The sequence below is a fragment of the Paraburkholderia aromaticivorans genome, from assembly GCF_012689525.1.
Classification (GTDB): Bacteria; Pseudomonadota; Gammaproteobacteria; order Burkholderiales; family Burkholderiaceae; genus Paraburkholderia; species Paraburkholderia aromaticivorans_A.
Genome location: NZ_CP051516.1, coordinates 4,466,233 through 4,523,188, shown reverse-complemented (window position 1 = coordinate 4,523,188; position 56,956 = coordinate 4,466,233). Strand labels below are relative to the sequence as shown.

General features: G+C 61.5%; 52 protein-coding genes (2 of these 52 running past the window's edge). 36 read left to right on the top strand and 16 right to left on the bottom strand.

Features of this window, described 5'->3' with window-relative positions:
- The 4 genes from HF916_RS48755 to gspG all read right to left on the bottom strand — a co-directional run.
- Positions 1–509: the 5' portion of a PulJ/GspJ family protein gene (locus HF916_RS48755; protein ID WP_168795640.1), read on the bottom strand. It extends 169 nt beyond the left edge of the window; only the first 509 of its 678 coding nucleotides appear in the window; its start codon is at positions 507–509; its stop codon lies beyond the left edge, outside the window.
- Complete coding sequence (gspI, locus tag HF916_RS48750) at positions 487–903, bottom strand: type II secretion system minor pseudopilin GspI (protein ID WP_168795639.1); 417 nt, start codon at positions 901–903, stop codon at positions 487–489. Before gspI ends, HF916_RS48755 begins: the two co-directional genes overlap by 23 nt.
- Before the next feature lies 1 nt (position 904).
- Positions 905–1,486 carry a GspH/FimT family pseudopilin gene (locus tag HF916_RS48745; protein ID WP_168795638.1) on the bottom strand — a complete coding sequence of 194 codons (582 nt, stop codon included), beginning with the start codon at positions 1,484–1,486 and terminating at the stop codon, positions 905–907.
- Positions 1,487–1,593: 107 nt separating this feature from the next.
- Complete coding sequence (gene gspG / locus HF916_RS48740) at positions 1,594–2,058, bottom strand: type II secretion system major pseudopilin GspG (protein ID WP_168795637.1); 465 nt, start codon at positions 2,056–2,058, stop codon at positions 1,594–1,596.
- Between the two features lie 173 nt (positions 2,059–2,231).
- On the opposite strand from gspG, the gene HF916_RS48735 reads away from it, so the two are divergent.
- The gene (locus HF916_RS48735; RefSeq protein WP_168795636.1) at positions 2,232–2,645 is read left to right on the top strand and encodes a general secretion pathway protein GspC; all 414 of its coding nucleotides are present in this window, start codon (positions 2,232–2,234) and stop codon (positions 2,643–2,645) included.
- A gap of 89 nt (positions 2,646–2,734) precedes the next feature.
- Here the strand turns inward: HF916_RS48735 and gspF are convergent, their stop codons facing one another.
- The 3 genes from gspF to gspD form a co-directional block, all read right to left on the bottom strand.
- Entirely contained in the window at positions 2,735–3,952 is a 1,218-nt protein-coding gene (gene gspF / locus HF916_RS48730; protein ID WP_168795635.1) for a type II secretion system inner membrane protein GspF, read from the bottom strand.
- A 4-nt stretch (positions 3,953–3,956) separates the two neighbouring features.
- Positions 3,957–5,444, bottom strand: coding sequence for a type II secretion system ATPase GspE (gene gspE / locus HF916_RS48725; RefSeq protein WP_240975875.1), 1,488 nt, complete (start codon positions 5,442–5,444; stop codon positions 3,957–3,959).
- An 86-nt stretch (positions 5,445–5,530) separates the two neighbouring features.
- Positions 5,531–7,894 (bottom strand): type II secretion system secretin GspD, encoded by a 2,364-nt coding sequence (gspD, locus tag HF916_RS48720; RefSeq protein WP_168795633.1) that lies wholly within the window; start codon positions 7,892–7,894, stop codon positions 5,531–5,533.
- Between the two features lie 515 nt (positions 7,895–8,409).
- On the opposite strand from gspD, the gene HF916_RS48715 reads away from it, so the two are divergent.
- Together HF916_RS48715 and HF916_RS48710 are read left to right on the top strand one after the other, a co-directional pair.
- Positions 8,410–8,856, top strand: coding sequence for a lytic transglycosylase domain-containing protein (locus HF916_RS48715; protein ID WP_168795632.1), 447 nt, complete (start codon positions 8,410–8,412; stop codon positions 8,854–8,856).
- 142 nt (positions 8,857–8,998) lie between these two features.
- Positions 8,999–10,303 (top strand): GTP-binding protein, encoded by a 1,305-nt coding sequence (locus HF916_RS48710; protein WP_168795631.1) that lies wholly within the window; start codon positions 8,999–9,001, stop codon positions 10,301–10,303.
- Between the two features lie 124 nt (positions 10,304–10,427).
- Here the strand turns inward: HF916_RS48710 and HF916_RS48705 are convergent, their stop codons facing one another.
- The gene (locus HF916_RS48705) at positions 10,428–10,706 is read right to left on the bottom strand and encodes an HU family DNA-binding protein (RefSeq protein ID WP_006050811.1); all 279 of its coding nucleotides are present in this window, start codon (positions 10,704–10,706) and stop codon (positions 10,428–10,430) included.
- Positions 10,707–11,199: 493 nt separating this feature from the next.
- Between HF916_RS48705 and mnmC the strand changes: the two genes are divergently transcribed.
- From mnmC to HF916_RS48670, 7 genes are all read left to right on the top strand, one after another.
- The gene (gene mnmC, locus HF916_RS48700; protein WP_168795630.1) at positions 11,200–13,170 is read left to right on the top strand and encodes a bifunctional tRNA (5-methylaminomethyl-2-thiouridine)(34)-methyltransferase MnmD/FAD-dependent 5-carboxymethylaminomethyl-2-thiouridine(34) oxidoreductase MnmC; all 1,971 of its coding nucleotides are present in this window, start codon (positions 11,200–11,202) and stop codon (positions 13,168–13,170) included.
- An 842-nt stretch (positions 13,171–14,012) separates the two neighbouring features.
- Positions 14,013–15,218 carry a cation:proton antiporter gene (locus tag HF916_RS48695; protein WP_168795629.1) on the top strand — a complete coding sequence of 402 codons (1,206 nt, stop codon included), beginning with the start codon at positions 14,013–14,015 and terminating at the stop codon, positions 15,216–15,218.
- Positions 15,219–15,344: 126 nt separating this feature from the next.
- Complete coding sequence (locus HF916_RS48690) at positions 15,345–16,460, top strand: YbdK family carboxylate-amine ligase (RefSeq protein ID WP_168795628.1); 1,116 nt, start codon at positions 15,345–15,347, stop codon at positions 16,458–16,460.
- Between the two features lie 538 nt (positions 16,461–16,998).
- Positions 16,999–17,637, top strand: coding sequence for a MarR family winged helix-turn-helix transcriptional regulator (locus tag HF916_RS48685; protein ID WP_168795627.1), 639 nt, complete (start codon positions 16,999–17,001; stop codon positions 17,635–17,637).
- Between the two features lie 126 nt (positions 17,638–17,763).
- A complete protein-coding gene (locus HF916_RS48680; RefSeq protein WP_168795626.1) occupies positions 17,764–18,477 on the top strand; it encodes a glutamine amidotransferase in 714 nt (237 codons plus the stop codon).
- 74 nt (positions 18,478–18,551) lie between these two features.
- Positions 18,552–19,664 (top strand): NADH:flavin oxidoreductase/NADH oxidase, encoded by a 1,113-nt coding sequence (locus HF916_RS48675; RefSeq protein WP_168795625.1) that lies wholly within the window; start codon positions 18,552–18,554, stop codon positions 19,662–19,664.
- Positions 19,665–19,882: 218 nt separating this feature from the next.
- Complete coding sequence (locus HF916_RS48670) at positions 19,883–20,407, top strand: SET domain-containing protein (RefSeq protein WP_168795624.1); 525 nt, start codon at positions 19,883–19,885, stop codon at positions 20,405–20,407.
- Positions 20,408–20,475: 68 nt separating this feature from the next.
- Here the strand turns inward: HF916_RS48670 and HF916_RS48665 are convergent, their stop codons facing one another.
- Positions 20,476–21,981, bottom strand: coding sequence for a sensor histidine kinase (locus tag HF916_RS48665; protein ID WP_168795623.1), 1,506 nt, complete (start codon positions 21,979–21,981; stop codon positions 20,476–20,478).
- A 134-nt stretch (positions 21,982–22,115) separates the two neighbouring features.
- Positions 22,116–22,802: a response regulator gene (locus tag HF916_RS48660; protein ID WP_007180058.1), complete on the bottom strand. Its 687-nt coding sequence runs from the start codon at positions 22,800–22,802 to the stop codon at positions 22,116–22,118.
- 228 nt (positions 22,803–23,030) lie between these two features.
- Here HF916_RS48660 and HF916_RS48655 point away from each other — a divergent pair, with 228 nt between their 5' ends.
- Positions 23,031–23,255 carry a DUF3717 domain-containing protein gene (locus HF916_RS48655; RefSeq protein ID WP_012434827.1) on the top strand — a complete coding sequence of 75 codons (225 nt, stop codon included), beginning with the start codon at positions 23,031–23,033 and terminating at the stop codon, positions 23,253–23,255.
- Positions 23,256–23,360: 105 nt separating this feature from the next.
- Here HF916_RS48655 and HF916_RS48650 read toward each other — a convergent pair whose 3' ends face one another.
- Both HF916_RS48650 and phhA read right to left on the bottom strand, forming a co-directional pair.
- Complete coding sequence (locus HF916_RS48650) at positions 23,361–23,651, bottom strand: 4a-hydroxytetrahydrobiopterin dehydratase (protein ID WP_168795622.1); 291 nt, start codon at positions 23,649–23,651, stop codon at positions 23,361–23,363.
- 104 nt (positions 23,652–23,755) lie between these two features.
- Positions 23,756–24,646, bottom strand: coding sequence for a phenylalanine 4-monooxygenase (gene phhA / locus HF916_RS48645; protein WP_240975742.1), 891 nt, complete (start codon positions 24,644–24,646; stop codon positions 23,756–23,758).
- A 147-nt stretch (positions 24,647–24,793) separates the two neighbouring features.
- Between phhA and HF916_RS48640 the strand changes: the two genes are divergently transcribed.
- The gene (locus tag HF916_RS48640; RefSeq protein ID WP_115781433.1) at positions 24,794–25,285 is read left to right on the top strand and encodes an Lrp/AsnC family transcriptional regulator; all 492 of its coding nucleotides are present in this window, start codon (positions 24,794–24,796) and stop codon (positions 25,283–25,285) included.
- A 67-nt stretch (positions 25,286–25,352) separates the two neighbouring features.
- On the opposite strand, the gene HF916_RS48635 is transcribed toward HF916_RS48640, so the two are convergent.
- Both HF916_RS48635 and HF916_RS48630 read right to left on the bottom strand, forming a co-directional pair.
- The gene (locus HF916_RS48635) at positions 25,353–25,889 is read right to left on the bottom strand and encodes a class IV adenylate cyclase (RefSeq protein WP_168795620.1); all 537 of its coding nucleotides are present in this window, start codon (positions 25,887–25,889) and stop codon (positions 25,353–25,355) included.
- A gap of 345 nt (positions 25,890–26,234) precedes the next feature.
- A complete protein-coding gene (locus HF916_RS48630) occupies positions 26,235–27,134 on the bottom strand; it encodes a LysR family transcriptional regulator (protein ID WP_168795619.1) in 900 nt (299 codons plus the stop codon).
- A gap of 143 nt (positions 27,135–27,277) precedes the next feature.
- On the opposite strand from HF916_RS48630, the gene HF916_RS48625 reads away from it, so the two are divergent.
- From HF916_RS48625 to HF916_RS48590, 8 genes are all read left to right on the top strand, one after another.
- A complete protein-coding gene (locus tag HF916_RS48625; protein ID WP_168795618.1) occupies positions 27,278–28,816 on the top strand; it encodes a CoA-acylating methylmalonate-semialdehyde dehydrogenase in 1,539 nt (512 codons plus the stop codon).
- A gap of 160 nt (positions 28,817–28,976) precedes the next feature.
- Positions 28,977–30,689: a GMC family oxidoreductase gene (locus tag HF916_RS48620; RefSeq protein ID WP_168795617.1), complete on the top strand. Its 1,713-nt coding sequence runs from the start codon at positions 28,977–28,979 to the stop codon at positions 30,687–30,689.
- A gap of 293 nt (positions 30,690–30,982) precedes the next feature.
- Positions 30,983–31,762, top strand: coding sequence for an ABC transporter ATP-binding protein (locus HF916_RS48615; RefSeq protein WP_168795616.1), 780 nt, complete (start codon positions 30,983–30,985; stop codon positions 31,760–31,762).
- An 85-nt stretch (positions 31,763–31,847) separates the two neighbouring features.
- Positions 31,848–32,606 carry an ABC transporter ATP-binding protein gene (locus tag HF916_RS48610; RefSeq protein ID WP_168795615.1) on the top strand — a complete coding sequence of 253 codons (759 nt, stop codon included), beginning with the start codon at positions 31,848–31,850 and terminating at the stop codon, positions 32,604–32,606.
- Positions 32,607–32,658: 52 nt separating this feature from the next.
- Complete coding sequence (locus HF916_RS48605) at positions 32,659–33,873, top strand: ABC transporter substrate-binding protein (RefSeq protein WP_168795614.1); 1,215 nt, start codon at positions 32,659–32,661, stop codon at positions 33,871–33,873.
- A 186-nt stretch (positions 33,874–34,059) separates the two neighbouring features.
- Positions 34,060–34,944: a branched-chain amino acid ABC transporter permease gene (locus tag HF916_RS48600; protein WP_168795613.1), complete on the top strand. Its 885-nt coding sequence runs from the start codon at positions 34,060–34,062 to the stop codon at positions 34,942–34,944.
- A complete protein-coding gene (locus tag HF916_RS48595; RefSeq protein WP_168795612.1) occupies positions 34,944–35,915 on the top strand; it encodes a branched-chain amino acid ABC transporter permease in 972 nt (323 codons plus the stop codon). Before HF916_RS48600 ends, HF916_RS48595 begins: the two co-directional genes overlap by 1 nt.
- Positions 35,916–36,433: 518 nt before the next feature.
- Positions 36,434–37,600: an ABC transporter substrate-binding protein gene (locus HF916_RS48590; protein ID WP_168795611.1), complete on the top strand. Its 1,167-nt coding sequence runs from the start codon at positions 36,434–36,436 to the stop codon at positions 37,598–37,600.
- An 83-nt stretch (positions 37,601–37,683) separates the two neighbouring features.
- Here the strand turns inward: HF916_RS48590 and HF916_RS48585 are convergent.
- Positions 37,684–39,047 (bottom strand): IS3 family transposase gene (locus HF916_RS48585; protein WP_168789116.1). Its coding sequence is split into 2 segments (ribosomal slippage): positions 37,684–38,585 and positions 38,585–39,047, totalling 1,365 coding nucleotides; the frame shifts between segments, so codons are not numbered across the junction.
- A 375-nt stretch (positions 39,048–39,422) separates the two neighbouring features.
- Between HF916_RS48585 and HF916_RS48580 the strand changes: the two genes are divergently transcribed.
- From HF916_RS48580 to HF916_RS48545, 8 genes are all read left to right on the top strand, one after another.
- Positions 39,423–40,583 carry an ABC transporter substrate-binding protein gene (locus HF916_RS48580; RefSeq protein ID WP_168795610.1) on the top strand — a complete coding sequence of 387 codons (1,161 nt, stop codon included), beginning with the start codon at positions 39,423–39,425 and terminating at the stop codon, positions 40,581–40,583.
- Positions 40,584–40,788: 205 nt separating this feature from the next.
- A complete protein-coding gene (locus HF916_RS48575) occupies positions 40,789–41,844 on the top strand; it encodes a branched-chain amino acid ABC transporter permease (RefSeq protein ID WP_168795609.1) in 1,056 nt (351 codons plus the stop codon).
- 4 nt (positions 41,845–41,848) lie between these two features.
- Entirely contained in the window at positions 41,849–43,633 is a 1,785-nt protein-coding gene (locus tag HF916_RS48570; RefSeq protein ID WP_168795608.1) for a branched-chain amino acid ABC transporter ATP-binding protein/permease, read from the top strand.
- Between the two features lie 11 nt (positions 43,634–43,644).
- Entirely contained in the window at positions 43,645–44,397 is a 753-nt protein-coding gene (locus HF916_RS48565; protein ID WP_206001998.1) for an ABC transporter ATP-binding protein, read from the top strand.
- A gap of 175 nt (positions 44,398–44,572) precedes the next feature.
- The gene (gene mnmG / locus HF916_RS48560) at positions 44,573–46,531 is read left to right on the top strand and encodes a tRNA uridine-5-carboxymethylaminomethyl(34) synthesis enzyme MnmG (protein ID WP_168795607.1); all 1,959 of its coding nucleotides are present in this window, start codon (positions 44,573–44,575) and stop codon (positions 46,529–46,531) included.
- A complete protein-coding gene (gene rsmG / locus HF916_RS48555; RefSeq protein ID WP_168795606.1) occupies positions 46,528–47,211 on the top strand; it encodes a 16S rRNA (guanine(527)-N(7))-methyltransferase RsmG in 684 nt (227 codons plus the stop codon). The genes mnmG and rsmG overlap by 4 nt, the downstream gene beginning before the upstream one ends.
- A 92-nt stretch (positions 47,212–47,303) precedes the next feature.
- Positions 47,304–48,095 (top strand): ParA family protein, encoded by a 792-nt coding sequence (locus HF916_RS48550; RefSeq protein WP_168795605.1) that lies wholly within the window; start codon positions 47,304–47,306, stop codon positions 48,093–48,095.
- Between the two features lie 18 nt (positions 48,096–48,113).
- Positions 48,114–49,001, top strand: coding sequence for a ParB/RepB/Spo0J family partition protein (locus tag HF916_RS48545; RefSeq protein ID WP_168795604.1), 888 nt, complete (start codon positions 48,114–48,116; stop codon positions 48,999–49,001).
- Positions 49,002–49,435: 434 nt separating this feature from the next.
- Here the strand turns inward: HF916_RS48545 and HF916_RS48540 are convergent, their stop codons facing one another.
- A complete protein-coding gene (locus HF916_RS48540; protein WP_168788681.1) occupies positions 49,436–50,527 on the bottom strand; it encodes an IS630 family transposase in 1,092 nt (363 codons plus the stop codon).
- Between the two features lie 496 nt (positions 50,528–51,023).
- On the opposite strand from HF916_RS48540, the gene HF916_RS48535 reads away from it, so the two are divergent.
- The 8 genes from HF916_RS48535 to atpD all read left to right on the top strand — a co-directional run.
- On the top strand, positions 51,024–51,569 hold the full coding sequence (locus HF916_RS48535; RefSeq protein WP_168795603.1) for an ATP synthase subunit I: 546 nt from the start codon (positions 51,024–51,026) through the stop codon (positions 51,567–51,569).
- A gap of 163 nt (positions 51,570–51,732) precedes the next feature.
- Positions 51,733–52,584 carry a F0F1 ATP synthase subunit A gene (gene atpB, locus HF916_RS48530; RefSeq protein ID WP_168795602.1) on the top strand — a complete coding sequence of 284 codons (852 nt, stop codon included), beginning with the start codon at positions 51,733–51,735 and terminating at the stop codon, positions 52,582–52,584.
- An 88-nt stretch (positions 52,585–52,672) separates the two neighbouring features.
- Positions 52,673–52,942 carry a F0F1 ATP synthase subunit C gene (gene atpE / locus HF916_RS48525; protein ID WP_007180033.1) on the top strand — a complete coding sequence of 90 codons (270 nt, stop codon included), beginning with the start codon at positions 52,673–52,675 and terminating at the stop codon, positions 52,940–52,942.
- Between the two features lie 139 nt (positions 52,943–53,081).
- Complete coding sequence (locus tag HF916_RS48520) at positions 53,082–53,552, top strand: F0F1 ATP synthase subunit B (RefSeq protein WP_074281809.1); 471 nt, start codon at positions 53,082–53,084, stop codon at positions 53,550–53,552.
- Positions 53,553–53,554: 2 nt separating this feature from the next.
- Entirely contained in the window at positions 53,555–54,094 is a 540-nt protein-coding gene (locus HF916_RS48515) for a F0F1 ATP synthase subunit delta (RefSeq protein WP_073427840.1), read from the top strand.
- A 58-nt stretch (positions 54,095–54,152) separates the two neighbouring features.
- Positions 54,153–55,694: a F0F1 ATP synthase subunit alpha gene (gene atpA / locus HF916_RS48510; protein WP_168795601.1), complete on the top strand. Its 1,542-nt coding sequence runs from the start codon at positions 54,153–54,155 to the stop codon at positions 55,692–55,694.
- Positions 55,695–55,833: 139 nt separating this feature from the next.
- Positions 55,834–56,718: a F0F1 ATP synthase subunit gamma gene (atpG, locus tag HF916_RS48505; RefSeq protein WP_168795600.1), complete on the top strand. Its 885-nt coding sequence runs from the start codon at positions 55,834–55,836 to the stop codon at positions 56,716–56,718.
- 101 nt (positions 56,719–56,819) lie between these two features.
- Positions 56,820–56,956: the 5' portion of a F0F1 ATP synthase subunit beta gene (atpD, locus tag HF916_RS48500; protein WP_168795599.1), read on the top strand. Its footprint extends 1,258 nt past the window's final position; 137 of the gene's 1,395 nt are visible here — the first part of the coding sequence; the start codon lies at positions 56,820–56,822; its stop codon lies off the right edge, out of view.

The window sequence follows — 56,956 nt, the reverse complement described above, 5'->3', positions numbered from 1 at the left end:
GTCCAGCCCACCTTGGGCACATAAACCTGAGCAGAAATAGAACCAACACCGGCCATCAGCGGCACACCACTCCATCCTTCACCTTCGCTGCCGCGCAAAGCCCGCCGCAACTCGCCCATATTCCCCAACGGCGGCGACGCATACCGAATCACACGTCCATCGGACACGCGATACCTCACCACCTGCAACCTCGGCGCCGCACCCGGCAAATTCATCTGCCGCACGATCTGCAACACGCTGCCGGACACCGATACAGCCGCCTGCCCAGCCTCATCATCCGACGCGGCCTGCCGCGCATCAATCCGCATCTGGTCGAACAACTGCGCAAAAACGCGCTCTTCTTCCATCGCGCTCGTGATGGTCTGCCGGCCGCGAATGATCTGGTCGAGCCCGCGCCACGACAACACGGCAATCACCGCCAGAATCGCAATCGCCACCAGCAATTCGATCAGCGTGAAACCACGCGCGCCCGATCGGCGGCGGCGCTCAGAGCGAACGGTTGTTTTCATTCGCGACCACCGTCACCATCTGAGCCAGATTGCCGGACCCGCCCGGCATCGTCACCATCACTTCCACTCGACGAAACACCGGATTCGGCGTGGCCGTCACTTGCTCCGTACAGATCAACTGCAAGTTGCCCTGCGAACAGTCGAAACTCGTCGAGCCGACGTTCGGCCAGGCATGCGCCAGATGCAATTGCGCCAACGTATTGTCCGCGCTCCAGCCCGCCAGCAAGCGGCGGTGCAGATCGGCCTCGCCGCTCGCGAGACTGCCCACCGCCCGCAACGAGGCGGCCAACGCCACCGCAATGATCGCCAGCGCCACCAGCACTTCGATCATCGTAAAACCGCGCTGCGCGCCGTGGACCCTCTCGCGAGCCGTCATGCTCCTGCAACGACGCATCTCAGTGCACCTCGTAGCGGCCATTGCCGGTGCCGACGATCGTCGCGCTCCCGGCTGCCGAAAACAGCGTGATCTGCACGGGCACGTCGATCGCCTCGGTGCCGAATACGATACGGCTGGGCTGCGAATCCGAACCCGGATAGCTGATGCTCACGCCGGTCACGCCACCTTCCCAGCGACGCGGCCCAAGCAGATCGTCACGCAGCGGACGCCAGCCGTCTTCGGTGCGCAGGTCGAAACGAAAGCCGCCATCGAGCGGTTGCCAGGCGATCGGCCGCGCGCGCACCTGCGCTTCGTCGCCGGCCGATTCGAACAGCAGCGCGAGACGCTGCGCTTCCTCGTTCAGATCGGTGCGCGGATTGCGTGTCATCGTCAACGCGGTCAAGGACACCAGCAGGCCCGCGATCACCAGCACCACCAGCATTTCCAGCAGCGTGAAACCCGCCGCGCGTTTGCCGCCGCCGCGCCTGCCCGCGTCACCCGGGCGGCGCACGCCATGCGGGCGCGCGCCGGTACACACCGCGCGCGGCAACGAAGCCGTACAGGGCGTGTCCACACGGGACTTGCAAGGGGACAATCGCATAGTGCCGGCCACGAACGATCAACTCAAAATCAAACGACGATGCATCGAGAGGAACGCGCGAGGTTCAATCCCGCCGCGCGCATGAAAACCACCGACTCCTTAAACGCCTACTGCCACGAGCCGACGTCGGCGTCATTGCCTTCGCCGCCCGCCTTGCCGTCCGCGCCATAGCTGAACACGTCGATCTCGCCGTGCACGCCCGGATTCAGAAACTGGTAGGCGTTACCCCACGGATCGTTCGGCAGACGCTCGAGGTAGCCGCCGTCTTTCCAGTTGTTCGGCACGGGGTCCGTGCCCGGCTTTTCGATCAGCGCGCGCAAACCTTGCTCCTGCGTCGGATAACGGCCGTTGTCCAGACGGTAGAGTTTCAGCGCCTGCATCATCGTGCCGATGTCCTGCTTGGCGGCGACACGGCGCGCTTCGTCGGGACGGCTCATGATCTTCGGCACGATCAACGCGGCCAGAATGCCCAGAATCGCGATCACGACCATGATTTCGATCAGCGTGAAACCGCGTTGACGACGGCTGCGCGGACCCGCGATGTCATGACGGCGAGTGGTCGACAGTTGCATAGCTTGCTACCTCTTTTCAGGTGAAATTTCTGACTGGGCGGGATTCGCGTTTTGGCAATCAGGCTGCCATTGAACACGCCCGGCCGGTCATTTTAATGTCATGCAGTTGAAGGGTCGTGAGAAGGCGCTTTCAGCCCAACGCAATTTTCACAATAGTCCGTACAATGATGCGCATGAACGCCATCCAAATTCGCTTTCTGTCGCTCGCGCTGTTCGCCGTGTTCTGCGCGACGCTGACCTACTGGGTCATCACGCTCAGCACGTTGTCCGGTGCGCCGTTGCCCGCCGCCGCCGCGCATGCGCAGATCTCGACCGAGCAGGCTGCCACGCTGTTCGGCGGCCAACTCACGCGCAACGCCAACCAGGACGTGCGGCTGTTCGGCATCCTCGCTTTGCGGGAAGGCGCCGCGGCCATCGTCAGCGTGGGCGGCGAACCGCCGCGTGCCGTGTCGCTCGGCAGCGCGCTGATGCAAGGCAGCAAACTTTCCGAAGTCCGCGCCCGCTCGATCATCATCGACCGCAATGGCGCGCATTCCGAAGTGTTCCTGCCGGCCAACCCCGCAGGTCCGACGATCTACGTGCGCTGAAGCAAAAGCGCAAAGCAGCAGCTTCGCTTTAACTGATGTTTGCGCGGTGACCACACCGGTCATCGCGCGATTCAGTCTCTCTTCCGGCCTTACTGCACCAGGTTGTTCAACTCGATGATCGGCAGCATCACCGCCAGCACGATCACCAGCACCACGCCCCCCATCGCCAGAATCAGCAACGGCTCCAGCAGACTCGTCAGGAACATCGTGCGGCGTTCCAGTTCGCGCGCTTCGCCGTCTGCCGCGCGGTCGAGCATCGTGGTCACGTCGCCGGTCGCTTCGCCCGAACGAATCAGGTGAACCAGCACAGGCGGAAACGTCTTCGTGTTGCCGAGCGCGCGTGACAGCGACGTGCCTTCGCGCACACGCACAATGGCGTCGTCGATGTTCTCGCGCATCGCGTTATTGCTAAGCGTTTCGGCGGCGGCTTGCAGCGCGCGCAGAATCGGCACGCCCGCCGCGGTGAGAATGCCGAGCGTGCTGGCAAAGCGCACGGTGTTGTAGCCGCGTACGAGTTTGCCGAGCAACGGCGCGGTCAGTAGCCAACGGTCGAACGCGAGGCGCGGGCCGGGCTGCTTCAGAATCGAGCGCACCAGATACATCAGCACGACCACGCCGATCAGCATCGCCCACCACCAGTTCCGCACGAACCCGGAAAGCGCCATCATCATGATGGTGAGGAAGGGCAGTTGCTGCTTGGTGCTGGCGAACACGTTCACCACCTGCGGCACCACGTAGCTCAACAGAAACGTGACGATACCGAAAGCGATAATCGTGACGATGGTCGGGTATGTGAACGCGAGCACGATCTTCTGCTTCAGCGCGTTGCGTTGCTCGATGTAGTCGGCGAGCCGCGACAGCACCAGGCCGAGCTTGCCGGTATGTTCACCAGCCGCGACCAGCGCGCGATAAATCTCGGGGAAGTCTTTCGGATGCTGCGTCAGCGCATTGGCCAGCGAATGGCCGCCGAGTACTTCCGCGCGGATCGACGCCATCAGTTCGCGAATGTAGTCGCGCTCCGATTGCTCGGTGAGCACCGCGAGCGCTTCGTCGAGCGGCAAGCCGGCAATCAGCAGGCTGGCGAGCTGGCGCGTCAGGATCGCCTGCTCGCGTTGCGACAGACGCCGCCCCAGCGACAGCCGTTGATTACGCTCGCCGCGCGTGCGCGTGGCGGCCGGTTCGACGACGAGCGGCGTCAATCCTTGCGAACGCAGATTGGTCCGCGCGCCGCGCGCGCTGTCCGCGTCGAGCACGCCTTTTTGCGCCTTGCCCGCCGCGTCGATCGCTTCGAAACGAAATGCCGGCATGCGCTTATGCTCCGCCCGTGACGCGGATCACTTCTTCGAGCGACGTCAGCCCGGAGGCGAGCCAGCGGTCCGCATCCTCACGCAGCGTGCGCATGCCTTGCGCACGGCCGGCCGCGAGAATTTCCGCATCGGCTGCGTTGCGGTGAACGAGCGTGCGGATGTTATCGTCGATCAGCAGCAGTTCGTAGACGCCGCGGCGTCCCGCATAACCGGAATGGCCGCACCGGTCGCAACCGACCGGATGGTAGCGCACGCTGCCGTCTTCTTCGACACGCTCTTCGCGGCATATCGGGCACAGGCGCCGCACCAGCCGCTGCGCCAGCACGCCGAGCAGCGATGACGCCAGCAGATACGGCTCGACGCCCATGTCGGTCAGACGAGTCACGGCGGATGCCGCGTCGTTGGTGTGCAGCGTGGCCAGCACGAGGTGGCCGGTCAGCGACGCCTGCACCGCGATCTGCGCAGTCTCCAGGTCGCGGATTTCACCGATCATGATGACGTCCGGATCCTGCCGCAGAATCGAGCGCAGCGCCCGCGCGAAGGTCATGCCGATCCGTTCGTTGACCTGCGTCTGGCCGATGCCCGACAGGTCGTATTCGATCGGATCCTCGACCGTCATGATGTTCGTGGTCGCGGTTTCGAGCCGCGACATGGCCGCATACAGCGTGGTCGTTTTACCGGAGCCGGTCGGCCCGGTCACCAGCACGATGCCGTGCGGCCTGCCGATCAGTTTGTCGAACCTGCCGAGCGTATCCGACGCCATGCCGAGCGCTTCGAGGTTCAGGCGTGACGCGTCTTTTTCCAGCAGACGCAGCACCGCGCGTTCGCCGTGGCCGGTCGGCAGCGTCGAGACGCGCACGTCGACCGGGCGGCCGCCCACGCGCAGCGTGATACGGCCGTCCTGCGGCAAACGCTTTTCGGCGATATCGAGCTGCGCCATGATCTTGATCCGCGAGATCAGCGCACCGTGCAGCGCTTTCTTCGGCCGCACGACGTCGCGCAACGTACCGTCGACGCGAAAGCGCACCACAGAAGAGGTTTCGAACGGCTCGATGTGAATATCCGACGCCTGCTCGCGCGCCGCTTGCGTGAGCAGCGCGTTGATCATGCGGATGATCGGGGCGTCGTCTTCCGACTCCAGCAGATCCTCCACCTCGGGAATGTCCTGCATGAGGCGCGAAAGATCGACCTCGCCTTCCACTTCGCCGACCACCTGCGCAGCGCTGCCGTCCTGGCGCGAATACGCCTGGTTGATCGCCTGCGTGAGCTCATCGGCGGGCAGACGTACGATCGACACTGCGCCGAAGTTACGTGCTATTTCGGACAGCGCCGCGTCGCTCGTGCGTTCGCTGATCCAGACCTCGAGGCTGTCCGCATGCTGATGCGCGACCAGAATCTGGCCGGCACGGGCAAAGCCGTAAGGCACGAGCCGCGCGGCGATGGCCGAAGGCGCCTCGCGCCCGGCATGCTCCGTCGCGCCCGCGGGCGACATCGCCGCGGCCTGCGTCGCTTGCGTCGCGGCACCGGCTCGCGTTGCGGCTGACGTAGCAGACGCTGACGGCGGCGTGGACGGCGTGCTCACGGCCGCACTCCAGGCGACGCCGTGGACGGCGTCACAGTGACCGGATTGCTCTGAGTGGACGGCGCCACGGTGACCGGATTCGTCTGCACGGCACCATTCGTGGCCGGCGCGGGAACGACCGTGGGCGCTCCGCCGTTGGCCGGCGGCGGCGCCAACTGCTGACGGCGCATCTTGTCGAGATCGAACAGATTCATCGCGGGCGACCCGCCCTGGCTCGGACCGATTGGCATCGGCGGAACCACCGGATCGTCGTTGTCCTTCATCAGATTGTTGTCCTGCTTGTACGCACCCTGCACGCCCTGAATGTAGTCGTAGCGATTCGACGTCACGGCCTGAGAGGTACTGCGATCGTTGATGATCACAGGGCGCAGGAACACCATCAGGTTGGTCTTGTTACGGGTCTTCTGTTCCGAGCGGAACAGCTGGCCGATCCACGGAATATCGCCGAGCAGCGGCACCTTGCTGTTGCTGACCTGGTAGTTGTCCTGCATCAAGCCGCCCAGCACGATGATCTCGCCGTTATCGGCGAGTACCGTCGACTGGATCGAACGCTTGGTGAATTCCGGGCCGGCCGGGTTGGTCGCCGCGTTGTTCGTGCCAGTGACGATCGCCGAGTCTTCGGTGTAGAGCTGCAGCTTGAGAATGCCGCCGTCCGTGATTTGCGGCTTCACGTGCAGCGTCAGACCGACGTCGACGCGGTCGTAGGTATTGAACGCCGAAGTCGCCGTCGCGCTCGTCAGATTCGAATACGAACCCGTCTGAATAGGGACGTTCGTACCCACGACGATCTTCGCTTCCTCGTTGTCGAGCGTGATGAGATTAGGCGTCGACAGCACGTTCGCATCGGCGGTTTGCGACAACGCCTGGAGCAGCGCGCCGAGTCCTTGCACACCGAAGATGTTGTGAATCCAGCCGATGTTGAGACCCTGCTGGAGATTTTGGGCAGCGAGCGCGCCGGCGAGACCGCCGGTTGCGCCGGCCGCCACGGCGCCCGCCGTCAGATTGACGATGCTGTTGCTGCTACCGGTCTGTAGATTGGTGCCGGCGAAGATCGAATTGTTCGCGACCTGCCACTGAATGCCGAGGTTGCCGCTGGTGTTCGAGTTCAACTCGACGATCAACGCCTCGAGATAGACCTGCGCGCGACGTGCGTCGAGCTGGTCGATCACCGCGCGCAGATTGCGGTACACCGGCTCGGCCGCCGTGATGATCAGCGAGTTGGTCGCGGAATCCGCCTGGATCATGCCGCCTTGCTGATTGTCGTCGCTCTTGTCCTTGTCGTTCCCGAAGCCGCCGGTATTGGAACCGCCGCCCGCGCCATATCCGCCCCCGCTGCCGCTGCCCCCCATCGGCGAAGCCAGGGAGCTGCTGCCGAGTCCGCCCGACGGCAGCGGCGGCGTACCCGACGAGCCCGTCGAATTGTTGCCGCCGATGCCGCCGCCGCTGTTCTGGTTGAACGAATTCGCGTCGTTCGAGTTGCTCGACGAGCCGGTGTCGCCGCCTTTGCCGAACATCCCGCGCAAGGTCTTGGCGAGCTTCGTCGCGTCCGCATTGCGCAGCGGCACGACGTGAATGTTGCCGGGCATGGTGGTCGGCGTATCGAGTTCTTTCGCCAGTTGCCTCGCCGCCGCGAGACGCGCGCCGTTCGACGCGCGGATCAGCAGCGAGTTGGTGCGCGGGTCGGCGGTGACCGACACCTTCAGCGTCGCGTCCGTGCTACCGATCGAACCCGGGTCGAGCATCTTGTTGAGTTGCGTGGCGATGTCGATCGCATTGGCGTTCTTCAGCTGCACCACCGATACCGACTGGCCCGCCGCCGAATCCACGCCCTGGATGATCTGGGCGATACGCCGCACGTTGTCGGCGTAGTCGGTGACTACAATCGAATTGTTGGCGGGGTAGGCCGCCACGGTATTGTTCGGCGAGATGAGCGGACGCAGCACCGGCAACAGATTGTTGGCCGATTCATTCTTCAGAATGAATACCTGCGTGATCACCTGGTCGCCGCGGGCCGTAGGCGCATTGCCGACATAGGTCGGCACGCCTTGCAGCTTCGCGTCGGCCTCGGGCACGACTTTCAGTACGCCGTGGTCCTGCACGAGCGCGAAGCCCTGCATGCGCAATGCGGACTGCAAGGTTTTCAGCGCCTGATCTTCGGGCACTGCGTTTTCCGACACGAGATTCAACTGACCTTTCACACGCGGGTCGACGATGATCGTTTTGCCGGTTGCCGCGCCAATCGCCTTGGCCACCTGGTCGATGTCCGCGTTGACGAAGTTCAGTGTCACCTGTGCCTGTGCTGTCTGCGCGGTGATCAAGCCAGCCACCAGCAGCGCCGTTGCGACGCGACGCAAAGCCATACGATTTCTTCTCATGGAATAGGGTATCGATGCCGACGGCCGTAGCCGCCGACGGTCATGCAGTGTGGACATGGGAGCAGGCCGCCGCCCTGTCGATCTGCCGGCCGGCCTCGCGGACGATCATCGTCCTCGTTGCCCACCGCCCGATGTCCGAAAAAAATGAACAGTAACAGTTTTTCATGTCGGATTTGTCACAAAACGAACTGTCTCGTGCGATTTCTCTAGAGACCGCCACCTGTTGTCAAGCAATTGAAAGCTGAAGAAAAGCCGGGCGATGGGCGCGAAAACGTTTCGTTTTCTGCTCTCTTATGTCGGTTAGCCAACTTGACGGGGGTCCGCCTGCCGGTATGATACGAGCCGTTCGGGTCCCTGGTTGCGGGTTGCCGACGCGGGTTTTCCCCGATGTCCGACAAACGTCCGGCCAGCGTGGCCCGGCGGCTGTCAGTGGCTGAAGTATGGCCGATGCGATGCCTTACCGAACCTTACTCTTGCGCTTTGCTTAGTGGTCTTGACTGATGAAACGAAGCTTCGTCACCGTCGCAGTAGGACTTGCCGTGCTGATAGCAGCAGGGTCCGCGCGCGCCGATTGCTTTGACGAAGCAGCGAAGTATCAGAAGGTCAACCCCTTGATTCTGCGCGCAATTGCGTGGCAGGAGTCACACAATCGTCCCGACGCAACGCATAAAAATTCGAACGGCTCGACCGACTACGGCGTGATGCAGATCAATTCGATCCATCTGCCCGTGCTCGCCCAATATGGCATCTCGCAAGGCACGCTGATGGAGCCGTGCAAGAACGTCTATATAGCCGCATGGCATCTGCGCCGCCAGATGAACAAGTACGGCAATACCTGGCAGGCAATCGGCGCCTATCACTCCGAGACGCCGACGCTGCGGGACAAGTACGCGCAGCAGATCGCCGCGATCCTGCGCAAGTGGAATCTGATGCCGGCAGCGCGCTGATCCGGCCTGTCCCGCGACCTCCGCCCGTTTTGATGCACAATGCGGCTTCGTGCCGCCGTCGAGGCTCGACCTCGTTGCGGTCCGCAGTCATGCGGCCCCGAGCCCGGCACGCCTTCCAATCCTCTAGCTTCTCCGTACTGCGATGAACCAGCCGCTATTGCCCGTCACCGTGCTCTCCGGTTTTCTGGGCGCCGGCAAGACCACGCTTCTGAATCACATCCTCGCGAATCGCGCGGGTTTGCGCGTGGCCGTGATCGTCAACGATCTGGCCGCCGTCAATATCGATGCGACCCTCGTGCGCGATGCCGCCGCGCTTTCTCACGTCGAGGAGCAACTCGTCGAGCTGTCGAACGGCTGCATCTGCTGCACGCTGCGCGACGATCTGCTGATCGAGATCAAGCGTCTGGCCGGGGAACAGCGCTTCGACGCGATTCTGATCGAGTCGACCGGCGTGGCCGAGCCGATGCCGATCGCCGAAACCTTCACCTTCGTCGACGACGAAGGCGCGTCGCTCTCCGACGTCGCGCGGCTCGACACGATGGTGACCGTGGTCGATGCGTTCAACTTCCTGCGCGACTACGGTTCGGCCGACGCACTCGCCGAGCGCGGCATCGCCGCGACCGAGGAAGACGACCGCACGCTGGTCGAGTTGCTGATCGAGCAGATCGAATTCTGCGACGTGCTGGTGGTGAACAAGGCCGATCTGGTGAGCGCCGACGAGCTCACGCGCCTGCAGCGCATTCTCGGCCGGATCAACCCGCGCGCGGTGCAAGTGGTCGCCCGCTTCGGCGAGGTGCCGCTTGCGCAGGTGCTGAACACCGGCCGCTTCGATTTCGACGAGACGGCGAGCGCGCCGGGATGGTTGGCGTCGCTCAATCACGAGCATGACCACGAACACGGCCATGCTCATCACGGTGAGGCGGACGAGTTCGGCATCGGCAATTTCATTTACCGGGCGCGCCGGCCGTTTCATCCGGAACGCCTGTGGGCGTTGCTGCATCAGGAGTGGAAGGGCGTGCTGCGCAGCAAGGGCTTCTTCTGGCTGGCCACGCGTAACGATATCGCCGGTTCGCTCTCGCAGGCGGGCGGTGCGTGCCGGCACGGTCCGGCGGGCATGTGGTGGGCCGCTCAGGATCGCAGCGAGTGGCCCGATGGCGACGACGAGCTGGCCGCCGAAATCGCCGCGGACTGGTACGGCGATCCGAACGATCTGAGCATTGGCGACCGTCGCCAGGAGCTGGTCATGATCGGCGTCGACATCGACGCGGCGGTCTGGCAAGCGAAGTTCGACGCGTGTCTCTTGACCGATGAAGAATACGCGCAGGGACCGCAAGCCTGGGAGCAATTCGCCGACCCGTTCCCGGCCTGGGACTTCGACGAAGACGACCACGATCATCATGACCACGACGGTCATGGCCACGGTGAAATCGTGCATCGTCACGACTGAACTGAACGGCCTTCGCCGCTCGGCGGAATCGAGCCGCGACGCCCGTCGCGGCTTTCCCATGCACAATGCGCAGGCGAAAAAAAACCCGCCGTTGGCGGGTGTCAACTGCCTGGCAGCAATCTGCTTAGCGCTTGTTGACTGCGTCCTTGAACGCCTTACCAGCCGTGAACTTGACGGTCTTGGCGGCCGGGATCTTGATAGTTTCGCCGGTCTTGGGGTTACGACCCGTACGCGCTGCGCGCTTGCCCGAACCGAAGCTGCCGAAGCCGATCAACTGGACCGCATCACCCTTCGACACAGACTTCTTGATCACTTCAAGCAACGTGTCCAGCGTTTCACCGGTTTGAGCCTTGCTGGCGCCCGTCTGTCCTGCGACGGCGTCGATCAGTTCCTGTTTGTTCATTAAGGTTCCTTTCTGAGTTTAGGTTGACACGAACAGCGCGAACGCGCCGATTATACGTGCGCGGGCCGCGCCGTCGAGCAGCGCCGGCTCCGGATCCCCTCCGGACCAATAGCGCCGGACTGATGACTGTCCGTCGGCCGTGCTGCCGCTCCCTTCGCGGCGCTTGCTATGATAGCGCAGCGCAAACCCAATCAGGACAAGGGTTTCGAAGATTTACGCGGTTCCGGGGTCGATATCGCAAGGAAATCGCAATTTTTGCGTTCGGCGACCTTCAACCGAGGCCTGAAACCCAGTATGGACGGGGCCTGGCGTTGGTTTTTGCCAACGTTCGGCGCGTCTATTTCGCCGTCCGGCGAGCTGCGCGCGCGCGGTAACGTTCTACCCGCGCGTGAGTAACCGCCGGGCCGCCCCAAGTTTTCTCACCGCCCTCGGGGCGCCTGGCGCGAAGCGACAGGTCTGGGGGCATTTTTCCGAGCGTCATTTTCCGTCGCGCATGACTGATCCGCTGATCCCCGCCGTCCTCGCTTTTCGCCACAACGGCACGCCTTTTTCGCCGCTTTACGACGACATCTATCACAGCGCCGTAGGCTGTCTCGAACAGGCTCATTACGTATTCCTGCGCGGCAATTCGCTGCCCGACCGGTGGCAGGGCCGCCGCATTTTCACGGTGCTGGAAACCGGCTTCGGCATGGGCATCAATTTTCTGATGACCTGGGCCGCGTGGCGCGCCGACTCGTCGCGCTGCGAGCGGCTGCATTTCGTGTCGACCGAGAAGCATCCCTTTACCGTCGCCGATTTACGCAAGGTGGTTGCAGCGACGATTTCCGATCCGGGGATTGCCGCCCTCGCGGAAGCGCTCGCGAACGCCTGGCCGATGCTCGTCCCCGGCACGCATCGGCTTGAATTCGATGAAGGGCGCGTGGTGCTCACGCTGGTTTTCGGCGACGCGCAGGAGAGCCTGCCTGCCTTGAGGCTGCGCGCCGATGCGTTTTACCTCGACGGCTTCGCGCCGGCCAAGAATCCCGAACTCTGGAGCCCGGCGATCTTCAAGGCACTCGCGCGGCTGGCAGGCGAGGGCGCCACCTTCGCCACCTACAGCAGCGCCGGCGACATCAAACGCGCGTTGACGCAATGCGGCTTCGAGTACCGCAAGGTAGACGGCTTCGGCTGGAAACGGGCGATGCTGGTCGGCCATTTCGCGCCGCGCTGGCGCGTGCGCCGTTATGAGCCGCCGGCGCCGCTCGCGGTCGACGAAAGGCATGCGGTGGTGATCGGCGCGGGGTTGGCCGGCTGCGCGGTGATCGAACGGCTCGCCGCGCGCGGCTGGCGCGTCACGTCTCTGGAGCGGCACGCTTCGGTGGCGCAGGAGGCATCAGGCAATCCGGCCGGCGTGTTCCATCCCATGATTTCGCGCGACGACAGCGTCGCCTCGCGCGTCACGCGTGCCGGCTTTCTGTATGCGCTCAGACGTTGGGCCGCGCTCGAGCGGCTCGGACACGCGCCGTTGCGCGGCGGCCAAGGCTTGTTGCAGATTGCCGCGGACGACGATGAAGCCCGTTCGATCAGCGAAGCGATCGACGCGTTCGGCTATCCGTCCGACTACGTGACGCCTGTCTCTTCAGACGAAGCTCAGCGGCTCGCCGGGATGCCGCTCGCGCGCGGCGGATGGTTCTTTCCACAAGGTGGCTGGATCGACCCGGCGTCGCTGTGCGCCGCGCAGTGCGCTGCAGCGGGTCAACTGCTTGAGCGCCGCTTCGGTGTCGACGTCGCGCGGATCGAGCGGTCCAGCGGCCAATGGACCGTATTCGACACCTCGGGCGAGGCCATCGCCCATGCGCCGGTGGTGATCGTCGCCAGCGCGCACGATGCCGCGCGCATCGCCGGTTTGCAGCGCGCGCCGACTCGCAGCATTCGCGGCCAACTCACTTTGCTGCCGGCCGGCACGGTGCTGCCGCCGCTTCAGATGCCGGTGATCGGCGAAGGCTACGCGGTGCCGCTGGCGGACGGCGTGACGTTAACCGGCGCCACTTATGAGCTCGACGACCCCGAGACATCGCTGCGCGCGGACGGCCACATGGAAAACCTCGAGCGCGTCGCGCAGATGCTGCCGGCGTTCGCGGGAGTCGTCGATCGGGTTCGGTCGGCGGACTTGACCGGACGCGTCGCGTTTCGCTGCGTCACCAGCGATCGCATGCCGATGATCGGCCAGCTCGCCGACGAAGCGCAGGCAGCGCTCGATGCCCAGCGTCTGCGGGGCGCATGGCCGCTCGATCTGCCCCGCGCGGACGGCCTGTACGGTGCTTTTGCGTACGGTTCGCGAGGCCTCGTATGGGCGGCACTCGGCGCGGAACTGATCGCCTCGCAACTGGAAGGCGAACCGTGGCCACTCGAACGGGATCTGGCTGAAGACGTCGACCCGGCGCGCTTCCTGTTGCGCGCATTGCGTCAGGGGACGGTGAGTTAACTGCAGGCTCCCCCTAGCACGCGCGGCAGATGAGTTATGCACTGAGAGTTGTGGATAACCACGCCGTTTACCGGCGCAACGGGTGTGGAACCGTTGTGGACGTAAACGGGGTAACTTTGCCGTCGCCGAAAATCGCCAAAAGTTACCCTTGTATACGCGCCGCTCGCCCACATGCTGTGCATCCGGTTATGCCGTCGGCAAAGCGATGATTCATTTCGGTAAACAGGAGTTATCCACAGAAACCGAGGCACCTTGTTAACTGTTACTACGTATACATACGGTAAACCTGTAAACAGAAAGACCGTGGCTGGAGCAGAGCTTATCGGCGGAGCTTGCCCCCTCCTAAACCGTGCAAAACTTCTGCGGCGATGTCCCGAAAAGCACATCTGCCGCGGTCAAACTAGCCGTCTGCCCGGCCGGATTCGCGCCCAAAACGGTCGGTTTTTCCTCATGTCGGCGAGATAACGTACGTTTTTACCGTTTTACCAGCATGTTCGCGCCTTTTCGGTCAAGGCTGAAAAAGCTATGGCACAATCGCCTTCTTTTCCGCGTCGTGCCTTGTCTCTACAGCGGCACACGCAGTAAACGGAACGGTGCCGCGCAATCAGAATCTGATTCAAAGTCGACGGCGTTCTTTCACCGTGCCGGTTGCTACGGCCGCACCCCGAATGCGCCAGGCTCCCTGCTGCTGCCGCGCATTCAGATCATCCGATCGTTGAAAACTCGCAACGCTGGCCACGCGAAGCGATCGCGACAGTGAGCGCTTCATGTGCCCACCCCGCTCGCCGGTGTTTGCGCCGGTTCGTGTCGCCTGCCGTTGCTGCTAAGGAGAACCCATCACGATGAATTCGGCGTTTTCATTTTTTCCAGCCTGGCCGCTTTCACCCGACGCCATTTTTTGGGCTGGTCTCGCATTGCTCGCCGCCGGTCTGTGCGGTGAGCTGTGCTATCGCGCGTGGCGTTTACCGCGCATTTCCGGCTATGCGGTCATTGGTCTGATTGCCGGCGCGGCCGGTTCGGGCGTGATCGATGCCGATTCCGCGAGCGCGGCGCGGCCGCTGCTCGACGTCGCGCTCGGTTTGCTGTTGTTCGAACTCGGCAGCCGGCTCGATTTGCGCTGGATTCGTCGCAATCCCTGGCTGATTCTGTCGAGCGTCGCTGAAGCCACGCTGACATTCGCGCTCGTGTTGCCTGTCTTGCTGTTCCTGAACGTGCCGCTGATGGTGGCAACCGTGCTCGCCGCGATCGCCATGGCGACGTCGCCGGCCATGGTGATTCAGCTGAAAACGGAATTGCGCGCGGAAGGCCAGGTCACCCAGCGTCTGTTGACTTTGACCGCCCTGAACAGCATGTACGCCGTGGTGATCGAAAAGCTCGTGTCGAGCTGGCTGCATCAGGAGATGTACGGCAACGTATTCGCGACCATCCTGCAGCCGCTTTATCTGCTGGTCGGCTCGCTCGTGCTCGCGTATCTGCTCGCGCGCACCTGCACCTTCTTTTATCGACGTTTGAACATGCAGGACGAGCACTCGTTCGTCGCGTTGTTCGGCCTCGTGCTGCTGGCCATCGCGGTCGCGCATCTGTTCAAGCTGTCGACCATTCTTGCGTTGCTGGCCGCCGGCATCATCGTGAAGAATCATGAAGCGCGTCCGCAGTTGTGGCCGGAGCACTTCGGCACGGCCGGCTGGTTGTTGACGGTGATTCTGTTCGTGCTGACGCTGACTTCGTTCGAATGGAAAGACATCGCGCTTGGCGGCGTCGCGGCGCTCGGTCTGATTGTTGCGCGCCTTGTCGCTAAACTGGTCGGCGTGCTGGCGTTTGCCAAGCCGAGCGGTTTGAACTGGAAGCAGGGGATGGCGCTCGGTCTGTCCTTATCGCCGATGTCGGCGCTCGCGTATCTGCTGGTCGACGACACCTACAACCTGTATCCGAACTTCGATCCGCAACTGCGCGCGATCGTGATGTGTTCCATTTTCGTGCTGCAGATTCTCGGGCCGTGGCTCGTCTATCGCAGCCTTGCGCTCGTCGCTGAACGGCGCGAAGCGTAAGCGCAAGCCAATGAGCGTGCTGCGCCGTTCAAAGCTCGATGCTTGACGCGCTTTATCCGACTTAATTCGATTCAAAAACGGCCGGGCATGTGACCCACACCCGGCCGACCTGACTCAGGGGACGCCATGTCACTCGAACCCTTCATCGATTCGAAACCGTTCACATTCGGTGTCGAACTCGAGATGCAGATCGTCAATACGCACGACTATGATCTGACCAAAGCCGGCTCGGATCTGCTGCGCCTCATCAAGGACGAAAAGATCCCCGGCAACATCACGCCGGAAATCACCGAAAGCATGATCGAGTTGTCGACCGGCATTTGCACGACGCATGAACAGGCCGTCACCGACTTGCGCAAGATTCGCGACACGCTGGTTTCAGCAGCAGATCACCTGAACGTCGGCTTATGCGGCGGCGGCACGCACGCGTTCCAGCAATGGAGCGAGCGGCAGATCGTCGATACGCCGCGCTTTCAGTACATCTCCGAGTTGTACGGCTATCTTGCCAAGCAATTCACGGTGTTCGGCCAGCACGTACATATCGGGTGCCCTGATCCGAACAGCGCGCTCTATCTGCTGCATTCGATGTCGCGCTTCATTCCGCATTTCATCGCATTGTCCGCGTCGTCGCCGTTCGTGCAGGGTGTCGATACCGGTTTTCATTCGGCACGACTGAATTCCGTCTTCGCGTTCCCGCTGTCGGGCCGCGCGCCGTTCGTGCTGACGTGGGACAGCTTCGAGGAATATTTCTCGAAGATGGTTCACACCGGTGTCGTCAACAGCATGAAAGATTTTTACTGGGACATTCGGCCGAAGCCGGGTTTCGGCACGATCGAAGTTCGTGTGATGGACACGCCGTTTTCGGTGGATCGCGCGGCGGCGATTGCCTGCTACATCCAGACGCTTGCCCGGCATCTGCTGCTCGACAAACCGATCACGCCGCAAGAAGACGATTACCTCGTCTACACGTTCAATCGTTTCGAAGCATGCCGCTTCGGTCTGGCCGGCACCTGCATCAATCCGCAAACGGGCGAGCGCAAGACGATTTCCGAAGACATCCTCGAAACGCTGGATCTGATTGCTCCGCACGCCGAAGCGTTGGGTTCGGGCAACGCCCTTGCCGAGATCGGCGCGATCGCTCGCGGTCAGGTCAACGATGCAACCTGGCTACGCGGTGTGGTCGAACGGGAAAAGTCTCTGCATGAAGCCGTCAGACAGCAGTGTTTGCAGTGGCGGGCCTAACCGAAGGCAGGATGGCCTGCGTGAAACCGTAAGGAAACCCGCCTCGAGCGGGTTTTTTTCAATAAATTAATTTTCCAGCTCGGCGTGCCTTAGGTTTTTATAGCGTTAACGTATACAAACGTAGTAGTAGTTAACAAGCATTGCATCTGCCTGTGGACAACTGAATAATTCCCTGCAAAGTCAATGCGCTGCGTAAACCATAACTGAGCTGATCGAGGGCGCATCGGCGGCGGTATACGAGGACAACTTTGTGACAGGTGGACCAGGCCTGGGTGCTTATCAAGAATCGGCGCACAAGCCATCCCTGAGTTTTCCCGTGGTTATCCACAGCTTGTGTTGGATAAGTTAGCTGTACGATTCGCCGCTCTCGCATAGAATGTCGTTTTCGCTGCTTTGCCTTGCAAGGCGGTAAATTTTTGAGATAGTAGAAAACCGTCTTGTCGCAGTTGGGCGAGGCTACCCCACACAGGCTACGGGCGCGGTCGGCAGGCAGTTCGCCGGCATCGTACGAAAGCTGTAAATAAACCAATCGAAGATTATGAGCGAAGGCGTATACGGAGAACAGGCGACCGGGCGGGTGACCCACAGCCTATTGCGATTGAGCACGGCAATGCGGAGCCAGGCTTGGGAATGGGCGGAAGGCGCTGGCCTGACACCCACCCAGGGCGAAATTCTGGTTTTGCTGATGCAGCGCAAAGGCCCGATGCGTCTCGGCGAAATTGCCCGTGAAACGGCGCTCACCGCCGCGACGACCAGTGATGCAGTCAGCACGCTCGAAACCAAAGGGCTGGTCGAAAAGCGCCGGGCCCTCGACGACGGCCGTGCCCTCGCGGTCCGTCTGACGGCTCGTGGCCGTACGGCCGCGAAGCGCGCGGCGCAATGGCCGGACTTCCTGGCCAAGGCGGTCGGCACGTTGCGTGACGACGAGCAGGCTGTGTTCTATCGCACGCTGCTCAAGACCGTTCATCAGCTGGAAGCGCAAGGCACGATCCCGCCGCACCGCATGTGTCTGAGCTGCACGCATTTCGAGCCGAGCAAGAACCCGAAGAAGACGCCACATCATTGCGCGTTGCTCGATCTGAACATGTCGGATACGGATCTGCGCCTCGACTGCTCGGTGTATGAAATTGCCGACGTCGCCACCCAGAAGAAGACCTGGAAGATCTTCGCCCAATAAGGCGGCTTCTTCCGGGACAATCCGCTACACTGCCAAGCCGGCTTCGGCGGGCGGCGTTTGCCGCCCGTCAGCCGACGGGTGCCGCGTGGCGGCAAGTCTTTAGTCAACCTGAAGGTGGGCAGGCCGATGAATCGCGAAGTTCTGGCCATTCGCCACGTGCACTTCGAGGATCTGGGCAGTCTCGAGCTGGTGCTCGGCGAGCGTGGGCGCCCGGTCCGTTATCTCGATGTCGGCTTTGCCCGCATCGAGGCGCCGAACCCGGTCGCCGCATCGCTGATGGTGGTGCTCGGCGGCCCGATCAGCGCAACCGACGACGCGCTTTATCCGACGCTGGTGCCGTTGCTGTCCATGATCGAGAAACGCATCGCAGCGGGTTTGCCGACCCTCGGCATCTGCCTGGGCGCTCAATTGATCGCGCGTGCCCTTGGCGCTCGCGTCTATCCCGCAGGCCAAACCGAACTCGGCTGGTCACCGCTGGCGCTGACCGACGCCGGCCGCGCTTCGCCGGTCCGTCATCTGGACGGCGCGCAGACCTCCATGCTGCATTGGCATGGTGATACCTTCGATCTGCCTGACAACGCAACGCGTCTTGCTTCGACGCCGGCCTGCGAAAACCAGGCGTTCGCCTGGGGCAATCATGTGCTGGGTCTGCAGTGTCATCCGGAGATTCGTACCGATCGCTTCGAGCCCTGGCTGATCGGCAACGCCGGTGAACTGATTGGCCACGGCATCGACGCGCGCCAGTTGCGGGCCGAGACCGCAAAGTTCGGTCCCGCGCTCGAAGCCGCCGCGTGCCGGATGTTCGGCGAGTGGCTCGATCAGGTCGAGGCGAAACCCTGAAAGGCTATGGGCCAGCACTAAATCACTTGCGGTGCTATGCTCGATCGCTCTCGGGTTTCTACTGGGCGTAATCCATGAGCGCGCTTTTTTCTCCGCTCACGCTGCGTAGCGTGACGCTTCCCAATCGTATCGTCGTGTCCCCGATGTGCCAGTATTCCGCCGACCGTGGCGAGGCAACGGCGTGGCACATGATCCATCTCGGCAGCATGGCGTTATCCGGTGCCGGCATGCTGTGCATCGAGGCGACCTCGGTCGAGCCGGAAGGCCGCATCACACCCGGCGATCTCGGCTTGTGGGACGACGTGACGGAAGCCGCGCTCGTGCCTGTGCTGGCCGCGATCCGCAAGCATTCGCACGTCAAGGTCACGATGCAGTTGTCGCACGCGGGGCGCAAGGCGTCGAGCCAGGCGCCGTGGGAAGGCGGCCAGCTGATTCCGGTGTCGCAAGGCGGATGGCTGCCGCACGCGCCGTCCGCGTTGCCGCACAAGGCCGGCGAAGAGCCGCCGCTGGCACTCGACACGCCTGCGCTGAACCGTATTCGCGAAGCATTCGCGGCCTCGGCTCGCCGTGCCGCGCGTCTCGGCGTCGACGGACTGGAAGTGCACGCGGCGCACGGTTATCTGCTGCATCAGTTCCTCTCGCCGATCGCCAATCAGCGTGGCGACGACTACGGCGGCTCGCTTGAAAACCGCATGCGCTTTCCGCTTGAAATATTCGATATCGTGCGCGCTGCATTTCCCGCTGACAAACCGGTCGGCGTGCGTGTTTCCGCGACCGACTGGGTCGAAGGCGGCTGGACGCTCGAAGACACGATCGCGTTTGCGCAGGAACTGAAAAAGCGCGGCTGCGACTGGATCGACGTGTCGTCCGGCGGCGTCTCGCCGTTGCAGAAGATTCCGCTTGAACCGGGTTATCAGATCCCCTTTGCCAAGGCGGTCAAGGAGGCCACCGGCCTCGCGACGATCGGCGTGGGCCTTATCACCGACCCCTTGCATGCCGAGCAACTGATCGAAGCCGGCGACGCCGATCTGATCGCCTTGGCCCGCGCGTTGCTATACAACCCGCGTTGGCCGTGGCACGCCGCGGCGCAGCTCGGCGCGACGGTCGAAGCGCCGCCGCAGTACTGGCGTTCGCAACCGCGCGAGCAAAAGGCACTGTTCGGCGACATTTCGTTCGGACAACGGTGAAGTTGGCAAGCCGTCATCCGTACGCGTCTTTTTGACGGTTGAACTAAGCCGTCTTCAGCGTGTAGGATGCCGGTTGTGGCGCAGGTGCGTCGCAGGTCGACGCGGCGCTCGCAAGGCGCCGCGTTTGCTATCCACGTCAGAAAAAAGCAGCGCGTCAGACGCGGGCATTTTCGACGGCTGCCAAACTTCACCCCCAGTTCTTCACAAGGATTCATTCAATGAGTTCACGCAGGATCGCCGTGCGCCGTTCGGGTGTGCACGGCAAAGGCGTGTTTGCCCTCGAACCGATTGCGGCCGGCGAGCGCCTAATCGAATACAAGGGCGAGCGGATCTCTTGGAAAGAAGCGTTGCGCCGTCATCCGCATAATCCGGCCGAACCGAATCACACGTTCTATTTCGCGCTCGACAGCGGTAAGGTCATCGACGGCAAAGTGGACGGCAATAGCGCGCGCTGGATCAACCATTCCTGTGCGCCGAACTGCGAAGCCGAAGAAATCGACGGTCACGTGTTTGTGCACGCGTTGCGCGATATCGCGGAAGGCGAAGAAGTCTTTTACGACTATGGCCTTGTGATCGACGCGCGTCAGACCAAGAAGCTCAAGAAGGAATATGAATGCCGTTGCGGCGCGCGTAAGTGCCGCGGCACGATGCTGGCGTTGCCGGAGAAGGAGAAGGGCGCGGGCAAGTCCGAGAAGGTGGCCAGCAAGGGCAAAACGTCGGCGAAGAAAGCGAAGAAGAAATGATGATTTATGGGCTGTCTGAATCGATCACGTTGGCAATCGATTCAGGCGTCCGTCAAGCATCTAGACTGTCAGAAATCCACAGGCGCCGAGTACGCCGATTTTTTTGCCGGGCGCCTTGGTTCAAGGGTTTCCACGTCGCTCTGCACGGTGATCGGCACGAGCGGAATGCGCACGATGAAACGTGCGCCGCCTTCCGGTGCGTCCTCGTAATGCACGCTGCCGTGATGCAGCACCATGATGTCGTGGACGATCGCGAGGCCGAGACCGGCGCCGCCATCCACGCCGGCATCGGTCTGACCGTCGCCGCGGAAGAACCGCTTGAAGAGATCGGCCTGCTGGTTGCGCGGCACGCCCGGCCCGTTGTCTTCGACGACGATCTCCGCCATGCGTAATTCGTCGATCACCGTTTGCGACACCGTCACGGTGATGCGGCCGCCATCGAAGCGCGACGGCGGCACGTACTTGAGCGCGTTGTCCAGCAGATTGGCGAGTACCTCGTGCAGCAGCACGGGATTGCCGCGCGCCATCAACGGATGGCCGTTGCTGGGGTCGTCCAGACGCTGGAAACCGAGGTCGACGTGGAACGTCAATGCACGCGGCACCCATTCCGCGCCCGTGTCGAATGCGAGCGCGGCCATGTCCACGTTGACGAAGCGAGCCGCCTGTTCGCCCGGCTCAGCCCGCGCGAGCGAGAGCAGTTGATTCGACAGCCGCACTGCGCGATCCGCCGCGGCGCGCAATTCACGCACGGCGGCCAGGGTTTGCTGCGGGTCGCGCGCGACGGCCGCCTGCTCCGCATGCAGCTTGACGGCGGTCAGCGGCGTGCGTAGTTGATGCGCGGCGTCGGCGATAAATTTGCGCTGGCCGTCGAGTGCCGTTTTCAGGCGACCGAGCAGCGCGTTCAGCGCGCCCGTCAGCGGCCGGATTTCGACGGGCACATAGGTTTCATCGACCGGTTCGAGCGACGTGTGGGTTTGCCGGTTCAGCGAGTCGGCGAGATCGGTGAGCGGGTTGAGCTGCTGATTGACCACGCGCCACACGATCACCCAGCCCGCCAGCAGTAGCAACAGCAGCGGCATCATGATCGCGACCAGAAACTCGGCGGCAATGCGAAACCGGTGATGCACCGGCTGACCGACTTCGACGACGATCGGATTGCCGGTCGGCTGATCGACCCGGACCTGCGCGACGCGCACCGTCACGCCTTGATGCTCCGTTTCGAATACGTACGCGTAATGCATGCGCCGTACGCTCGTGCCTTGCAGCGGAAGATTTTGATCGCCGGCGATTTCCGTTTCGCCGGTGCTGATGCGGTAAACGAGGTGCTCGACCGGGTCCGAGAACATGGCCTGCGCGAGCGGCGGCACCGTGATACGCGCATCCGGGCCGGCAATCTGGATCTGTTTGGAGATGGCGGTGGCGAGATCGGCGAGCGAACGGTCGACCACGTGCTGCGTGTACTGCCAGGCCAGCCAGTAAGCGATCAGGCCGCTCATGAGCGCGAGCAGCGAAAGGGGAGCAGCGAGGCGCCGCAGCAGCGTGCGGCGCAGACTATTGGCGGCCGGCTGGGGCATGATCGAACGCGCGGGAAAGTAGCAACGGCGCAAGCACCGCGAAATTTCGCCGGAAGCCGGCGAATTGCGCACCGAGTGCGCGGCGCCGGCCCGGCGCCGTCAGGCCGCAGCAGAGCGTGCGGCCTTCATGACGATTATGCGGCCTGGCGGATTTCCTGCAACAGATAACCGAAGCCGCGCACCGTGACGATCTCGACACGGCAGCTTTCGAGCTTTTTACGCACCCGGTGCACATAGACCTCGATCGCGGTGTCGCCGAGATCGCCGCCGAAGTGCGTCAGATGGTCTTGCAGTTGCGCCTTGCTGACCACGCGGCCATGACGCAAGAGCAGCATTTCGAGCACTGCGAATTCACGCGGCGAGAGTTCGAGCGGCTTGTCGTCGTTGAAAATGCGGCGATCGACGCCCGACAGGCGCACACCGCCCAGCGACACTTCCGGACGCGGCATATCGCCGTGCGGACCGCTGCGGCGCATGACCGCGCGGATGCGCGCTTCGAGCTCGGTGGGTTCGAACGGCTTCAGCATGTAGTCGTCGGCGCCGGAATTCAGGCCTTGTACGCGGTCGTTCAGTTCGTCGCGCGCGGTGAGGATGATCACCGGCGTGTGACGATTGCTCTGACGGAAGCGCGAGAGCAGTGTCATGCCGTCGATGCCGGGCAGACCCAGATCGAGGATCACCAGTTCATGGCGATTTTGCGTGAGGGCCTGTTCGGCGAAAATGCCGTCGTGGACCATGTCGACGGTGAAGCCGGCTTGTTCGAGACTGCTTTGGATGCCGCGTGCGATGGGGCGGTCATCTTCGATCAGAAGGAGTCGCATGGGTTTCGCTCAAGTACAATGGGTTAGGCGTTTGGGCAAGCGGTTCGCCGGGGCGCCTGCTGCACAGGCAGCATGCGGCGTGGCCGTACCGAACCGGCACGAAGCAGGCATCGAGCGGCCTTGAAGCGCCGACCGGGCGCTTTTAGATCTGTCACATCGCACCAGTCTCCCGAAGGGCCGAGATAACTTTGGACGACCCTGCGTTTTCCCGAAAGCGATCACGAAGTCATGTCCGAGATAAGCATTCACGAACTGGAAGCCGCAATCAACTTCTGGCGCGCCCGCTCACCTTCGAGCGGCGACGAACTCGTTCTGTGCAAGGAGGCAAGCGCGCTCTCCAAGCCGTATGCGCTGATGATTGTACAGCGTCAGCACACGCTATCACCGGATCGTTTGGACGGGATTGCCAGGCAAGCATGGGATTCTTACGTGCACCTTAAGAATAGCCTGTAGAACTGAAGGTTTGGACAAGGGATTACCTGCAATGCCCTTTCATCGCTGCCGAATTACTCGATGTTCGGCGCATAAACACGCCTGAGACGTACTTGCTCGTCTGTATTACGCCGTAATACTGTCGATAAACGTCGCCAATTTGATGTCGCGCTCGGTCAAGCCGCCGGCGTCATGCGTGGATAGCGTGATCTCCACCTTGTTGTACACGTTGAACCATTCCGGGTGGTGATCCATTTCCTGCGCCTTGATCGCCACGCGCGTCATGAAGCCGAATGCTTCGTTGAAGTCGGCGAATTTGAACTGGCGCTGGATTGCGTCGCGGCCCGCCGTGGCTTGCCAGCCGTGCAAGCCGGCGAGTTGCGTGGCGCGTTCTTCGGAAGTCAGTTTGTGAATCATGGCGCTACCTCATTTGATCTGAACAGGCACGCCGGTGGGCGTGCGCATCCGCTATTTTTTCACGGATGCCGCCCGCCCGCAGACGGCCCGGTCAGCCGTGCTTTTCAGATATCGCCGTCGGCCAGCCAGCCTTCCTGCGAGCCCCGCGTGATGACGCGATCGTGCTCGAGGACGTCGCCGGCCGCGACCGCCGGTTCGGCCGCGAGCCTTGCCAGCAGCGGCGCGAAATCGGTTTGCGCGACGTTGAACAGCTGCGCGAAGTCGTCGATCACGAAGTAGGTTTTCTGGAACGTGTCGATGCGGTAGCGCGTGCGCATCACGCGTTCGAGGTCGAAGCCGAGGCGGTTCGGCGCGGCGCTTTGCTGGCTGTAGAGCGTTTCGCCCTTGCTCGACACGATGCCCGCGCCGTAGATCTTCACGCCGTTCGGACTCGCCGCGTCGCGGATCAGCCCGAACTCCACGGTGTACCAATAGAGACGCGCGAGCAGCGGCAGCGCGCCGGCGTCATGGGCGGCTAGCGCGGCGCGACCGTACGCGTGCATATAGTCCGCGAATACGGGGTTGATCAGCAGCGGCACGTGGCCGAACAGGTCGTGAAAACAGTCCGGTTCCTGCAGATAATCGATCTGATCCGGCCGGCGCATCCACCACGTCACGGGAAAGCGGCGATTTGCCAGATGCTCGAAGAACACCTGGTCCGGTACGAGGCCCGGCACGGCGACGATCTGCCAGCCAGTGGCGGGCGTGAGCTTCGCGTTGATTTCGTCGAACGACGGCACGCGGTCGGCCGGCATGCCGATGGTGTCGACGCCGGCCAGAAACTCGTCACAGACGCGTCCTTTGAGCAGCGCCGTCTGGCGTGCGTAAAGCTGTTGCCATACCGCGTGGTCGACCGCGCCGTAGCGCTCGGTCGGTTGATCGATGGTGAAATCGGCGCGGGTTTCGAGGCCGGCGTCGAATTGCTCTTTCAGTTTGGCGGTATTGGCGGTCGGCATAATGCTGCGCTCTACGGTGATGGCTGGTGTATATCGGTGATGCAAGTGTAGAGCGGCATCAGTGCGGAAAGGGCGCAATGATGGCGGTTTATGGCTTAGATATGCAATAATCGTGCATTAATAAGCCATTCGATGCGGGTACTCGACATGTTAGAACTGGATCACTTCGATCTTGCGCTGCTGGACGTGCTTCAGCGCTTCGGCCGTGCAACGCATCAGCAATTAGCCGAGCAGGTGCCGCTGTCACCGTCGCAGATCGGACGGCGCTTGCAGCGCCTGGAGCAGGTGGGCGTGGTGGACGGCTATCGCGTCGTGCTGCGGCCGGAAAAGCTCGGGCTCGGCGTCACCGCGTTTACCAGTCTGAAATTGAAGCACCACGGCGATTCGATCATCGAGCAATTCCAGCAGCAGATCGAGGTGCTGCCTGAAGTACTGGAATGTCATGCCGTGGTGGGCGACGCCGACTATCTATTGCGCATCGTCGCGCCCGATCTGAATTATCTGTCGACGTTTGTGATGAAGAAATTGATGCGCGTACCGGGCGTGGACAGCGTCCGCTCGAATATCGTGCTCACCACTTTCAAGCGCAATGGTCCGTTGCCGCTGGGCCATCTGTCGCCGGGGACCGCTGCCGCTTGATGCGGCGGCGGCATGGGTGAGGCGCGGGGCGCGATGACGTCGCTCGCGGCCCTGTATTACCTCAGTCTTATGCCGCTTGTTTCGGCTCGCTGTCCGGGCTCAGCAAATCGACGTAGGCCACCGCCACCAGATCCGATTCCGGCACGCCGAGTGTGGTGAACATCGCATGCGCTTCGGCGTGGCCGCCTTCTTCGTCATCGTCCTGGGCGAGCAGCACTTCGAGTTCCACGAAGTCGCCCAGACCGTCGACCCGGTCCAGATGGATCCGCGTCCGCCCGGTCAGATACACATGCCGTTCCTTGGTGACGATGCCGCGCGTGGTCAGCGCGGTGGCGAGCAGCGCGTGCATGGCTTCCGGATTGGTCACCGGGCTACGTGTGTAATACGACGCCTTCGGACCGTCGCGGTCGTCGCGCTGATAGAAGATCAGTTCGGCCGGCGTGCCGTCGTCGAACTGACGCAGTTTCAGGCGGCCGCGCGGCACGTCGTAGAAAAAGTCCTGCTGGCGGAAGATCAGCGGCGCGTCCGGCGCGAGCTGCGCCGCGCGTTCGCGGAGTTGCTCGAAATGCTGGGCGCGGGCTTTGATTTCAATGTTGCGTGCCATGTCAGGCTCCTGTCGAAGGATCGAGTGGTCGGCGGCTTCCGGTGTTGCCGGGGCGAAGCTGCCGGGAAGGACAAAGTCAAGCGGAACGGAAAAGATGCGGAGACGGCGCGTGAGCGCAAACCCTCAATCTAACAAAAACTGCGTGACGGTGTGGTTTCAGGCGCTGGGCGAGCGGTCGCGGCGGGAGATCGGGTTCCGCGATGGGCGCTGGCGAAGGTGCTGTGCGAGGAGATCGCGACGCGGACCGCACTGTTTGCGCGTGTCATGAGAGCGGCTCATATCGCTCGCCTCACGCTCTCAAGCTGATTCCATCGCGCGCTGCACGCGAGCACCGTTCGATACGCCTCAAGTCGCCCATTGCTGCTCGATCAGCTTCAACGCCGCGGCAATCGCCGGTTCTTCCTTGCGCTGAGCGAGCGTGATAAAGCTGAGCTGAGTCGGCACGGTAACACCTTCGACGATGGTCAACGCGTGCGCATGCGCTTCGGCGATCGCGGTGGCGTCGCGTGCGAGCGTGAGACCGACGCCCGATTTGACCAGATCGAGCATCGAAGGCTCCTGATCCACCTCCGCCACCTTGACCGGCTTCACACCGGCTTCGTCGAAGCAGCGCGTCAACAGCCGGTTATGCGCCGACGCCGGCGGCGTCCAGATCCACGGCAGCGCCGCGAGCGAACGCCAGTCGCGCGCGCCCTTGACACGGTCTTTCCAGCCGGCCGGCGCGAGCACGCGGTACTGGAAGTGAGTCAGCGTGAGCGCGTGAAAAGCGGGGCCGTCGCGCGGTTCGTCTTCGGACGGCAGACCGATGTAGTAACCGACATCCAGTTCACCCGCGCGAACCTGGTCCAGCACCCAGCCCGACATGCCGTGGCGCAAGGCCGTCTCGATGCGCGGCCAGGTCTCCACGAGCTGCTTGAGAAAGCCGCCCAGGCGCAGAAACGCCGGGTCGAGGATCGTGCCGATCCGCAGTCGTCCGCGCACTTCGTGACGTAGCGATTGCGCCGCCCGTTGCACGTCGTTTGCCGCGCCGAGCGCGCGCTCGGCGTGAGGCAGCAGCGCCTGGCCGTCGCGCGTGAGCGAGAGTCCGTGCGAAGTCCGCGTGAACAGCGTCACGCCGAGTGTCTCCTGCAAATGCTTGATTTGCAGGCTGACCGCGGGTTGGGTCAGGTGAAGCTGCACGGCGGCACGCGTGAGGTTGCCCTCGCGTGCCACGGTGACGAACGCCCGGAGCAGAGTCAGATCCATGTCCTGATATTAGCGCGCCTTATAGCGCAGTTGAGCATTACTCATTGGATTTCTCGGCCCGAAGCGCCGTACGCTTCACCTTCAGTACGCCTTTATCACGCCTGGCACGCCGGGGCGGAAGACTTCACAGGAAAGAGGACACCATGAGCGAGACATATCAGGACCAAACCCAGCGCAGCGCGACCAGCGCCCGTGCGCTGACCCATTTCATCAACGGCAAGACGCTCGAAGGCACGAGCGGCCGTTTCGGCGACGTCTTCAATCCCGCGCAAGGCAGCGTGAGCGCGCGCGTGCCGCTCGCGAGCGTCGCCGAAGTCGATGCGGCCGTCGCCGCCGCCAAGGCCGCGTTTCCCGCGTGGAGTGAAACCGCACCGATCAAGCGTGCGCGTGTCCTGTTCAAGTTCAAGGAACTGCTCGACCGTCACCACGACGAACTCGCGGAGCTGATCACGCGTGAACACGGCAAGGTGTTTTCGGACGCGAAGGGCGAAGTGATGCGCGGCATCGAGATCGTCGAGTTCGCGTGCGGCATTCCGAATCTGTTGAAGAGCGACTTCACCGATCAGATCGGCGGCGGCATCGACAACTGGAATCTGCGTCAGCCGCTTGGCGTGGTCGCCGGCATTACGCCGTTCAACTTCCCGATGATGGTGCCGTCCTGGATGTTCCCCGTCGCGATTGCATGCGGCAACACGTTCGTGCTGAAGCCGTCGGAGCGCGATCCGTCCTGTTCGAACCGTCTCGCGGAACTGTTGAAGGAAGCCGGCTTGCCGGACGGCGTGTTCAACGTCGTGCACGGCGACAAAGTTGCTGTCGATGCGCTACTCGTGCATCCGGAAGTCAGCGCATTGTCGTTTGTCGGTTCGACGCCGATTGCCGAGTACATCTACACGGAAGGCACGAAGCACGGCAAGCGCGTGCAGGCTTTGGGCGGAGCGAAGAATCATCTGGTGGTGATGCCGGACGCGGATCTCGACCAGGCCGTCGATGCCTTGATCGGCGCGGCATATGGATCGGCGGGCGAGCGTTGCATGGCGATTTCGGTGGCCGTCGCCGTGGGTCATATCGCCGATGAACTGATCGAGCGACTCATACCGCGCGTGAAGAGTTTGAAGATTCTCAACGGCATGGAATCGGATGCCGAGATGGGACCGCTGGTGACGTCGGTGCATCGCGAGAAAGTGGTCGGCTATATCGACTCTGGCGTCGAGGCGGGCGCGAAGCTGGTTGTCGATGGACGCGGCCATCAGGTCAGCGGTCATGAGAAGGGTTTCTTTCTCGGCGGTACCTTGTTTGACAATGTTTCAACCGACATGAAGATCTATCGCGAAGAGATTTTCGGACCGGTGCTCTGCGTGGTGCGCGTGCCGGATTTTGCTTCCGCGGTGGAACTGATCAATGCCAACGAGTTTGCTAACGGCGTGTCGTTGTTTACGTCCGATGGCGGCGTCGCTCGCGCTTTCTCGCGGCAGATTCAGATCGGTATGGTCGGCATCAACGTGCCGATTCCGGTGCCGATGGCATGGCATTCGTTTGGTGGCTGGAAGAAGTCGCTGTTCGGCGATCATCACGCGTATGGTGAAGAAGGCGTGCGGTTCTACACGCGCTACAAGAGCATCATGCAGCGCTGGCCCGACAGTATCGCCAAGGGTGCTGAGTTCACGATGCCGGTGGCCAAGTAGTGTGAGGCGATTGCTTTCGGCAGATAGCGCTTGTGGTGGTCTGCCGAAGGCCGTGGTAAAAACAGCGCGCTGGACAGGTAGAAAACACAACTAGAGCCCAACGCCGCAGTCGCATGGCAACCATGCGACTGGCCGGCAAAGAAGCTTAGGAGACTGAACAATGAGTTATACCGACACGACGCCCGCGGCTCGGCGCCTCGAAGGCGAGTTCGACTACATCATCGTGGGCGCGGGCACGGCGGGTTGTGTGCTGGCCAATCGCCTGAGCCAGGATCCGGATGTGCAGGTGTTGCTGCTCGAAGCCGGTGGCAAGGACGACTACCACTGGATTCACGTGCCGGTCGGTTACCTCTATTGCATCGGCAATCCACGCACGGACTGGCTCTATAAAACGCAGGCGGAAGCCGGCCTCAATGGCCGCTCGCTGTCGTATCCGCGCGGACGCGTTTTGGGCGGCAGTTCTTCCATCAACGGCATGATCTACATGCGTGGTCAGCGCGAAGATTACGATGAATGGGCGCGCGTCACGAACGATCCGTCCTGGTCCTGGAACTCGGTGTTGCCGGTCTTCAAACGCAGCGAAGATCACCATGCCGGCGCGACCGAATCGCATGGCGCGGGCGGACCGTGGCGGGTCGAAAAACAGCGGTTGAAATGGAAAATTCTCGAAGAGTTTTCGCGCGCCGCGCAAGAGGCCGGCATTCCCGCCACCGACGACTTCAACCGCGGCGATAACACCGGTGTCGGCTACTTCGACGTCAATCAGAAACGCGGCATTCGCTGGAATGCATCGAAGGCGTTTTTGCGTCCCGCACTCAAGCGGCCGAATCTCACTGTGATCACCGGCGCGCACACGCAACGCGTCGTATTTGAAGGACGCCGTTGCTCAGGCGTCGAATATCGCGGCGACAACACGGACTATCTGGCCAAGGCCCGCTGCGAAGTGATCCTCAGTTCAGGCGCGGTGAATTCGCCGCAATTGCTTGAACTCTCCGGCATCGGCAATGGTGGGCGTCTGCAAAATCTGGGTATCGAGGTCGTCAACGATCTGCGTGGTGTGGGCGAAAATCTGCAGGATCATTTGCAATTGCGGATGGCCTATAAAGTCGACGGCGTGCGCACGCTCAATACGGCGTCCGCGCATTGGTGGGGCAAGCTGCTGATCGGGATGCAGTACGCGTTCTTTCAAAGCGGCCCGATGTCGATGTCGCCGTCGCAACTCGGCGCGTTCGCCAAATCCGATCCGAACGATCGCTCGCTCACGCGGCCCGACCTCCAATATCACGTCCAGCCGCTTTCGCTCGATCGGTTCGGCGAACCGCTGCATCGGTTCAATGCGTTCACGGCGTCGGTGTGCCAGTTGCGGCCCACGTCGCGCGGCAGCATTCACATCGAATCCGCCGATGCTTCGGCGCCACCCTTGATCGCACCAAACTATCTCTCCACCGATTACGACCGGCGCGTTGCCGCCAATGCGCTGCGTCTCACGCGCCGCATTGCCGCAGCGCCCGCGCTCGCACGCTACCGGCCGCAGGAGATTTTGCCGGGCATTCAGTACCAGACCGAAGAGGAACTGCAGCAGGCCGCGGGAGCGGTCGGCACGACCATCTTCCATCCAGTCGGCACCTGCCGCATGGGGACGACCGACGACGCCGGCGCCGTGGTCGACAACCGGCTACGGGTTATCGGTGTTGACGGACTGCGGGTAGTCGATGCATCTGTCATGCCGACCATCACCTCGGGCAACACCAATTCGCCCACGCTGATGATCGCCGAGCGCGCCAGCGACATGATCCGCGAAGATCGCCGAGCGCGCGTGGGCGGCAGTTTCGCGGCACAAACGAGGTCGGCGTCTTCCATGTCCGCAGTGTGACAGGCAGCACGCGAGCCGCATGAGATGCCCGTCCGACCTGCGCGGCGGGCATCTCGCACGTATGAGCCCCGCTCGGGGCGGGCGTCATCCACTTCCACTAAGTGCAAATCCCGATGAATGCGCTGCATCATTGGCGCGACAATGGCAGCCATGCTGCGTGCCGCCCCATGGATTACCGTCCGGATTGGTGCAGCACGCCAACGAGCGGCACGGGGTGCCGCCGTCACAAAAAGTCGCGCAGCGGTTTGCGCGGAAGATCGTAATGCTTCGCCTTACTCCGTATGGAAGGGAACATGATTCTCGGCGATACGATTCTCGAAACGCGCGGCCTCACCCGTGAGTTCAAAGGCTTCATCGCCGTGAACGGTGTGAACCTGCGCGTGCGCCGTGGCTCGATCCATGCGCTGATCGGCCCGAATGGGGCAGGCAAGACCACCTGCTTCAATCTGCTCACCAAATTTCTGGAACCCACTGCGGGCCAGATCGTTTTCAACGGCATCGACATCACGGGCGAACGTCCGGCGCAAATTGCGCGACGCGGCATCATCCGCTCGTTCCAGATTTCTGCGGTGTTTCCGCATCTGACAGCATTGCAGAATGTGCGCATCGGTTTGCAGCGCCAGCTCGGCACGGCATTCCATTTCTGGAAGAGCGAGCGCACGCTGCGCCAACTCGATGACCGCGCAATGGATCTGCTCACCCAGGTCGGACTGACCGATTTCGCCGATGTGTTGACGGTCGAACTTTCCTACGGCCGCAAACGCGCGCTGGAAATTGCCACGACGCTTTCGATGGAACCCGAGCTCATGCTGCTCGACGAACCGACGCAAGGCATGGGCCATGAAGACGTCGATCGCGTGACGGCGCTGATCAAAAAAGTATCGAGCGGCCGCACCATCCTGATGGTCGAGCACAACATGAATGTGATCGCCGGCATCTCCGACACGATTACCGTGCTGCAACGAGGCGAAGTGCTCGCCGAAGGCAGCTACGCCGAAGTGTCGAAGAACCCGCTCGTGATGCAAGCCTATATGGGCAGCGCTGACGCGGCGCTCGCCGGAGCCCACGCATGAATACGATTGCCGAAACGTTAAAGACCTCGCTCATGATTCAAGCCTACGTGGGCAGCTCCGATCAGGCGCTCGCCGGAGCCTACGCATGAATACGATTGCCGAGCGCGAAAGCCTCGACGTAAGCGGGACGGATAACGCCGTTCCCGCGCTGGACATCAAGGGTTTGCAGGCGTGGTACGGGGAATCCCATATTCTGCATGGCGTCGATCTGACGGTGAACCGCGGCGAAGTCGTCACGCTGCTAGGTCGCAACGGCGCCGGACGCACCACCACGCTGCGCGCCATCATGGGCCTGACCGGACGGCGCACCGGTTCGATCCGCATCGGCGGACGCGAAACCATCAATCTGCCCACGCATCGCATCGCGCATTGCGGCGTGGGTTACTGCCCGGAAGAACGGGGTATCTTTTCGAGCCTCTCGTGCGAGGAAAACCTGCTGTTGCCGCCGCCCATCGGCGACAAGGCGCACATGATGTCGCTCGAAGAAATCTATTCGATGTTCCCGAATCTGCAGGAGCGCCGCGCGAGCCAGGGCACCCGGCTGTCCGGCGGCGAACAGCAGATGCTGGCGGTGGCGCGTATTCTGCGTACCGGCGCGAGTTTGCTGCTGCTCGACGAGATCTCGGAAGGGCTCGCGCCTGTCATCGTGCAGGCGCTGGCGCGCATGATCATGACACTCAAGGCGCGGGGCTACACCGTCGTGATGGTCGAACAGAACTTTCGTTTTGCCGCGCCGCTGGCGGACCGCTTCTATGTGATGGAGCACGGCGCGATTGTCGAGCACTTCGGGGCAAGTGAGCTCGAAAGCAAGATGCCGGTCCTGCACGATCTACTGGGCGTATAAAGAATGCCCGATTGCCTCTGATAACCACAAGCGAAGAAACCAGGAGACAGGAATGAAAAAGAACCCACTCGCGCGGCTTGCCACACTTTGTTTCGCGGTCGCCGCCGGCGCCGCATTGACGATGGGCAGCGCGCAAGCGGCTGACGACGCGGTGAAGATCGGTTTCATCACCGACATGTCCGGTCTGTATGCGGACATCGACGGGCAGGGTGGACTCGAAGCGATCCGCATGGCGGTGGCGGATTTCGGCGGCAAGGTCAACGGCAAGCCGGTCACGGTGGTGTATGCGGACCACCAGAACAAGGCGGACATCGCCGCGTCGCGCGCACGGGAATGGTTCGATCGCGACGGCGTCGATCTGCTGATCGGCGGCACGAATTCGGCGACCGGTCTGTCGATGAACACCGTGGCCGGAGAAAAGAAGAAGGTGTACATCAGCATCGGCGCGGGCGCGGATACGCTGACGAATGAGCAATGCACGCCGTACACGATCCACTATGCGTACGACACCACGGCGCTGGCCAAGGGCACGGGCTCGGCGGTGACGAAGCAGGGCGGCAAGACCTGGTACTTCCTGACCGCCGACTACGCGTTCGGCAAGGCACTGGAAAAGAATACGTCGGACGTGGTTAAAGCGAGCGGCGGCCAGGTGCTGGGCGCGGTGCGCCATCCGCTGTCGGCGTCGGACTTCTCGTCGTTCCTGTTGCAGGCGCAGGCGTCGAAGGCGCAGATTCTGGGCCTCGCCAACGCGGGCGGCGACACGATCAACTCGATCAAGGCGGCCAAGGAGTTCGGCATCACCAAGACGATGAAACTCGCCGCGCTGCTGATGTTCATCGACGACGTGCACAGCCTGGGTCTGGAAACCACGCAAGGCCTCGTACTGACGGACAGCTGGTACTGGAACAAGGACGCCACCACGCGCAAGTGGGCGCAGCGCTACTTCGACAAGATGAAGAAGATGCCGTCGAGCCTGCAGGCCGCCGACTACTCGGCGACCATGACCTACCTGAACGCGGTGAAGGCGGTGGGTTCGACCGACTCCGACAAGGTGATGGCGCAGTTGAAGAAGGCCAAGATCGACGATTTCTATGCGAAGGGCTACATCCGTCAGGACGGCAGCATGATCCACGACATGTACCTGATGCAGGTCAAGACGCCGGCTGAATCCAAAGAGCCGTGGGACTACTACAAGATCACGGCGACGATCCCCGGCGAGCAGGCGTTCACGACCAAGGCCGAAACGCGCTGCGCGTTGTGGAAATAATCGCTGGTTCGTAACCGGATAGCCGTCTGTCTGCTTACATGACGGGCGATGCGTGGTGCCGTGATGGTACACAGGCTGACGGCGAAGCGTTTCACATGCCGCGCGCGATCGGCGTCGTTGCCGCTGATCGCGCGCCGGCCGGATCGTGCGTGATCGATCTCACCTTGGCGATGGGTTAAGGCTTCAATGGAAATCTTTGGCGTTCCGCTACCGGCGATGCTGAGCCAGCTGCTGCTGGGGCTCGTGAACGGCTCGTTCTACGCAATTCTGAGCCTTGGGCTGGCGGTGATTTTCGGCTTGCTCAACGTGATCAATTTCGCGCACGGCGCGTTGTTCATGTTGGGTGCGATGCTCGCGTGGATGGGTTTTTCGTATTTCGGCCTGCCGTACTGGGTGATGCTGGTGCTGGCACCGCTGATCGTCGGGCTGTTCGGCATGGCCATCGAGCGCTCGATGCTGCGCTGGCTCTACAAGCTCGATCATCTGTATGGGCTCTTGCTGACCTTCGGGCTCACGCTGGTGGTGGAGGGCGTGTTCCGCTCCATCTACGGTTCCTCCGGCCAGCCGTACGACGTGCCGTCGGCGCTTTCCGGCGCAACCAATCTCGGCTTCATGTTCCTGCCGAACTATCGCGCATGGGTCGTGGTCGCCTCGCTGACGGTGTGCTTCGCGACATGGTTCGTGATCGAGAAGACGCGTCTCGGCGCCTATCTGCGCGCCGGCACGGAAAACCCGAAACTGGTCGAAGCGTTCGGCATCAACGTGCCGCTGATGATCACGCTCACCTACGGCTTTGGCGTCGCGCTGGCGGCGTTTGCCGGCGTGCTCGCCGCACCGGTGATTCAGGTCTCGCCGCTGATGGGGCAGCCGATGATCATCACCGTGTTCGCGGTGGTCGTGATCGGCGGCATGGGTTCGATCATGGGCTCGATTCTCACCGGCTTGCTGCTCGGCGTGATCGAAGGGCTGACGCGCGTGTTTTACCCAGAAGCGTCGGCGACCGTCGTCTTCGTGATCATGGCGCTCGTGTTGCTGGTGCGCCCGGCGGGTCTCTTCGGCAAGGAAAAATGATGCAGAGAAAAGTGCTCTACGGTCTGCTGCTGATCGTGCTTCTCGCGGTGCCCGTACTCGGCATCTATCCGCTGTTCGTAATGAAGGTGCTGTGTTTCGCGCTGTTCGCGGCGGCGTTTAATCTGCTGATCGGCTACACCGGTTTGCTGTCGTTCGGCCACGCGATGTTTCTCGCTTCGGCTGGGTATGTCACAGGCTATGCGATCCAGTCGCTCGGCTTCTCGCCGGAGCTCGGCGTGCTTGCCGGCACAGCGGCGGCAACCTTGCTCGGCCTGATCGTGGGCCTCTTCGCGATTCGCCGCCAGGGGATCTACTTCGCGATGGTCACGCTGGCGCTCGCGCAGATGGTCTACTTCGTGTTCCTGCAGGCGCCGTTCACGCATGGCGAGGACGGCCTGCAAGGCGTGCCGCGCGGCAAGCTGTTCGGCGTGCTGGATCTATCGTCCGACGTGGCGCTGTACTTTGTCGTACTCGCCGTGATGGTGCTGGCCTTCCTGCTGATCGTGCGGATCGTGCATTCGCCGTTCGGGCAGGTGCTGGTGGCTATCAAGGAGAACGAGCCGCGTGCGGTGTCGCTCGGCTACGATACGGATCGCTTCAAGCTGCTCGCGTTCATTCTGTCGGCGGGGATTGCAGGGCTCGCGGGTTCGCTCAAGGTGTTGGTGCAGGGCTTCGAGACGTTGAGCGACGCGTATTGGACCATGTCCGGCCTCGTGATCCTGATGACGCTCGTCGGCGGCATGGGCACCTTGTTCGGACCGCTGCTCGGCGCGGCGCTGATCGTCGCGCTCGAGGACCGGCTCGGCGATATCGGCGGGGCGTTGGCGACGACCACGGGCGTCGAATGGTTCCGCTCGCTGGGCGAATCGGTGACGATTGTGACCGGCGTGATTTTCATTGCCTGCGTGCTGGCGTTCCGGCGTGGCATTGTCGGCGAAATCATCGCGCGAGTGCGGCCGTTGCGAGCGTGACGCACAGTGAAATGGGCAATTGCTTCGGCGTCCGATATAATCCGGCCATCTTGATGCGCGGGGTTAAACAGAGCGGTAATCGCGTCGAAATGCATGCGCGGTAAGGCGCGCGCAAACGTGCCCCAATTCAGTGCCGCAGTGCACCACTAGGGTAATTGCTAGTTGTAGTACGCAGGGTGCTCGTTTAATCTTCATGCAGTTCTGATGCACCACGAATTTTGCAGGTGGAGAACGAGGAGACAATGAGGCACTCAGTGCCCAGACGAAAGCGCTGTTGGATTGATATCCAACAGCGCTTTTTATTTGTATTTCCGGTTATTCGCCATTCAAATTCCCCGCTAATTCGGTGACCCTTTTGTATTCACCGAACATGTCTCTATTTCACACCCCTCAACCCTGCAAAACGCTTGCAGCGCGTGGCTTTCGTCCGCTAAACTCGCTATTCACCGACCGCTTGGTCGGGATTTAAATCCACGGATTTAAATTCGAATGAATGACGGGGTAGATAGAGGAGCGGGATGAAGTCGGCATTGCGATGGATCAGCGCGGCATTGGTCGCCACCGGAGTGAGCGCAGCATGGAGCGGCCATGCATTCGCGGACGTGAAAATCGGCGTGACCGTGTCGGCAACGGGTCCGGCCGCGTCGCTCGGCATTCCGGAAAAGAACACGATCGCGCTGCTGCCCAAAGAGGTGGCAGGCCAGAAGATCGATTACATCGTGCTCGACGACGCCACGGATTCCACCCAGGCCGTCAAGAACGCGCGCAAGCTCACGAGCGAAGATCACGTGGATGCGCTGATCGGCTCGACCGTCGTGCCGAACTCGCTGGCCATGATCGACGTCGCTGCTGAAAGCACCACGCCCATGATCTCCATGGCGGCCGCGGCGAGCATCGTCGAGCCGATGGATGCGAAGCGCGCGTGGGTCTTCAAGACGCCGCAGAACGACATTCTCATGGCCACGGCGATCGCGCAGCACATGTCGAACCACGGTGTGAAGACGGTCGCGTTCATCGGTTTCTCCGACGCTTACGGCGAGAACTGGTTCAAGGAATTCGGCAAGGCCGCGGATCTCGCGAAGATCAAGGTCGTCGCGAACGAACGCTTCGCACGCAACGACGCATCGGTGACCGGCCAGGTGCTGAAGATCATGTCGCAGAATCCGGACGCGGTCTTGATCGCGGGCGCCGGCACACCGGCCGCGCTGCCGCAGAAAACGCTCAAGGAGCGCGGCTACAAGGGCAAGTACTATCAGACGCACGGCGTCGCCAACAACGACTTCCTGCGCGTGTGCGGCAAGGATTGCGAAGGCACATATCTGCCGGCGGGTCCGTTGCTCGTCGCTGAGCAACTGCCCGATTCGAATCCGGTGAAGAAGAGTTCGCTCGCCTATAAGCGCGCGTACGAAACCGCTTACGGCGCCGGCTCGGTGTCGACCTTCGGCGGCCACGCATGGGACGCGGGCCTGCTGCTGCAACGTGCGATTCCGCTGGCGTTGAAGAAGGGTCAACCGGGCACGCCTGCATTCCGCGAAGCATTGCGGGCCGCGCTGGAAAGCACCAAAGACATGCCCGCGTCGCACGGCATCTTCAACATGAGCGCGAACGACCATGCTGGTCTCGACCAGCGGGCGCGCGTGATGGTGGAGATTGTCGGCGGCAAGTGGAAGTTGTCCGGCGACTGAGCGAAGGCAAAGCGATATGGACCTTCAATAAACAAAAGACGCGTGCAGTTTGAACTGACCCCGCAAAGTTGGACAGTTTTCGGCTAGGGCCGGCAGGCCTGGGTCCTGTACATCACAGGACTCAGGCCGTTCAGTTTCAACGTGATGCGTTTGTGGTTGTAGTAACGGATGTACTGTCTGATACCCGCCTTTAACGCCTCAATACTCTCGAACCTGTTCAGAAGAAAGAACTCGGATTTGAGCGTGCCGAAGAAGCTTTCCATTGCCGCATTGTCGTAGCAGTTTGCCCTGCGCGACATACTCTGCGTCAGGCCGTGTTGATCCAGCAGCCTTCGATAAGCGCGCATCTGGTACTGCCAGCCCTGATCCGAATGCAGCAATGGCCTGTCCTCGTCTCCCAGTTTCGCCAGTGCTTTCCTGAGCATGCCGTTCACCATTTCAAAGACCGGACGCGTGTTCATCTGGTAAGCCACGATTTCGTTGTTATACAGATCCATGATCGGCGAGAGATACAGTTTCTGTCCGAGCACGTTGAACTCCGTCACGTCCGTCACCCATTTCTGATTGGGCTGCGACGCGCTGAACTCGCGGTTCAGCAGATTCGGTGCGATACGCCCGACTTCGCCGCGCCATGAGCGGTATTTCTTCGCGCGCACCAGCGATTTCAGGTTCAGTTTTCCCATCAGACATTGCACTGTCTTGTGGTTGACCAGCTGACCCGCCTTCCGGATCTCAAGGGTGATGCGCCGGTAGCCATAACGGCCCTTGTGGCGCTCATACACCGTCTTGATCCTGGCTTTGAGGTCCTTGTGCCGGTCGACGCCGTCCATCACCTTCAACTGATAGTAGAACGTGCTGCGCGCCAGACCCGCAGCCTTGAGCAAGGCCAGCGTCGCATGGTGCTGCCGCAGTTCCTGCACTATTTGCGCTTTTTCTTTTGCGCGCCCTGCTTCTTCGCCTGAAGCAGGGCATCGAGCTTTTTTAGGTACGCCACCTCCGCGCGCAGGTACTCGTTTTCCTTGAGCAACTGCTCACGTGTGCGCTCATCCGGCGCACTCTCTCCGGTCGGCTGTTCGGGTGTCGGGTGGGTCATTGTTTTGGGGCGCCCTCGTGGGCGGGGCGCCAGAGCATCCATACCGCCCTCATGATACCGGCGTTCCCATTTCCCTACACAACTGGGGTTGCGAATGTCGAACACCACAGCCACTTGCCGACACGACAGATCCTTGCGCCACATATGAGTGAGGACCGACATCCTGAACTGCGCGTCGTAGTGACTGAATTTCTTGCGTAATCCATCACGGCCATGCTGCTCGTAAGTCGCCACCCAGTGCCGCAAAACAGAGGGACCCACACCGTACCGCTGTGCAATTACACCTGCACCGGCGACGCCAGCCAGGTATTGCTTAACCAGCTTCAGCTTTAACTGCTCACTGTACTTCGCCATGAAAAACACCCCAAAGGTTGGATTGGTGTCCAACTTTTGGGGTGCAGTTCAGTTGACGCGTCTTTTTTTATTGTCCGCATCGCGTGAGAAAGTGTGGCTCCGCGGCTTCAGGACAAACCCGCATTTGGGTTGCGGTCTATTGACCGTCAATCATGCAGAACGCAATACTACTAACATGTTAGTGTTTTGTTCACAGGATATCGCAGCAGTTTGCAGTCGTGGTATGCAGCAGTGAAGTAGCACCAAAGCGGCGACGGTATTCGTGCTGAGCAGGGAAAACCATGCTTGGCACGCCAGAACCCTATAACTAGATTCAGACACCCGGCCCATGAGTCGGATTTCAGATTCGCGCTTCAAAGCGTTTGGAGACTTGCAATGAAAAAGACAAAGCAATGGGTACGCACCGGCATTGCCATGGCGTTAATGTGCAGTGCGGGCGCGGCGTTCGCTCAGGTGAAGATCGGCGTGACGCTTTCTACTACGGGGCCGGCCGCATCGCTCGGGATTCCTGAAAAGAATACGATTGCGCTGCTGCCGAAAGAGATCGGCGGCAAGACCGTGCAGTACATCATTCTCGACGACGGATCCGATACCGGCAAAGCTGTGCAGAACACGCGCAAGCTGATCGACGAAGACCACGTCGACGCGATCATCGGTTCGACCGTCACGCCGAATTCGCTCGCCATGCTCGACGCCGCGGCTGAAGGCAAGACGCCGGTGATCTCGCTGGCGGCATCGGCCGCGATCATTTCGCCGATGGACGCGAAGCGCGCATGGGCCTTCAAACCACCGCAAAACGACAGTCTGATGGCTGACGCCATCGCCGACTATATGGAGCATCACGGCGTGAAGACGGTGGGCTTCATCGGCTTTGCGGATGCTTACGGCGACGGCTGGAACAACGTCTTCACCGCGGCGGCCGCGGCACACAATCTGAAGATCGTCTCGAACGAGCGCTTCAACCGCACCGACGCATCGGTGACGGGTCAGGTGCTGAAGACGATGGGCGCGAACCCCGACGCGGTGCTGATCGCGGGCGCGGGCACGCCGTCGGCGCTGCCGGCCAAGACGCTCAAGGAGCGCGGCTACAAGGGCAAGGTCTATCAGACGCACGGCGTCGCCAACAACGACTTCCTGCGCGTATGTGGCAAGGATTGCGAAGGCGAATTCCTGCCGGCCGGACCGATCCTCGTCGCCGATCAACTGCCTGACTCGAACCCGGTGAAGAAGTCGTCGCTGGCCTATAAGGCGGCGTACGAGAAGGCGTATGGCGCGGGCTCGGTCGCGACCTTCGGCGGTCATGCATGGGACGCCGGCCAGATGCTGCAAGCGGCGATTCCGGTCGCGCTGAAGACCGCTCAGCCGGGCACCGAAGCGTTCCGCGTGGCACTGCGCGGCGCACTTGAGAACATCAAGGAGCTGCCGGTCTCGCACGGCATCATGAACACCACGACGACCGACCACAACGGCCTCGACAAGCGCGCACGCGTGATCGTGCAGATCGTCGACGGCAAGTGGAAGCTGCAGAACGACTAACAACAAAAGCGCTACGCGCCTCTCGCGCAACGTGCGGCATGTGACGCCGCATTGCCATTCTGTTCGATGACAATGGCATCGACCGCCGCGCCGTGTTCCGGCGCGGCGGTCGCCTTTTCAGGCATAGCGGGTCGGTGGACGGCCGCGAGTTCTGCCGCCACGACGGTTTCCCAGTTTCGATTTCGACGCTTCAGGACGAGGAAGTATGGATCTATCAATTGCGGCGATCCTCGCGCAGGACGGCATCACCACCGGCGCGATCTACGCGCTGCTCGCGCTCGCGCTGGTGCTGGTGTTCTCCGTGACGCGGGTGATCTTCATCCCGCAGGGGGAGTTTGTTTCGTACGGCGCGTTGACGCTCGCCGCACTGCAGACACAGAAATTTCCGGCCACCTGCTGGTTGCTGATGGCGATGGGCGCGGCCTGCTTCGTCGTCGAGATAGCGGGGCTGGTGCGGCATCCCGAGCGGCGCCGGCATGCGGCGCGTACGCTGGTCATGCTGGTCGGTAAATACCTGTTGTTTCCGATCGCGGTCTACGCGCTCACCCAAGGCGTTTTCATGCATCCGCTGCCGATGATCGCGCAGATCGCGTTGACGCTGCTGATCGTGATTCCGATGGGGCCGTATGTGTACCGGCTCGCCTATGAGCCGATCGCGGAGGCGACCACGCTGCTGCTGTTGATCGTGGCGGTGGCGGTGCACTTCGCGATGGTCGGTCTGGGTCTCGTGATGTTCGGCGCGGAAGGTTCGCGTACCACCGCGTTTTCCGATGCGACCTTCAACATCGACACGCTGACGATTTCCGGGCAAAGCCTGTGGGTGGTCGGCACGGCGGTGGTGTTGATCGGTGCGCTGTATCTGTACTTCGATCGCTCGATCTCGGGCAAGGCCTTGCGCGCGACGTCGGTGAACCGGCTCGGCGCGCGGCTCGTCGGCATCGGCACGACGCAAGCGGGGCGCCTCGCGTTCACATTGGCGGCGGGCCTCGGCGCGCTGTGCGGCATCCTCGTCGCACCCTTGACCACCATCTACTACGACTCGGGCTTCCTGATCGGTTTGAAGGGCTTCGTGGGGGCGATTATCGGCGGGCTCGTCAGCTATCCGCTGGCGGCCGCCGGTTCGATTCTGGTCGGCTTGCTGGAGTCGTATTCGTCGTTCTGGGCGAGCGCTTATAAGGAAGTGATCGTGTTTACGCTGATCATCCCCGTGTTGCTCTGGCGAAGTCTTGCCAGCCCGCACGCCGAAGAGGAAGAGGAGTGACGCGATGAAACGGATCATGCAAAACAAGTTCTTCTGGTTGTTCCTCGTGGTGCTGTTCGCGCTGCCGGTGTTGCCGCAACCGATTCACGTGCCTGAGTACTGGGTGACGCTGCTCAACTATATCGGCCTGTATTCGATCGTGGCGATCGGTCTTGTGCTGCTGACTGGTATCGGTGGGATGACGAGCTTCGGCCAGGCCGCGTTTGTCGGTATCGGCGCCTATGCAACCGCGTTTCTGACGACGCGCTACGGTGTTTCGCCGTGGCTCGCGCTGATCGCCGGCGTGGTGGTGACGGCGTTGATCGCGCTGATGCTCGGGCTGGTGACGATGCGTCTGTCGGGACACTTTCTGCCGCTCGGCACGATCGCGTGGGGGCTCGCGCTGTTCTACCTGTTCGGCAATCTTGAGATGCTCGGCAAGTACGACGGCATCAACGGAATTCCGGTGCTGAATGTGTTCGGCATCAACCTCGAATCCGGCCGCCATATCTATTACCTGATCTGGGTGGTCGTGCTCGGCGCGGTGATTTCAGTTCAGAACCTGCTTAATAGTCGTCCGGGGCGGGCGATCCGCGCGTTGCGCGGCGGCGGCATGATGGCCGAAGCGATGGGCGTGAACACCGGGTGGATGCGTGTGGTGATCTTCGTGTACGCGGCGGTGCTGGCCTCGGTCTCGGGTTTCCTTTACGCCCACCTGCAGCGCGCAGTGAACCCGACGCCTTTCGGTCTGAATCACGGCATCGAGTTTCTGTTCATGGCGGTCGTGGGCGGCGTCTCGCACGTCTGGGGCGCGGTGCTCGGCGCGGCGATCCTGACGGTGCTGCAGGATTATCTGCAAACGTTGCTGCCCAAGCTGCTCGGTGAGAACGGCAACTTCGAAGTGATCGTGTTCGGCATCTTGATGGTGCTGTTGCTGCAGTACGCGCGCCAAGGCGTTTGGCCGTTCGTCGCGCGTTTCTTCCCGAAGGGGCCGCGTGCTCATTTGGCCGATCATGCCGAGCCGTTGCCGCAGCGCAGCAAGCCGGCGGCCGGCGAAGACCTGCTGACGGTGAACAAGGCGCGCAAGCAATTCGGCGGTCTGGTTGCGGTGAACGATGTCAGCTTCGAAGTGAAAGCAGGGCAGATCATTGGTCTCATTGGCCCGAACGGTGCCGGCAAGTCGACCACCTTCAATCTGGTGACCGGCGTGCTGCAGGCGACCAGCGGTGAGATCTCGTTCCGCGGCGAGCGCATCGATTCGCTGAGTTCACGTGAAATCGTCAAACGCGGAATCGGCCGCACCTTCCAGCACGTCAAGCTGCTGCCGGGCATGACGGTGCTCGAGAACGTCGCGATCGGCGCGCATCTGCGTGGGCAAGCCGGTGTTTGGCGCAGCGTCGTGCGCCTGAACAGTGTGGAGGAAGCGCGGTTGATGGCCGAGGCGGCGCGTCAGATTCGCCGCGTCGGCCTCGAGCAGCACATGTACGACGAAGCCGGTAGCTTGGCGTTGGGACAGCAGCGGATTCTGGAAATCGCTCGCGCGCTGTGCTGCGATCCGACGCTGCTGTTGCTGGATGAACCGGCCGCCGGTCTGCGCTACCAGGAAAAGCTGCAACTGGCTGACCTGCTGCGTCGCCTGAAAGCTGAAGGCATGAGCGTGCTGCTGGTCGAGCACGATATGGATTTCGTGATGAATCTCACCGATCGGCTGGTAGTCATGGAGTTCGGAACCCGGATCGCGGAAGGTTTGCCGCAAGACGTACAACAAGATCCGGCAGTGCTGGAAGCGTATCTCGGTGGGGTGGAGTGATGGAGAACACGATGAATGCTGCTGGTCCCATTCTCGACGTGGACGGTTTGTCGGTCCGTTATGGCAAGGTCGAGGCGCTGCACGGCGCGGCGATCAAGGTGCGGCCCGGGCAGATCGTCTCGGTGATCGGCCCGAACGGTGCGGGCAAGTCCACACTGTTGAACGCGATCATGGGCGCGTTGCCGACCACGGGCCACGCGAAGGGCGCCGTTCTATACCAAGGTGAAGACGTCAGCGCCGTGCCGGTCGAAAAGCGTGTCGCGCGCGGTATGTGCCTGGTGCCGGAAAAGCGCGAGCTGTTTGCGTCGATGACGGTGGAAGACAACCTCGTCCTCGGCGCTTATCGGCGCAAGCGGGCAGGGGAGCGCAACTTCCTCGACCAGCTCGAGCCGGTCTTTACGCTGTTTCCGCGGCTGAAAGAACGACGCAAGCAGGCTGCCGGAACCTTATCCGGTGGCGAGCGGCAGATGCTCGCGGTGGGCCGGGCGCTGATGGGCAAGCCGGATCTGCTGATGCTGGACGAGCCGAGTCTCGGTCTTGCGCCGTTGATCGTGAAAGAAATTTTCCACATCATTAGCGCATTGCGGCAAACCGGCGTCGCCACATTGCTGATCGAGCAGAATGCGCGCGCCGCGTTGCAAATCTCCGACTACGGGTATGTGCTGGAAACCGGTGAGCTGGCACTGGAAGGACCGGCTGCGGACTTGGCGCAGAATCCGCGCGTGATCGAAACCTATCTTGGGTTGGCCAAGAAAGTGGCTTAGCGCTTAGATTGGCTGCTGTTTCCCGTTGTTCGAAGCGGTGTGTTTCACGTGAAACACACCGCTTTTTTACGGATTGGCCATTCGGACGAAATTCGGGCCTAAACCGAACCCGTTATAATTCGCCCATACATTTTCCTTTGAAAGGCTCACGCGACGATCTGGCGTGAGATCCGCGATGCTCTTTCCCTCAGAATTTGACGTAATCGTCGTCGGCGGCGGTCATGCCGGCACCGAAGCCGCTTTAGCTTCGGCGCGCATGGGTAATACGACGCTCCTGCTGACCCACAACATCGAAACCCTCGGACAGATGAGCTGCAATCCGTCGATTGGCGGCATTGGCAAGGGCCATCTCGTGAAGGAAGTCGACGCGCTCGGCGGTGCAATGGCCGCCGCGACGGACGAGGGCGGGATCCAGTTCCGTATCCTGAATTCGTCGAAGGGTCCGGCTGTTCGCGCGACGCGCGCTCAGGCTGATCGTCTCCTATACAAGCAGGCTATCCGGCATCGGCTGGAGAATCAGCCGAACTTGTGGCTGTTCCAGCAAGCAGTCGACGATCTGATGGTGGAAGGCGACCGCGTTGTCGGCGCTGTCACGCAGGTGGGGATTCGTTTCCGCGCGCGCGCGGTGGTTCTGACGGCCGGGACGTTCCTCGACGGCAAGATTCACGTGGGTTTGAATAACTACACCGGCGGCCGCGCCGGCGATCCAGCTGCGATCTCGCTGTCCGCGCGCCTGAAGGAACTGAAGCTGCCGCAAGGCCGCCTCAAAACGGGGACGCCGCCGCGGATCGACGGTCGCACGATCGACTTTTCGCAACTCGAAGAGCAGCCGGGCGATCTGGATCCGGTGCCGGTCTTCTCGTTTCTCGGGCGCGTTGAGCAACATCCGCGGCAAGTGCCGTGCTGGGTGACGCATACGAACGAGCGCACGCACGACATCATCCGCGGCGGTCTCGACCGTTCGCCGATGTACACCGGCGTGATCGAAGGAGTGGGGCCGCGCTATTGCCCGTCGATCGAGGACAAGATCCACCGGTTCGCATCAAAGGAATCGCATCAGATCTTCCTTGAGCCAGAAGGGCTGACGACCAATGAGTTCTATCCCAACGGGATTTCCACGAGCCTGCCGTTCGATGTGCAACTGGAGCTTGTGCGGTCGATGCGCGGCTTGGAGCACGCACACATCCTGCGGCCGGGCTATGCGATCGAGTATGACTACTTCGACCCGCGCGGGTTGAAGGCGTCGCTGGAAACCAAGGTGATCAATGGGCTCTTCTTCGCGGGTCAGATCAACGGCACGACCGGCTATGAAGAGGCGGCGGCGCAGGGTCTGCTGGCTGGGATCAACGCGGGTCTGTTTGTGCAAGGCAAGGAAGCTTGGTGCCCGCGCCGCGATCAGGCCTACCTTGGCGTGCTCGTCGACGATCTGGTGACGCGCGGCGTGTCTGAGCCGTATCGCATGTTCACAAGCCGCGCCGAATATCGTCTGAGCCTCCGCGAAGACAATGCGGACATGCGTCTCACGGAGGTTGGCCGCGAGTTGGGCGTCGTTGACGACGTTCGCTGGGACGCTTTCAGCCGCAAGCGCGACGCTGTTTCACGTGAAACAGAGCGTCTTCGCACGACTTGGGTCAATCCTAAGACATTATCGGCCGATGAAGCGACGGCGTTGCTCGGCAAGCCGATCGATCACGAGTACAGCTTGGCGGATCTGCTGCGTCGTCCGGGAGTGTCCTACGACGGGGTTTGCGGATTGCGTGCCGGCGCCTGTGCCGCGCCTGAGACCTTGGCAGAAGACGACGTGCTGCTCGCCCAGCTCAAGGAACAGATCGAGATCGGCATCAAATATCAGGGCTATATCGACCGCCAGGCTGGCGAAATCGAACGAAACGAGGCGCACGAAAGCACGCGTCTGCCCGAAGGGCTGGACTACGCGGAAGTACGAGGCTTGTCATTCGAAGCGCGCCAGAAACTGACGCAATTCCGCCCTGAAACCATTGGCCAGGCGTCGCGTATTTCGGGCATTACGCCGGCGGCGATCTCCTTGCTGATGGTCCATCTGAAGCGCGGTTTGGGCCGTCGTCCGACGAAACCCGTCGAGCCGGGCACCGACAGCACGCCGGTGACGCAATGACGGTGAGCCAGATGGGAAGCGGTAGGGACGCGTTGGCGCCGCTACTGGCGGACGGTGTACACGAGCTCGGCCTGGACATGAGCGACGCGCAACTCGACAAACTGCTCGACTACGTCGCGTTGCTGTCGAAGTGGAATGCCGTCTACAACCTCACGGCGATTCGCGATCCGCGGCAGATGCTGATTCAGCACATTCTGGATTCGCTTTCGATCGTGCCGCACCTCGCGCCGCTCGGCCCGTCCTCGGTACTCGATGTTGGCTCCGGCGGCGGCCTGCCGGGCATCGTGCTGGCGATTGTTCTGCCGGAATGGACCGTCACCGTGAACGACATCGTTCATAAAAAGACGGCTTTCCAGGCGCAGGCCAAGGCCGAACTCGGCCTTGCGAATCTCTCGGTGGTAACCGGCCGGGTCGAGACTTTGCAGCCAGGCGCCGAAGTACCGGCAAAGTTCGACGTAATTGTCTCGCGCGCATTCGCAGAGCTCGCGGATTTCGTTACACTGGCCCGTCATCTGGTTTCGGAGCAGGGTGCGATCTGGGCTATGAAAGGCGTGCGCCCGGACGGCGAGATCGAACGCTTGCCGGCGGGCGCCCACGTGGAACAGATTATTCGGCTGAACGTGCCGTCGCTCGATGCCGAGCGACACCTGATCAAGGTTTTGGTGAATGCCGGCAACTAGCGGCTTAGCGGCTGACACGTGCTAGCCCACAGCCGCATCGGCACCACCCACGATTTTTACTTCATCCAAGCTGCAAAAGGGACACACCAACGATGGCAAAAATCTTCTGCGTTGCGAACCAGAAGGGCGGCGTCGGCAAGACGACGACCACAGTCAATCTGGCCGCGAGCTTGGCAGCGCAGGGACAGCGAGTCCTTCTCATCGACCTGGACCCGCAGGGCAACGCCACGATGGGCAGCGGCATCGACAAGGCTGCATGCGCAAACACCGTCTATGAAGTGCTTGTGGACGGCGTCGCGGTGGCCGATGCGCGAGTGCGGCCGGAGGCCGTCGGTTACGATGTCCTGCCCGCGAACCGCGAACTTGCCGGTGCTGAAGTCGAGTTGGTCAGCGTGCAGAACCGTGAGCGTCAATTGAAGATCGCGCTCGCGACGGTCGAAAGCGAATACGACTTCGTGCTGATCGACTGCCCGCCGGCTTTGTCGCTGCTGACGCTCAACGGCCTGTGCGCCGCGCACGGCGTCGTGATCCCGATGCAGTGCGAGTACTTCGCGCTAGAAGGATTGTCCGATCTGGTCAACACGATCAAACAGGTGCACGCGAACCTGAATCGCGACCTAAAGGTGATCGGTCTGTTGCGCGTGATGTTCGATCCGCGCATCACATTGCAACAGCAAGTCTCGGATCAGCTGAAAGAACATTTCGGCGACAAGGTGTTCGACGTGGTGATCCCGCGCAACGTACGTCTCGCCGAAGCACCCAGCTATGGTTTGCCGGGCGTGGTGTTCGACAGGGCATCGCGTGGTGCGCAGGCGTACGTGCAGTTCGGCGCAGAAATGATTGAGCGGGTGCGCGCATTGAATGACGCGCCCCAGGCATCCTAAGCGGATCGAGGAAGCACGATGAACGCAGTAGCAAGAAAGAAGGGACTGGGCCGCGGCTTGGAAGCATTGCTGGGTGGCACAGCTGACATTACCGAGGCGGTAACGATCGAAGGTGCGCCGAACGTGCTGCCGCTTAGCAAGTTGCAGGCAGGCAAATATCAGCCACGTACGCGCATGGACGAGGGCGCATTGCAAGAGCTGGCGGCCAGCATCCGCGCGCAAGGGGTGATGCAGCCGATCCTCGTGCGTCCTGTGTCGGCGGACAGGTACGAGATCATCGCTGGCGAGCGGCGGTTTCGCGCGGCGCGTCTCGCGGGCCTCGACGAAGTGCCGGTGCTGGTGAAGAACGTCCCGGATCAGGCTGCCGCCGCGATGGCGCTGATCGAGAACATTCAGCGTGAAGATCTGAATCCGCTGGAAGAAGCGCAGGGCATCCAGCGCTTGCTCGACGAGTTCAATTTCACGCATGAACAGGCGGCGGAGTCGGTCGGCCGCTCGCGTAGCGCGGTATCGAATCTGCTGCGTTTGCTCAACCTGGCGTCGCCCGTACAGACGATGCTGCTGGCCGGCGATCTCGACATGGGCCACGCTCGCGCGCTTCTGGCTGTCGACGCCGCGACGCAAATCACGTTGGCCAACCAGGTGGTCAACAAGCGCATGTCGGTGCGCGAAACCGAAAAGCTAGTGACGGCGACTACAAAGGCTGCGCCAGCGGTGAAGGCGCGTGCGAATGGCGATGGTGGCCGCGATACTCGGCGGCTCGAAGAAGAACTGTCGGACTTGCTGGCGGCGACGGTCAAGATCAAGCTCGGCCGACGCGGGCGCGGGCAGGTGCTGGTGGACTTCGGTGATCTGGACGCGCTGGAAGGCATCCTAGTGCGGTTGCGTGGTAACGCCACTGCTTGATTAGCGAGTTGAATGGGAAGAGCGCCTGATAGCTTGCGATGAAGCTGAATACCTTTCGCAAGCTGTTGGGTTCGCCATGGGTGTCTTGGGGCGGCGAGTTTGAAAAAAAGCGCACATCGCTGATCGCACTCTGCGGCTGATCAGTGACCCATATCAACGTTCGACGGATTCCTAAATAAAAACGGCGCTGGATAATCAGGATTGCTCATATATCGAGCCATCCGACGGGGTCTCGCTGGCGGCGAGGATTGCGGCCGTCGCGCGCGTAGCCGTCATGTCTCCGTCGCGATACGAGCGCATTTCAGCCTGACCGGTGTCAGGAGCCGCGAAGCGGTTAGGCCGCAATCTCCACGGGGACAACTTTCACGGAGGAGGGCGTGTCCGACGCAAAGGCTGAAAGTTGGCCGCCACCTCGCCAGCACATTCATTCAGCGCTAGTGTTCCGTTCCGCTGATTCGCGAACAAAGTCTGTGTAGTTTTTCGAGGATGGAATCAGCGGAAGCAGTCCACATGAATGGCTTGCAGTTTTCGTTGTAGTGGGAAACGAACTGATCGATACGCTTGATCAGTTGTTTGACCGAGCCAAACGAGCCCCTGCGGATGGCCTTGTCGGTGATCAGCGCAAAGAAGCGTTCGACCTGGTTAAGCCACGAACTGTAGGTAGGAATGAAATGCATGTGCCAGCGGGGCTTTGCTGCGAGCCACGCCTTGACTTTGGGATGCTTGTGACTGCCATAGTTGTCCACGATGCAGTGCACGTCGAGTTCAGCCGGTACGGCCTTGTCGATTTCGCGCAGAAACGACAGGAACTCCTGATGCCGATGACGCGGCTTGCAGGTCGCGAGCACTGCGCCGTTGAGTACGTTCAGGGCGGCGAACAGCGTGGTGGTGCCATGACGAACGTAGTCGTGGGTAACGCCTTCGACGTAGCCGAAACCCATCGGCAGCATGGGTTGCGTGCGTTCGAGCGCCTGACACTGGCTCTTCTCGTCCACGCACAGGACCAATGCATTCTCGGGCGGGCTCAGGTACAGGCCAACCACGTCGCGCAGTTTCTCGATGAAGAATTGATCGGTCGAGAGCTTGAAGCTTTCGCTGCGATGCGGTTGCAGGCCCAGCAGCTTGAAGTACCGGTGCACACTCGTGGGCGAGATAGCCGTTTCGGCGGCGATCGTGCGCACGCTCCAGTGCGTGGAGCCATCCGCTGGCTTGGTGTGCAGGGTCTTGTGAATCAGCTGCGCCAGCCGCTCATCGTCAATCGTGCGCGGCTTGCCGGGACGTACTTCGTCATACAGCCCGTTGATGCGATGCTCCAGGAACCGGAGACGCCACTTGCCCACCGTGGCACGCGTGAGCTGAAGACGCTGGGCAATGGCGCTGTTGGGTTCCCCGACAGCAGCAGCCAGCACGATGCGCGCACGCGTCACCAGCGCCGCCGAAATCGAGCGCGAACGCGCTATCGAAGTCAGTTGCGAGTGCTCATCTTCACTCAACACCAGTTCGGCCTTCGGTCGTCCCATGGGCATGCTGGCATCTCCCGTTCCATTGATACCAGCATGCTACGTGAACATAGATTAGTTAACAACAGAACGGCACACTAGCGAGGGGATACTTCTCGAAGGCCTTTCTCGTGGATCGTCACGCACGGTCCACGAATCAGAGCACATTACTTCGCGCCTACCGGGCGGCGCCCGCCATGTCCACCTGCTTAGGCAAAAATCGACGTTTGTTGCATTTTCGAGACGTCTGCTACGGCGTTTAAACGACCCATCAACGAGGGTAAATTCTCCCGCTTCGCACAGCATGTTTTGGCACTGCCCGACAGCCTTACATTTGACGTGTTTCGCCCGGTGAAACAGCCGTTCCCGCATGGTGAGGAGCCTTTTCACGCTGGTTATTGAACGGCCTAAAGTCTTGAATTGCCTGCAACTATCGCTTACAATCGCCCGGATTTAATTGCACGGGAACCCCGTAAGCGCAGCGTAAGCTCGCGGGCTGGAATAAGACTTTCGGAACACTGCGATGGCGGTCAAAACGTCGAATCAAGCGCCGAAGAATGGGCACGACGAACACCGCGCTGAACGCAAAGCTTCCGTTGCGTCCACCGGTCGGCAAGCGACACCTGACGAAGCGTGGGATGTCGAGCAGCAAGATAACAATATCGTTCCGCTCACGCGGGCCGAAGCTGAAAAGCTATTTGGTCCCGCCGTGAGCCGTCCATCGCGCGTTACGCCTTTCAAGGTCGTGGCAGCGCAAATGGTTTTGTCCCTGGGTGCTACGCTGGTGTGGTGGCTGTTCTACAAGCCGCCGGGCGCTGCTGCGCTGTCCGCGTTCCTGGGGGGAGCGATCTGCTGGGTGCCGAGCGCGTTGTTCGCGGCACGACTGAGAACGCTGAGCGGCGCCGAAACAGCGATGAGCTGGATGATCGGCGAAGCGCTCAAGATGGGGGCAACGATCGCGATGTTTGTAGCCATCGCCTTCTGGTATCACGACGTACGCTGGGTTCCGCTGCTCGTGACTTACCTCATCGCGCTCAAGACGTACTGGATCGCCTTAGCTTGGCGCTAAGGTAGCAGCAACGAAAGTAGTAGCAAAAAATTCAGGCTGGCGCGCAGCGCCGGCAACAGGTGTGCGGATATGACATGGTCCGCACCCGGCGTGTTCCCGCAATACAGAATTGCTGCGGGAGCGGCCTAAGACGATTTTCGACAATTTGGGTGGCATTAACGATATGGCAGCTAGCGAAGGCACGCGCGCTCTGGATCCGTCCGAGTACATCGCGCACCACTTGCAGAACTTTTCCACCGCGCACCAGACGTCGATTTTCGACATTCACGTCTGGAATCTGGACACCCTTTTCTGGTCGATCGTTTGCGGTCTGGCCACGATCCTGATTCTGCATCTCGCTGCCCGCAAGGCAACGTCCGGCGTGCCGGGCCGTTTCCAGTGCGCGATCGAAATGCTGGTCGAAATGGTCGAAGATCAATCGAAGTCGATGATCCACGGCAGCCGCACGTTCATCGCGCCGCTGGCCCTGACCGTGTTCGTATGGGTCGCGCTGATGAACTCGCTCGACTTTATCCCTGTCGACTTGCCGGGCCGCGTAATCGGCTGGCTGGGGCTGTCGGAAGTCATCCCCCATCACCGCATCGTGCCGACCGCCGACCTGAACGGCACGCTCGGCATCGCGCTCGGCGTGTTCGCGCTGATGATTTACTACAATTTCAAGATCAAGGGCGCAGGCGGCTTCGTGCACGAACTGCTGTCGGCTCCGTTCGGTGCGCATCCTTTGCTGTGGATCCCGAACCTTGCATTGAACATCATCGAGTTCGTCGCAAAGACGGTTTCGCTCGGCATGCGGCTGTTCGGCAACATGTATGCGGGCGAACTGTTGTTCCTGCTGATTGCTCTGCTCGGCAGCATGTGGGGTTTCGGCGCGGACGCGTCAGTGCTCGGCTTTATCGGCCACGTCATCGCTGGCACGGTTTGGGCGATCTTCCACATTCTGATCGTTCTGCTGCAGGCATTTATTTTCATGATGCTGACGCTGGTGTACCTCGGACAGGCACACGACAGCCACTAATCACGGCTTGTCGAACGACGTTTTTAGTTTTGTTTCATTAAATCCCAGTTCCAACCAGTTCTAAAAGACTTTTCACAAAGGAGTGATCATGCAAGCTTTCATCGCCAACATCCAGGGTCTGACCGCCATCGGTATCGGCATCATCATCGGCCTGGGTGCAATCGGCGCCTGTATCGGTATTGGCCTGATGGGCGGCAAGTACATCGAAGCATGTGCACGTCAGCCGGAACTGATGAACCCGCTGCAAACCAAGATGTTCCTGCTGGCTGGTCTGATCGATGCGGCGTTCCTGATTGGCGTTGGTGTGGCAATGCTGTTTGCGTTCGCGAACCCGCTGCTGTCGAAGCTGGCAGGCTGAGGTTCCTCGGAAGTTTGCGCCTGAGCTATAACTGGTAAAGGCGCAGGGGCGGAACGGGCACTCGGGCGCTGATCGAATACAGAATCGATGAGCGCCTTGCCGTTTCACTTTCCGAACTAGCAACGTTTAAGGAAACACCGTGAATCTCAACGCAACCCTGTTTGCGCAAATGGTCGTGTTCCTGATCCTCGCGTGGTTCACGATGAAGTTCGTGTGGCCGCCGTTGATCAACGCCCTCGACGAGCGCTCGAAGAAGATTGCTGACGGTTTGTCGGCTGCTGAAAAGGGCAAGGCAGAACTCGAAGCCGCTCACAAGCGCGTCGACCAGGAACTCGCTCAGGCACGCAACGACGGTCAGCAACGTATTGCCGACGCGGAAAAGCGCGCTGTGACAGTCGCTGACGAAATCAAGGCTCAAGCACAAGCTGAAGCTGCTCGCATCATCGCGCAAGCGAAGGCCGACGCGGACCAGCAAGTCGTGAAAGCGCGCGAAACGCTGCGTGGCGAAGTCGCTGCACTCGCTGTGAAGGGCGCTGAACAGATCCTGAAGCGCGAAGTCGACCAGGCAGCTCACGCTGACCTGCTGAATCAACTGAAAGCCGAGCTCTGATCATGGCCGAACTTGCAACCATCGCCCGTCCGTACGCAGAAGCGCTGTTTGGCGTGGCCGAAGCTGGTGACATCGCCGCCTGGTCCACGCTCGTGCAGGAGCTGGCACAGGTTGCGCGTCTGCCCGAAGTGCTGTCGATTGCCTCGAGCCCGAAAGTAAGCCGCGCCCAAGTCAGCGAACTGCTGCTGGCTGCGGTCAAGTCGCCGCTCAAAGACAACGCGCAAGCGAAGAATCTGGTGCAAATGCTGGTGGACAACCATCGTCTGCAATTGCTGCCGGAAATCGCTGTGCAGTTCGAAGAGTTGAAGAACGCCCGCGAAGGCGCGGCCGATGTGCTGATCGTCAGCGCATTCCCGCTCGAAGGCGCGCAGTTGAACGACCTCGTCGCAAGTCTCGAACGCAAGTTCAAACGCAAGCTGAAGCCGACGGTTGAAGTCGACTCGTCGTTGATCGGCGGCGTGCGCGTGACGGTCGGCGACGAAGTGCTCGATACCTCGGTCCGCGCGCGGCTTGCCAGCATGCAGACGGCTCTGACGGCCTGAAGCGCCCAAGGCGCTGAAGCGGCTGGCACGCAACAGAATTGACTATCAGGAGCGAATAATGCAACTCAATCCCTCTGAGATCAGCGAACTGATCAAGAGCCGGATCCAGGGCCTTGAAGCGAGCGCAGACGTTCGCAACCAAGGCACCGTGATCTCCGTGACCGACGGTATCGTGCGTATCCACGGCCTGTCAGAAGTGATGCAGGGCGAAATGCTCGAATTCCCGGGCAACACCTTCGGTCTCGCACTGAACCTCGAGCGCGACTCGGTCGGCGCCGTGATTCTGGGTGAGTACGAACACATTTCGGAAGGCGACGTGGTCAAGACGACCGGCCGCATTCTGGAAGTGCCGGTGGGTCCGGAACTGCTCGGCCGCGTGGTCGACGCACTCGGCAACCCGATCGACGGCAAGGGCCCGGTCAACGCGAAGAAGACCGACGCAATCGAAAAGATTGCTCCGGGCGTGATTTGGCGTAAGTCGGTTTCGGAACCGGTCCAAACCGGTCTGAAGTCGATCGACGCGATGGTGCCGGTTGGCCGTGGCCAGCGCGAGCTGATCATCGGCGACCGCCAGTGCGGCAAGACCGCAGTCGCAGTCGACGCGATCATCAACCAGAAGGGCAAGAACCTCTTCTGTATTTACGTCGCGATCGGCCAGAAGGCTTCGTCGATCATGAACGTGGTGCGCAAGCTGGAAGAAACCGGCGCGATGGAATACACGATCGTCGTGGCCGCTTCGGCTTCGGAATCGGCGGCCATGCAGTACCTCGCGCCGTACGCCGGCTGCACGATGGGCGAATACTTCCGCGACCGCGGTCAAGACGCGCTGATCGTTTATGACGATTTGACCAAGCAAGCTTGGGCATACCGTCAGATCTCGCTGCTGCTGCGCCGTCCGCCGGGCCGTGAAGCTTATCCGGGCGACGTGTTCTATCTGCACTCGCGTTTGCTGGAGCGTGCTGCTCGCGTGTCGGAAGACTACGTCGAGAAGTTCACCAACGGTGAAGTGAAGGGCAAGAGCGGTTCGCTGACGGCACTGCCGGTCATTGAAACACAAGCCGGCGACGTGACCGCATTCGTTCCGACGAACGTGATCTCGATTACCGACGGCCAGATCTTCCTGGAAACCGACCTCTTCAACGCAGGTATCCGCCCGGCAATTAACGCCGGCGTGTCGGTGTCGCGCGTCGGTGGTGCGGCTCAGACGAAGGTCGTGAAGAAGCTGTCGGGCGGTATCCGTACCGACCTCGCGCAGTACCGTGAACTGGCTGCGTTCGCGCAGTTCGCCTCGGACCTCGACGAAGCCACCCGCAAGCAACTGGAGCGCGGCCGCCGCGTGACGGAACTGCTGAAGCAGCCGCAATATCAGCCGCTGCAAGTGTGGGAACTGGCTGTCGCGCTGTTCGCAGCGAACAACGGCTACCTCGACGATCTGGAAGTTGCGCAAGTGCTGCCGTTCGAAAAGGGCCTGCGCGACTACCTGAAGACGAAGCACGCTGACCTGATCAAGCGCGTCGAAGACACCAAGGAACTCTCGAAGGACGACGAAGCCCTGCTGCATACGGCTCTCAAAGACTTCAAGAAGTCCGGCGCTTATTGATCCGCGAGTGACCCGCAAGGCATAAACGGACCTTGAAGCGGCGCGGGCCGCAGGCAACTGAACCCGCGCTGCTTCGATCGCTTTGCATGGGACCCGAGTCAGCGCTGAAGCGCTAACTCGGGCCGACAAGGAGCAAGCAATGGCTGGAATGAAGGAAATTCGCGGCAAGATCAAGAGCGTGCAAAACACGCGCAAGATCACGAAAGCGATGGAGATGGTGGCCGCATCGAAGATGCGCCGCGCTCAGGAGCGCATGCGCGCTGCTCGCCCGTATGCCGACAAGGTCCGCGATATCGCTGCACACATGAGCCGTGCGAACCCGGAGTATCGTCACCCGTTCATGGTGTCGAACGAAGGCGCGAAGGCGGCTGGCATCATCCTCGTCACGACCGATAAAGGTCTGTGCGGCGGCATGAACACCAACGTGCTGCGCGCGTCGCTGCAGAAGTTCAAGGAACTGGAAGGCCACGGCAAGACGATCGAAGCAACCGCGATCGGCACCAAGGGTCTGGGTTTCCTGAATCGTCTGCGCGCCAAGGTGGTGTCGAATGTCGTGCATCTGGGCGATACGCCGCATTTGGAAAAGCTGATCGGCGCGGTGAAGGTGCAGCTCGACCTGTACTCGGAAGGCAAGGTTTCGGCGGTGTACCTGGCGTACACGCGCTTCGTCAATACGATGAAGCAGGAGCCGGTGATCGAGCAACTGCTGCCGCTGTCGGCAGATCAGTTCGAGCGCAAGGAAGAAGACGGCACGACGCCGAGCACGCAGTGGGACTACATCTACGAGCCGGATGCGCAGGCAGTGGTGGACGAACTGCTGGTGCGTTATGTCGAAGCGCTGGTCTATCAGGCCGTCGCGGAAAACATGGCATCGGAACAGTCGGCACGAATGGTCGCAATGAAGGCCGCTTCGGACAACGCGAAGACGGTCATAAACGAACTGCAGCTCGTGTACAACAAGAGCCGTCAGGCCGCGATCACGAAAGAACTGTCGGAAATCGTCGGTGGCGCGGCGGCTGTTTGACCTTGACGGTCAGGCGGGCTGCTTCGTGTGCGCCTGTGTGGCGCACCCACCGAAACTGCGCCTTTGCGCGAGTGAAGAATTGAGTATCTAAAGGAAAAGCGATGAGTACTACTGCTTTGGTAGAAGGCAAGATCGTACAGTGCATCGGCGCGGTGATCGACGTGGAATTTCCGCGTGAAACCATGCCGAGGATTTACGACGCGCTCATTCTCGAAGGTTCGGAACTGACCCTCGAAGT

Excerpts from the sequence above, each read along its gene's own strand:
- atpA (WP_168795601.1), top strand. The coding sequence starts at position 54,153 with ATGCAACTCAATCCCTCTGAGATCAGCGAACTGATCAAGAGCCGGATC.
- HF916_RS48595 (WP_168795612.1), top strand. The coding sequence starts at position 34,944 with ATGCAGAGAAAAGTGCTCTACGGTCTGCTGCTGATCGTGCTTCTCGCG.
- HF916_RS48695 (WP_168795629.1), top strand. The coding sequence starts at position 14,013 with ATGAATTCGGCGTTTTCATTTTTTCCAGCCTGGCCGCTTTCACCCGAC.
- gspF (WP_168795635.1), bottom strand. The coding sequence starts at position 3,952 with ATGCCGGCATTTCGTTTCGAAGCGATCGACGCGGCGGGCAAGGCGCAA.
- HF916_RS48600 (WP_168795613.1), top strand. The coding sequence starts at position 34,060 with ATGGAAATCTTTGGCGTTCCGCTACCGGCGATGCTGAGCCAGCTGCTG.
- HF916_RS48605 (WP_168795614.1), top strand. The coding sequence starts at position 32,659 with ATGAAAAAGAACCCACTCGCGCGGCTTGCCACACTTTGTTTCGCGGTC.
- HF916_RS48625 (WP_168795618.1), top strand. The coding sequence starts at position 27,278 with ATGAGCGAGACATATCAGGACCAAACCCAGCGCAGCGCGACCAGCGCC.
- atpB (WP_168795602.1), top strand. The coding sequence starts at position 51,733 with ATGGCAGCTAGCGAAGGCACGCGCGCTCTGGATCCGTCCGAGTACATC.
- HF916_RS48635 (WP_168795620.1), bottom strand. The coding sequence starts at position 25,889 with ATGGCACGCAACATTGAAATCAAAGCCCGCGCCCAGCATTTCGAGCAA.
- HF916_RS48630 (WP_168795619.1), bottom strand. The coding sequence starts at position 27,134 with ATGGATCTGACTCTGCTCCGGGCGTTCGTCACCGTGGCACGCGAGGGC.
- HF916_RS48565 (WP_206001998.1), top strand. The coding sequence starts at position 43,645 with ATGAATGCTGCTGGTCCCATTCTCGACGTGGACGGTTTGTCGGTCCGT.
- HF916_RS48655 (WP_012434827.1), top strand. The coding sequence starts at position 23,031 with ATGTCCGAGATAAGCATTCACGAACTGGAAGCCGCAATCAACTTCTGG.
- HF916_RS48540 (WP_168788681.1), bottom strand. The coding sequence starts at position 50,527 with ATGCCCATGGGACGACCGAAGGCCGAACTGGTGTTGAGTGAAGATGAG.
- HF916_RS48710 (WP_168795631.1), top strand. The coding sequence starts at position 8,999 with ATGAACCAGCCGCTATTGCCCGTCACCGTGCTCTCCGGTTTTCTGGGC.
- HF916_RS48575 (WP_168795609.1), top strand. The coding sequence starts at position 40,789 with ATGGATCTATCAATTGCGGCGATCCTCGCGCAGGACGGCATCACCACC.
- HF916_RS48515 (WP_073427840.1), top strand. The coding sequence starts at position 53,555 with ATGGCCGAACTTGCAACCATCGCCCGTCCGTACGCAGAAGCGCTGTTT.
- HF916_RS48675 (WP_168795625.1), top strand. The coding sequence starts at position 18,552 with ATGAGCGCGCTTTTTTCTCCGCTCACGCTGCGTAGCGTGACGCTTCCC.
- HF916_RS48660 (WP_007180058.1), bottom strand. The coding sequence starts at position 22,802 with ATGCGACTCCTTCTGATCGAAGATGACCGCCCCATCGCACGCGGCATC.
- mnmC (WP_168795630.1), top strand. The coding sequence starts at position 11,200 with ATGACTGATCCGCTGATCCCCGCCGTCCTCGCTTTTCGCCACAACGGC.
- HF916_RS48640 (WP_115781433.1), top strand. The coding sequence starts at position 24,794 with ATGTTAGAACTGGATCACTTCGATCTTGCGCTGCTGGACGTGCTTCAG.
- HF916_RS48745 (WP_168795638.1), bottom strand. The coding sequence starts at position 1,486 with ATGCGATTGTCCCCTTGCAAGTCCCGTGTGGACACGCCCTGTACGGCT.
- gspG (WP_168795637.1), bottom strand. The coding sequence starts at position 2,058 with ATGCAACTGTCGACCACTCGCCGTCATGACATCGCGGGTCCGCGCAGC.
- HF916_RS48670 (WP_168795624.1), top strand. The coding sequence starts at position 19,883 with ATGAGTTCACGCAGGATCGCCGTGCGCCGTTCGGGTGTGCACGGCAAA.
- HF916_RS48680 (WP_168795626.1), top strand. The coding sequence starts at position 17,764 with ATGAATCGCGAAGTTCTGGCCATTCGCCACGTGCACTTCGAGGATCTG.
- HF916_RS48580 (WP_168795610.1), top strand. The coding sequence starts at position 39,423 with ATGAAAAAGACAAAGCAATGGGTACGCACCGGCATTGCCATGGCGTTA.
- HF916_RS48715 (WP_168795632.1), top strand. The coding sequence starts at position 8,410 with ATGAAACGAAGCTTCGTCACCGTCGCAGTAGGACTTGCCGTGCTGATA.
- mnmG (WP_168795607.1), top strand. The coding sequence starts at position 44,573 with ATGCTCTTTCCCTCAGAATTTGACGTAATCGTCGTCGGCGGCGGTCAT.
- HF916_RS48550 (WP_168795605.1), top strand. The coding sequence starts at position 47,304 with ATGGCAAAAATCTTCTGCGTTGCGAACCAGAAGGGCGGCGTCGGCAAG.
- HF916_RS48620 (WP_168795617.1), top strand. The coding sequence starts at position 28,977 with ATGAGTTATACCGACACGACGCCCGCGGCTCGGCGCCTCGAAGGCGAG.
- HF916_RS48705 (WP_006050811.1), bottom strand. The coding sequence starts at position 10,706 with ATGAACAAACAGGAACTGATCGACGCCGTCGCAGGACAGACGGGCGCC.
- atpE (WP_007180033.1), top strand. The coding sequence starts at position 52,673 with ATGCAAGCTTTCATCGCCAACATCCAGGGTCTGACCGCCATCGGTATC.
- HF916_RS48610 (WP_168795615.1), top strand. The coding sequence starts at position 31,848 with ATGAATACGATTGCCGAGCGCGAAAGCCTCGACGTAAGCGGGACGGAT.
- HF916_RS48545 (WP_168795604.1), top strand. The coding sequence starts at position 48,114 with ATGAACGCAGTAGCAAGAAAGAAGGGACTGGGCCGCGGCTTGGAAGCA.
- gspD (WP_168795633.1), bottom strand. The coding sequence starts at position 7,894 with ATGGCTTTGCGTCGCGTCGCAACGGCGCTGCTGGTGGCTGGCTTGATC.
- HF916_RS48570 (WP_168795608.1), top strand. The coding sequence starts at position 41,849 with ATGAAACGGATCATGCAAAACAAGTTCTTCTGGTTGTTCCTCGTGGTG.
- gspE (WP_240975875.1), bottom strand. The coding sequence starts at position 5,444 with ATGTCGCCCGCGGGCGCGACGGAGCATGCCGGGCGCGAGGCGCCTTCG.
- HF916_RS48590 (WP_168795611.1), top strand. The coding sequence starts at position 36,434 with ATGAAGTCGGCATTGCGATGGATCAGCGCGGCATTGGTCGCCACCGGA.
- HF916_RS48535 (WP_168795603.1), top strand. The coding sequence starts at position 51,024 with ATGGCGGTCAAAACGTCGAATCAAGCGCCGAAGAATGGGCACGACGAA.
- HF916_RS48615 (WP_168795616.1), top strand. The coding sequence starts at position 30,983 with ATGATTCTCGGCGATACGATTCTCGAAACGCGCGGCCTCACCCGTGAG.
- gspI (WP_168795639.1), bottom strand. The coding sequence starts at position 903 with ATGCGTCGTTGCAGGAGCATGACGGCTCGCGAGAGGGTCCACGGCGCG.
- HF916_RS48735 (WP_168795636.1), top strand. The coding sequence starts at position 2,232 with ATGAACGCCATCCAAATTCGCTTTCTGTCGCTCGCGCTGTTCGCCGTG.
- HF916_RS48665 (WP_168795623.1), bottom strand. The coding sequence starts at position 21,981 with ATGCCCCAGCCGGCCGCCAATAGTCTGCGCCGCACGCTGCTGCGGCGC.
- HF916_RS48685 (WP_168795627.1), top strand. The coding sequence starts at position 16,999 with ATGAGCGAAGGCGTATACGGAGAACAGGCGACCGGGCGGGTGACCCAC.
- phhA (WP_240975742.1), bottom strand. The coding sequence starts at position 24,646 with ATGCCGACCGCCAATACCGCCAAACTGAAAGAGCAATTCGACGCCGGC.
- HF916_RS48650 (WP_168795622.1), bottom strand. The coding sequence starts at position 23,651 with ATGATTCACAAACTGACTTCCGAAGAACGCGCCACGCAACTCGCCGGC.
- HF916_RS48690 (WP_168795628.1), top strand. The coding sequence starts at position 15,345 with ATGTCACTCGAACCCTTCATCGATTCGAAACCGTTCACATTCGGTGTC.
- atpG (WP_168795600.1), top strand. The coding sequence starts at position 55,834 with ATGGCTGGAATGAAGGAAATTCGCGGCAAGATCAAGAGCGTGCAAAAC.
- rsmG (WP_168795606.1), top strand. The coding sequence starts at position 46,528 with ATGACGGTGAGCCAGATGGGAAGCGGTAGGGACGCGTTGGCGCCGCTA.